Source organism: Bacillus sp. YBsi01, from assembly GCF_038406745.1.
In the GTDB taxonomy this organism is placed as follows: Bacteria; Bacillota; Bacilli; order Bacillales; family Bacillaceae; genus Bacillus; species Bacillus siamensis.
The window spans coordinates 1,661,328-1,718,433 of sequence record NZ_CP151679.1; the positions used below are offsets into that span (position 1 = coordinate 1,661,328).

A 57,106-nucleotide genomic window follows, 5' to 3' on the forward strand; every position below is an offset into this window, starting at 1 on the left:
GCAAAAAACGGCGCGAAGCCGGTGCTTTCTGGCGCACAGAGCGAGTCCGATTCCGGTGTTCCCGGCTGTCGCTTCAATGATAACGCCGCCCGGTTTCACCTTGCCCGTGTGAAGCGCATCTTCAATGAGCATCTCGCCCAGCCTGTCTTTAATGCTGCCGCCCGGATTCATCATCTCAAGCTTAGCATAAACCGCTGTTCCCTCCGGTATATCAAAATGCTTGAGACGGAGCAGCGGTGTATGTCCGATCAGTTCTGTAATATCTGTTATCACGTTCAATATTGTGTCCTCCCCCTGAAAGCGGGGGAGAACGAGAATCCCCCGCTTAGTGAATTCGTTTGATGACATTCAGGACAAGCTCAGTTGAATGAACGGCTGCCTGTTCTAAAAATTTATCAAATGAAACGTCAGATTCTTTTCCGGCAATATCAGATAGAGCTCTGATGACAACAAAAGGCGTTTTGAACTGGTGGCACACCTGTGCGACAGCTGCAGCTTCCATCTCAACCGCGTACAAATCCGCAAACTTGGCGCGTACGTCTTCAACCCGCTTCGGATCATTCATAAAAGAATCTCCAGTAGCGATTGTGCCTTTTGCGACTTGAATGCCGTTCAGTTCAGAAACCGCTTCCTCGGTAATGCTGATCAGCTTTTCATCAGCCTTGTATGCTGCCGGAAGACCCGGCACCTGTCCGTATTCATAGTCAAACGCCGTCACGTCCACGTCATGATGGCGGACATCTGTTGAGATGACGACGTCGCCTACATTCAATGTATGATGAAATCCGCCCGCTGAGCCTGTGTTAATCACATAATCAGGTTTGAAACGGTCAAGCAGAAGCGTCGTGCTGATCGCCGCGTTGACTTTTCCGATGCCTGATTTCAGCAAGATAACTTCGACGCCTTCATAGCTTCCCGTCGTAAACTCACAGTGAGCGATCATTTCTTGTTTTGCGTCTTTCAGTTTGCTTCTTAAAATCGTAACTTCTTCTTCCATTGCTCCGATGACTGCCAGTTTCATTTATACACAATCCCTTCGATTTACCGTTTAATCGCCTCCATTATCCAGACAAAGTCGTTTTGCTGCGTAAATCTTGCGGCAAATCCCTCAGCTGAAAAGATGTTTTTCATTGTCCCGAGTGTCGGATAATGTTCCGTCTTTAAATCGTCCGCTAATTGGTGATAGCCGTTTCGGTTTGCTTTTCTGACGGCTTCCCCGTATGCTTCATGATCTTTAAAGACGGTATCGGCAAACACTATTTTATCATGCTTCTGAAGGATTGTGCCATATTGCTTTACAGCCGCTTGCTTTTCTTCATCGGTTAAATGATGAAATGCGTACGAGCTGACGATGGTATCTATTTGGAAAGGCGGAGCGGGAAACTCCAGAAAATCCCCGTCACTGAACACAGCTCTGTCAGAAAGCTTGTCAGCTGCCAGTTTTCTCATTGACGGAGACGGTTCTACACCAAACACTTTTTTGTTCGCGGCGGCTAATTTCGCCGTTAAATTCCCTGTGCCCGGTCCGAACTCTAAAACGTTAGAACCCGAAAGTGCGACAATGCTGTCAAGAATATTGTCATACCCTTTAAAAACATCAGCATATTGTTCGTCAGCTCCGTGCACCGTGGCGTCATAAGTCGCTGCCCAATCTTCAAATAAAGGAATAAATTCACGGCCCATATTTTTCACTCTCCATAATTTATAATTCCTATGAGTATAGTATGGATTAATCATGGAACAGTTCCTATCCTATCACAAAAAAGAGCGAAAGGGTACTAAAATACTTTGGGATTATTGCGCAATTACAGCAGAAAGGCTTATACTTTCATTGACTCAGAAGAAAAATCAGGAGGATCTATACTGATGAATTTTCAATTGGATTTAATAAAAGATAAAGTAGAATTTTTTGAAGCGGCATCTTTGCAGGAGCTGGAAAAGAAAATAAACGTACAGATTGAAAACAACCAGGCGATTATGCTTCGCGTCCGTTCTGTATCCCATCAGGTGACGGCCGTTGACGGCAGAATCCTTTACAGCGCGTCGGTGCATTTTTCAGCTGACGTATGACAGAAAAAAGCAGCTGAAGAATCAGCTGCTTTTTTGCGGTTATTTTAAGGTTTCTACTTTTGTCGGCTTCCAGCCTTTTTTGTCTTCCCAAGTGATGGTGACCTGATACTTTTTGCCGTTCGTTTTGTCTAAAACTTTACCCTTCGCATCTTGCGGGCTTCCATTGTTTCCGAGCCACAGCACTGTCATGTGATCTTTTGACACGCCGGTTGCGTAAGAGATGGCGTCAAGCATTTCGGACCAGTCTTCGGAGCTTGAGTCATACGTCGCCGCATGTTCTCCCGTCTGCTTTGTGCCGACTGGTTTCCATTTTGAGTTAACAATTGTTTTATCGACATCGCTGGATGAGCCGCCCTCTGTTATTTTTGCTCCTTTAAAAGGGTCGCTTGAATCAGAGGCTTTTTTGCTGTCATCACTTTTTGATGAATCATCGTCTTTTTTGCTGTCAGAGTCTGAAGATGAATCGGATTTGTCCTTATCCTGTTTATCTTTTTTGTCATCGTCTGAGGCCGTATCTTTTTTGCTGTCTTTTATGTCTTCATCTGAGGTCTGCTTCGTCTTGCCTGATGCAGGGGTTTCCTGCTTCTGGCTCACGTCGCTGGACGGACTGTTGATGAAGAGGCTGACTGCAACGACGACAATAAGAATAGATACGATAGCAATTAAAATGTTAAGCACTAAATTTGCTTTTCTGCGCTTATCACGGTTTTCAAAACGAGATTGTTTATTGCTCAATCATTCTGCACTCCTTTATCCCTCTTGCTCAGCATATATTTTAACATGGGCTGAGCGGTTGTTCTATGTCTGATTTGTTTCATTTTCATGTACCTTTTTAACAATATCATAAAACACTGTATTTGTCAGAGCCTTATCTCCCGGCGTGTCCATGTGCAGCACAACGAGAGCATATTTCGGCTTGTCCGCGGGAAAGTATCCCGCAAACCATTTGTTGTAAAGCGTCTGTTTATCTTTTGTAAACATTCCCGTCTGGGCCGTTCCGGATTTTCCCGCCACCGCATACGGCAGATCCTGAAATCTCCTGCCGGTTCCTTTCGGTGAAGTGACGACTTCTCTGAGAATTTTTTGAAGCTGCTGGGCCGTATATTTATCGATCGTTTTCCCCTTTAACGGCTGATCTTTGAATGACGCCATCGTCGTTCCGTTTTTGTATTCAATTTTGTCCGCGATTTTGACTTGTTTTTTTTCGCCGCCGCGCGCGATCGTCGCCATCATATTGGCGACTTCAAGCGGGGTGACTTTCACGTTTTTCTGTCCGATCGCCGTCTGGGCTACTGCTCTTTTGACGGTTTTGTCTTTGGCATCTCCCCAAATGACACCGCTTTTTTCATTATACAGCTGCCTGAATCCGTCTTCCCGGTACAGCTTGCCTTCCCAGCCCGCCCGCTGTGTGAGACCGAGTTTTTCCGCCATGTTTTCAATAGCGGAGTCATCTTTTTTGACCAATTTTTCCGCAAGGCTTGTAAACGTATAATTGCAGCTTTGGGCAAAGCTTTCTCCAAAATTGAGCGTGCCTTTGTCGTCACCCGGCTCTCCGTACAGGTTGAGACTGCAGTTAAAGGATGTGCCCGGCTTCACTTCATTTTGTTCAATTGCGGCTGCGGCGACCACCGTTTTAAACACAGATCCCGGATAAATCGGCGTCAGCATGTAATTTTGCAGTGTCTGCTGCTTTGACATGTCGGCGTCAGGCTTTGAAACCATTCCGAGCACACTGCTTTTTTCAATGTCTAAAAGGACGGCTCCCCCCTTTTTTAACCCGCGGTCTTTCAATACATCTTCCATTGCATTTTGAATATTGCGGTCGATGGAGGTTTTGACTTGCAGCGGATAAAACGCGTTTGCTTCTGCCGTATATTTGACGTCCATTCCGAATAAAGGGTTTCCCCTTCCGTCGACATGATACAAAAGTTTTGTGTCCTGATCCGCGAGCAAAAACTCATCAAACGTCCGTTCCATCCCGCTTGTCCCGATTTTTGCCGTGATCGGCAGTTCCTTACGGCCGGGATATTTCTTTTTCAAAAGCTCCGGGTCCTGATTTGTCGCGCCCAACAGATGAGCGGCTATGTTTGTTTCTTTGCTGTCTTTCATATATACGCCGTAAATGCCGGGATATTTCAAAGAATTGATATTTGACACGGATTGTTTCGTCAGATGTTTTATTTTTCTGCTGTTTAGGACCACCGGTTTTTTCGCTTCCGTGAGAAGCTGCCTGAGCTCATCCTGTTTCATCCCGAGAATGGCGGATACCCGGTCAATCGGCCAATCCTGCGTCACGAGAAAGGGAAACAGAACGACGGCAGGCTGCTTTTTTCCGGTCAGCTCTTTGCCGTTCCGATCAAGAAAAGAGCCGCGTCCGTCTGAAATAAGGACTTCTTCAGTCCGCTGCTTGACGCTTTCCTGAATCAGATTAATATTAGATTTTGAAAAAGATTCTGTAAAAAACAGCTGAATTTCTGCCAGCCTGGCAAGCAAAAAGAAAAACACAAGCAGAAAACAAATTACGGCCGTTTTCAGCCTTTTTGATACGATCATAAAAAACACCTCATCCATATTTTGGACGAGGTGTTTCATTGTTAAACGGATCTTATGAAATTTTCACAATTTTCACGAGCATTTCTCCGCCCGGCGTCTGAACAGTAACTTCTTCGTCCACTTTTCTGCCGAGCAGGCTTTTGGCAATCGGCGAGTCGTTTGAGATTTTCCCTTCAAACGGATCAGCTTCAGCGCTTCCGACGATCGTGTAAGATTCTTCTTCACCGTCAGGCAATTCGATGAATGATACGGTTTTTCCCAAACCGACAACATTTGAACCGCCGTCGTCCTCGATGATTTTCGCATTGCGGATCATATTTTCAAGCGTCGTGATGCGCCCTTCCACAAATGCCTGTTCTTCTTTTGCAGAATCATACTCAGAGTTCTCTGACAGATCTCCGAAGCTTCTTGCGATTTTGATGCGTTCTACTACTTCTTTACGTTTAACCGTTTTCAATTGCTCTAATTCTTGTTCAAGTTTTTGTTTTCCTTCTTGAGTCATCGGAAAAACTTTTTCTTGTGCCATGTTCCTTCACTCCTTGGTGGTTGTCCCTCAACAATAACGTGTGATTATGTATGAGAGCATAAACGAAAAAATCAAGAATGAGAACACAGGGCAGTCCTCGTTCTTCTCTCCCATATAGGTACTGTTTATCTTAAACTGAATGTGTGTTTTCTGCAAATGTTTCGGTTTATAAACAGGGAAAGAAGGGAACTGTCTCATTCCCTTCCAGCCTATACATAATATGGTCTGAGTTATTTATGTCTATGCTATGGTATTACAAAATTGCATTTTGTTCAAGGATCGTTTGAATCTTCGTGACCATCAGATCAATCGCGACGTGGTTTTGGCCGCCTTCCGGAATAATGATGTCCGCGTAGCGTTTCGTCGGTTCAACAAACTGATTGTGCATCGGTCTGACGACGGATACATACTGCTCGATGACAGAATCAATAGAACGGCCTCTTTCGTTAATATCTCTCATAATCCGTCTGATGATACGGAGATCCGCGTCCGTGTCGACATAAAGTTTTATGTCCATGAGGTCGCGAAGCCTTTTATCTTCAAGAACGAGAATGCCTTCCAAAATAATGACATCCTTCGGCTCAACCGGAATGGTTTCCTCAGAACGCGTATGGAGTTTATAATCATAAATCGGCTTTTCTATCGGCCGGTAATTCAAAAGCTCTTGAATATGCTCGATTAAATAGTCATTATCAAATGCGAGCGGATGATCATAGTTTGTGTTGAGCCTTTCTTCAAACGGAAGATGGCTTTGGTCTTTATAATAAAGGTCTTGCTGGATCATTAAAATCGAGTGTCCTTTAAACTGTTCGTAAATGGAACGGGTGACGCTTGTTTTTCCTGATCCGGAACCTCCGGCGATGCCTATAACTACAGGACTCTTACCCATTGGGATTACTTCCCCTTTCTCATCATGTTGCTCGGATAAATCTTTTTGTCTACTTTAAATGTAACGATTTGCAGGGGATGGCGGGCAGCATCAAGCTCGTTTCCGTCTTCGTCCCAAATAGTGCCGATGGTGAATGTGAAATTGTCAATTTCAGGACCGAAAAATTCAACTTCGTCACCTTGTTTAAAGAAATTGCGCTGCTGGAGCGTCACCATTTGAGTTTCCTCGTTATATGCGAGCACGAGACCGGCAAAATCAAATGTTGTTTTCTTTCCGTGTTCGCCGAACATCTGCTCCTCAAAACCGGGCGTGCCTTCAAAGAAAGCAGGCGCAGTATCCCGGTTTGCACATTTGTCCAGCTCATCAAGCCATTCTTTTTGAATGACGAAGTTTTCAGGATCAGCGCAGTATGCGTCGATGACTTTGCGATACACGCTGACAACCGTCGCAACGTAATGAATCGATTTCATCCGGCCTTCAATTTTCAGACTGTCGATGCCCATCTCGATCATTTGCGGTATGGATTCAATCAATTTTAAATCTTTCGGGCTCATCGCAAACGGAGCGTCTTCTTCGTCATAGAGCGCGACCGCGTTTGCACCGTCTGTCTGATACAGGTCATAATCCCAGCGGCACGACTGACAGCAGCCGCCGCGGTTGGAATCACGGGCCGTCATGTGATTGCTCAGCACGCAGCGGCCTGAATAAGCGATACACATGGCGCCATGGATAAAGGTTTCGATTTCAATATCCACCTTTTCCTTCATTTCTTTAATTTCCAGTCCGCTCGTTTCACGGGCAAGCACCACGCGGTCAAGACCTTCTTCTTTCCAGAACTGCACCGCTTTCCAGTTGGAAAGGGACTGCTGTGTGCTGAGATGAATCTCTACGTCCGGGGCGACTCTCCGGCATGTTTCAATAATCAGCGGATCAGCGACGATAATTCCGGCAACTTTTGCGTCTCCTAACGCTTTTAAGTATTCTTCCAGACCGTCCATATTTTCATTATGAGCGAAAATGTTTGTTGTCACATATATTTTCGCCCCGTATTTTTTGGCAAATTCTACGCCCTCTGCGATTTCTTCTATAGAAAAGTTATCCGCATTAGAGCGGAGCCCGTATTCCTGCCCTCCGATAAAAACCGCGTCCGCTCCGTAATGAACGGCAATTTTTAATTTTTCAAGGTTTCCTGCCGGAGCAAGAAGTTCAGGTTTTTTCGTAATGACGCGTTTTCCGTTTACGACTTTGGAAATGGTTTGATTTACGGCTGTCATCCGTTGCACCCTCCTTTTTAATAGACCGTTTCTTTAAAGAAGAATCCTGTGTCGATGCTTCTGTTCACAGGCTGAATGCTTTCAATCCGCTCTATCCAGCTCTCTTTTTTCTCTTCGTATGTCTCGCGGCTTTCGATGCACAAATCGATTGCCTCTCTGTACATGCGTGTCACTTCGGTTAAGTATTCAGGAGACTTCAACACTCCGTCGATTTTGAAAGAATCAATGCCGGCGTCTATCAGATCCTCTAATTCATCAATCATGCACACATCGTTCGGACTCATGATGTGCGTGCCGTTTTCGTCTTCAAAAATCGGGTATTTATTGCCCCGTTCTTTGTCATGCAGAAACATGCCCGCTTCTTTTTTCTTCTGTTCGATGTCCATGACTTTTCCTTGGTATTCGAAGTAATGGCCCACTAATGAACGCTTAGATTGGAACATGCATGTCATACCGTGGATTTGAATTTCAATTTCCACTTCGGCGTTTTCTTTTATGTCAATGACGCTGTCCATATTTAATTCTTTAGCCAGCACTGCGCGCCGTGCGCCTTTGCGTCCCCAGTAATTGCAGGAATAGTAGTTGGTTCCCGTTGTTTCCGTGCTCCAGTGCAGTTTGAGCCCGGGAGCCGCTTCACGCGCCGCCATTAAAACGGCCGGATCACCGAAAACAGCCGCATCCACGCCGGCTTCCTGCAAAAAAGCAAGATAGCCGTTCAGCTCGTCCACTTTTTCATTGTGAAAAATAGCATTGACGGCAGCGTACACTTTCGCGCCTTCCTGATGAGCTGTTTTTACGGCTTCTTTAATATCTTCTCTTGAAAATTCCCCGGCCAGTCTCAGGCCGTATCTTTGTTCTCCGACTAACAGTGCCGTTGCCCCCGCTTGAATGAGCGGAAGAATATCCTGTACGGAAGTCGGAGTCACCAAAAGTTCAGGTTTTTTCATGATCATTCACCTCTTCTTTTTACTGATGGCGATGCCGTCTCCGACCGGCAGTATGACCGTTTGATAGTCAGGCCGGTTCATCAGCCATTGGTTATATTGATCAATTTTTTCAACAAGCTTCCGTCTTCTTTTCGGCTCAATTTCCGAGTGATCTTGCGCCACCAGCCCTTTAAACAGAACATTGTCTGTGAAAATGACCCCATCCGGCGCAAGCATCGGTTCATAGAGCTCAAAAAAGTTCGTGTACTGGCCTTTTGCCGCGTCGATAAAAATGGCATCATAAGGAGCCGTGACACGGACAGACTCAGAAAGTTCAAGCGCATCCCCGTACAGTACGTGAATCCGATTTTCCATTTCAAAGTCTTTTATATTGTTCACAGCTTCTTCATAGCGTTTGTCGTCCCGTTCAATCGTGTAAATATTCGCATCCGGAAGTTCAAGCGCCATCCGTATAGCCGAATATCCGATTGCCGTGCCGATTTCCAAGATGTTTTTCGCCTGTTGAATCGACAGCATTTGAAGCAGCACTTCAATGCCCGCTTCTTCCATAATCGGAACATGGTGCTCTTTTGCATAGGCTTCAAGATTTTTCACTTTATCAGGCCGAGGCTTCAGCATCGCGTTTATATACTCGTTTATTTGTTCATACCGATCATTCACGGCAAACAGCCTCCGTTCTAAAAAGGAGTGCCCCTGACGAATCCGCGGGGACACTCTCTTAAGACACTTCTTTATCCATAAGTAAACAACCCGATATATTTTATCATAAAACCTTTCAGAATGGAATAAAAGGAGAGCTTTTGCCCTCCTTTATTCACTGTCTTTTTTGGAAATATACTTTTCCTTCGCTTTATTATGATCTTTTAATGTTTTCGTGAATACGACCTCACCATTAGATTTTGCCAGGAAATAGAGATAATCCGTTTTGTCAGGGTTAAGAGCCGCTTCCCACGATGAATCCCCGGCGTTTGCAATCGGTCCCGGCGGCAGCCCCTTATGTTTATACGTGTTAAACGGAGAATCAATTTTCAGGTCTTTGTAGAAGACCCGGCTCTTATGCCTGCCGGCTGCATATAATACCGTCGGGTCAGTCTGCAGCGGCATTTTTTCTGCAAGTCTGTTGTAAAAGACGCTTGCGATTTTGTGACGGTCGGCTTTGGCGGTGGCTTCCTCTTCGATAAGCGATGCCATCGTCAGCGCGTTATGGACAGAAAGTTTCTTTTTTTCCAGTTCAGATTTATATGTTTCGATACGGGTGTTTGTTTCCTGAATCATTGCCGTCAAAATCTTATCAAGCGATGCATCCGGATCATTAAACGGATATGTGGCCGGGTATAAATAGCCTTCGAGCGGATGCTTAAGCTTCTTGTTTGAAAGAGCGTCTGTTATTGTATCAGGAAACTGTTTTTTCAGTTTGTCGATAAATGTTTTGTCGTCCAGTTTTGCCATGATCTCTTCTTTAGAATATGATGTTTCTTTTGCGATCGCGTCGGCAATCTGTGTCAGCTGTTTTCCTTCGGGAACGGTGATCTGAAAGGCATACCCCGTAGATCCCGCGGTCAGTTTTTTGATAATCGCATCCGCGTCCATTCCTTTATTCAGATGGTAAAATCCCGCCTGAAATCCGGAAGCGCCTTTATACTTCACATACAGCTGGAATGCTTTTTTGCTTTTGATGACATGCTGATCCTCAAGAATTCCGGCGATTGCCGAAACCGAAGAACCGCTCGGAATATTAATATTGACTGTCGTTTTGCTGCCTTTGTCAACCGGGGACAGCAGAGATTTTCCATAGAAAAAAGCACCGCAAATGATGATGATCAGAGCGATCACGGAGGACAGTATTATCGTCGTTTTTTTGTTTTTGCGCAGAAATGAATTTTTAGTCTGATTGATGTTCATACAAGTATTTTCCTCCCAACAGCTCTTATACTACATGATTCGCGGGCATTCGGCAATTTATTACAGAAAAAGCCGAAGCGGCATATGCGCTCCGGCTTTTTCTGTTCATTTTATTCTTCGTCTTCTTCCGCTAAAAACGTATTCAGCGTTTCTTCGATCATTTCCCACTCTTCATCCGTTTCAATCGGCATCAGTTCGCCGTCTTCGCCGTTTTCGTTCGGCTCGAAGCTTGAAGCGTGAATTTCGATTTCATCATCGTCTTGAGCATCAATCGGATAATAAAGAACGTAAGATTTGTTGAATGTGTCGTTTTCAAATGTAAACAGCACTTCGCAAAGCTGTTCGTTACCTTGATCATCGACAATTGTAATGTGTTTTTCGCCGTGTTCCATTTCTTTCACCTCTTAGTTTAAACTGTCCAGATATCCTTGAAGGATCATGACAGCCGCCATTTTATCAATGACTTTTTTTCGTTTTTGCCTGCTGACGTCAGCCGCGATCAGCATTTTTTCAGCCGCCATCGTCGTCAGACGCTCGTCCCACAGCACAACAGGGACATTGTACGCTGTTTCAAGCAGTTTCGCAAATGTTTGGCTGGCTTCGCCTCTCGGACCGATCGTCCCGTTCATGTTTTTCGGAAAACCGAGTACGACCTTCTCTACATTATAGTCTTTCATCAGCTCGGATAAACGGTCCAGACCGTAATCTCCTTCAGCTTCGTTTATTTTTATCGTCTCAATGCCCTGAGCGGTCCAGCCCATCTCATCGCTTAAAGCGACGCCGAGTGTTTTCGTTCCCAGATCAAGTCCCAATATTCTCATGAGTGTATTTACGCCTCTTTATGCTGTTCTAGATAGGATTTTACCAATTCCTCAATTAATTCGTCACGTTCCAGTTTGCGAATTAAGTTCCGGGCGTCGCGATGCCTAGGAATGTATGCAGGGTCTCCAGACAGCAAGTATCCGACAATCTGGTTGATAGGATTGTACCCCTTTTCCTGAAGCGCATCATATACTGTAATCAGCACTTCTTCGACGTTTGTTTCAGCAGAATCATCGGAGAAATTAAATTTCATCGTTTTATCAAACGAGCTCACCGTTTTGCACCTCTTTCCCAAATTCGCAGGCAAAGTTCAGCCTGAGGTCCTCATCTTATCATCATTCTACACTAGTTGAAAGGATTATAAAACGGATTTTATCCAATCTTCCGCAGATGCGAGCGCCTCTTCCAATTTCTCAGGCTGCTTTCCGCCGGCCTGCGCCATGTCCGGACGGCCTCCGCCTCCGCCTCCGCAGACTTCTGCCGCTTGTTTGACCATTTTGCCGGCGTGAAGGCCTTTTTCGATCAGATCTTTTGTTACGCCCGCTGACAGGTTGACTTTGTCATTTTGCACGGCGCCGAGAATGATGACCGCAGAACCGAGCTTCGCCTTCAGGTCATCCACCATTGTGCGAAGGTGGTTCATGTCTTTCGCGTTTACTTTTTCAGCCAGCACTTTTACGCCGCCGATGTCTTTTACTTTAGACAAAATGGCTCCGGCTTCCACATTGCCGAGTTTGCTGAGCAATGATTCATTTTCTCTTTGCGCTTCTTTCAGTTCCGCTTGAAGAGACTGGATTCGCTTCGGCACGTCTTTTACGTTTGATTTCAGCTCGTCCGCAGCGTGCTGCAGGAGGCTGAGCTGGCTGTTCATTTCCTGATAAGCGCCTTTTCCTGTCACGGCTTCAATTCTTCGCGTACCTGCGCCGATCCCTGATTCGGATACGATTTTAAACAGGCCGATTTCAGCCGTATTCGTGACATGGCATCCGCCGCAAAGCTCCAGGCTGTAATCGCCGACTTGTACGACGCGTACAATATCGCCATATTTCTCGCCGAACAGGGCCATTGCGCCCATTTCTTTTGCTTCATTGATCGGTTTCAGATCAATCGCTACCGGAATGCTCTCCCAGATTTTTTCGTTGACGATTCCTTCAATGCGTTCAAGTTCTTCTTTCGTTACTTGACCGAAGTGAGAGAAGTCAAAACGCAGACGGTTTTCGGTAACGAGTGAGCCGGCTTGGTTGACATGTGTGCCGAGTACGTCTTTCAGCGCCTGATGCAGAAGGTGGGTTGCCGTATGGTTTTTCACCACGCCGCTTCTCATTTGGTCCTCCACTTCAGCCGTGACGCTTGCGCCTTTTTGAAGCGTGCCGCTATCCACTGTGCCTTCGTGTACATGCTGGCCGTTCGGAGCTTTTTTCACGTCTTTAATGGTTACGAGAGCCTGTGCGCTTCTCAGCACTCCTCTGTCACCGATCTGTCCGCCGCTTTCAGCATAGAAAGGCGTTTCATCAAGAAGAATCTGAACGGTATCCCCTTCATGCGCCTCGCTGATTAATTGACCGTCATGAAGAAGCTCAATCACCTTCGCTTCAGTTTTTACGGAACTGTAGCCGACAAACGTGCTTTCTGCAGTAATGTCGCGCAATGCGCCGCCCTGCACCTGCATGCTTCCTACATCTTGACGCGCATTTCTCGCCCGTTCACGCTGTTTTTCCATTTCGGCTTCAAAGCCTTTATGATCAACCTTCATTTGCTCATCTTCCGCGTATTCCTCTGTCAATTCAACCGGGAATCCGTACGTATCGTACAGTTTGAATACGTCTTTTCCGGAGATGATGCCGCTGCCTTTTTCCTTTTCTTTCTTTATCACGTCAGATAAAATGGCAAGGCCTTCGTTCAATGTTTCATGGAAACGCTCTTCCTCCGTTTTGATGACTTTGGCGATAAACTCTTGCTTTTCTTTCACCTCCGGATAGAAAGCGTCCATAATTCCTGCAACAGTCGGTACCAGTTCGTACATAAACGGACGGCTGATACCGATTGTTTTCGCGTATCGTACAGCCCGGCGAAGGAGGCGTCTCAGAACATACCCGCGCCCTTCGTTTGACGGCAGAGCTCCGTCGCTTACCGCAAATGCGACCGTTCTGATATGATCGGCAATTACTTTAAAGGCTGTGTCCTTCACTGCATCCTTTCCGTAAGCATCTCCGGAAATACGCTCTGCCGCTTCAATAATCGGCATAAACAAATCAGTGTCAAAGTTTGTCGGAACGTCTTGAATAACGGAGACCATCCGTTCAAGCCCCATGCCCGTATCAATGTTTTTCTTCGGAAGCGGTGTGTACGTGCCGTCCGGATTGTGGTTGAACTCTGAAAATACCAGGTTCCACACTTCAAGATAACGATCATTTTCGCCGCCCGGATACAATTCAGAATCTGACGGGTCATTGCCGTATTTCTCGCCGCGGTCATAGAAAATTTCCGTATTCGGTCCGCTCGGGCCTTCGCCGATGTCCCAGAAGTTCCCTTCCAGACGGATGATTCTTTCTTCCGAAACGCCGATTTTTTCCGCCCATAGCGTATAAGCTTCTTCATCCTCAGGATGAACCGTTACAGACAGCAGCTCCGGATCAAAGCCGATCCACTTTTCGCTCGTTAAAAATTCCCATGCCCACGTGATGGCTTCTTCTTTAAAATAATCGCCGATGGAAAAGTTTCCGAGCATCTCAAAGAACGTATGGTGGCGCGCCGTTTTTCCCACATTTTCAATATCATTTGTACGGATTGATTTTTGCGCGTTCACAATTCTCGGATTCTCCGGCACAACGCGGCCGTCAAAGTATTTTTTCAGCGTCGCAACGCCGCTGTTGATCCACAATAAAGACGGATCTTCATGCGGAACCAATGAGGCGCTCGGTTCAACGGCATGGCCTTTTTCTTTAAAAAAATCTAAAAACATTTGACGCACTTCAGCAGAAGTTAAGTGTTTCATCTATATTCCTCCTTATCACTACCCGAAATTCTCTTTCGCGACAGCAAAAAAGCCCTCTCCCTATGCAAACCATGCGTTCACACAGGGACGAGAGCTGTCTCGCGGTACCACCCTGATTACAGGCCGAAAAAGGCCCGTCACCTTTCATCCCGTAACGCAGGACTGCGGCAGCCTTTAACTGCACTCAGGATTAGCTTCGGCCGATCTTCAGCTGAAGCTCCTTTCAGCGTATCGGAGCTTCTCTCTTAAACAGGGCTTCGGCGTACTCATATCCGTCACTCGAGATTCGTATGTATTCTACTCGAAATTATAGACAAGCAGAACCCGAATGTCAATGTTCCGTCCTGATCCGCAAAAAGTGAATGGCCGTCACTTTTAATACAGCTGCTGCAGGAACAGCGAGAATCATGCCGGGAATGCCCGCAAGCTCTCCTCCGGCAAGAAGTGCAAGCATAATCACGACGGGATGCATTCTGAGACTGCGCCCGACAATAAGCGGGCTCAAAATGTTTCCTTCTATAAATTGAAGAATAAAAATCGTGACGATTACGATGATCACAACCTTGGAAGAAATCGCCAGCGAAAGGAGCAGCGCCGGCACAGCGCCGATAAACGGACCGAAATACGGGATGACATTCGTAATCCCGATGGCAAGGCCCAAAATCAGCGGGTAAGGAATCCCGAACAGCCAAAATGAAACGCCGGCTATTAACCCGAGCAAAAAACAAACGAGAAGCTGCCCGCGGATATAATCACCGAGAGAGTCGTCCACATCCCGCAGAAATTCACTCCCCCTTTTCCTCCAAGACTTCGGTGTCAAATACCAGACCGTCTTTTTCATGACGTCTATATCCTTCACCATATAGAAAACGAGAAAAGGAATCGTCGCCGCAATCAGGATATAATCAAGCACGAAACGGATGCTTCTGATCGTGCTCTCAATCGTGCCGGCAAGAAACGTTTCTGTCTGCTGAATCATTTTATCCATCCGATGGTGCATGCCGTCAGGCCAATGATCTGTATGATTATGCAGATGTCTCAGCAAGCTGTTGTAGTTTTCGGCAAGACCGGGAATGCTCTCAGACAGATCCTGCAGCTGTTCAATTAAAACAGGAACCCCTTTATAAGCCCCCCAGCCGATTCCGCCGAAAAACAGGCAATAAATCAGAAGCAGGCTTAAAGTTCTAGGCATTCCTTTCTTATGAAGCCATTCAGTAATCGGAAGCAAAAGATAAGCAATAAATACTGCAATGAATATAGGAATAAAGAGAGATTTTATAACAAGCCATATGGGTGACCATAACATATCGAGCATACAAAAGACATACACTGTTAACAAAACGAGCAGACATACAGCCGTCCACATTAAGAGCTGCAGCGGTTTTTGAAGCATGATGTTTCACCTCTTGCTTTATCTTTTGACAGAAAGCCGGAATTATTCCCGTTTCCTAAAGTCAGCCTTATGTCGCAGACCTCATGGCGGAATTAATTATCTGAAATTACAAAAAAGTTTGAATATATTTTCCGGAAATTTGTATAATCATCGTAACGTTAAAGAAATTTCCATAACTGTTAGTCAATATGACGCATGTTTTTCTAAGGAGGATGACCATGATCTCATTTCAGGATGTAAATAAGCACTACGGACAGTTCCACGTGCTGAAGAACATTAATCTGCACATTAAAAAAGGGGAAGTTCTCGTTGTCATCGGACCATCAGGATCGGGAAAAAGCACGCTTCTCCGCTGCATTAATCAGCTGGAAACAGTTGATGGAGGCGTTTTAACGGTAAACGGCGCCTCCATCCATGACAAAAAAACGGATATGAATAAAGTCCGCCGCAATATCGGCATGGTGTTTCAGCATTTTCATCTGTATCCGCATAAAACCGTTCTGCAAAACATTATGCTCGCGCCGATCAAAGTGCTCAAGCAATCAAAAGAAGAAGCAAAAGAAACGGCCTTATATTACCTCAAAAAAGTCGGCATACCCGACAAAGCGGACGCTTACCCTTCACAGCTTTCAGGCGGCCAGCAGCAGCGCGTCGCCATCGCCAGAGGGCTTGCGATGAAGCCCGAGGTGATGCTGTTTGATGAACCGACATCCGCGCTTGATCCGGAAATGATCGGAGAAGTGCTGGATGTCATGAAAACACTCGCAAAGGAAGGAATGACCATGGTAGTCGTCACACATGAAATGGGATTCGCCAAAGAAGTGGCTGACCGCATCGTGTTTATCGACAGCGGTTCCATCTTAGAGGAAGCTGCACCGGCTAAGTTTTACGAAAGCCCGCGTGAAGAGAGGGCGCGTTTATTCTTAAGCCGTATTTTAAATCACTGAAAAGAAACGGGGGAACGCTTATGTCACGCGTAACAAAATGGTTATCTTTCGGATTGATCTCACTGCTGGCCGTCTTGATGCTGGCCGCCTGCGGAGGGAAAGAAACGTCCGGGGATTCAAAGGGCACGGGAAAAGACACGTTAGCTTCTATTAAAGACAGAGACAAAATCATCTTCGGCGTTAAAACCGATACGAGATTATTCGGACTGAAAAACCCAAGCTCCGGGGATATCGAAGGGTTTGATATTGATATCGCCAAACAGATTGCAAAAGATATTCTGGGAGATGAGAAAAAAGCGGAGTTTAAAGAAGTGACGTCAAAAACGAGAATTCCGATGCTGCAAAACGGCGATATCGACGCCATCACGGCCACGATGACGATAACGGATGAGCGGAAAAAAGAAGTTGATTTCTCAGACGTTTATTTTGAAGCCGGGCAGTCCCTGCTCGTCAAAAAAGGAAGCCGCATCAAAAGCACCGAAGACCTTGGAAAAGGCTCAAAAGTATTGGCGGTAAAAGGCTCCACTTCCTCACAGAACATCAGGGAAAAAGCGCCTGACGCCTCAGTGCTGGAATTTGAAAATTACGCCGAAGCGTTCACTGCGCTTAAAGCGGGACAGGGAGATGCGCTCACAACGGATAATGCGATTTTATACGGCATGGCGGATGAAAATAAACAATATCAGCTGACAGGCGGCACATTCACCGATGAACCTTACGGAATCGCCGTTAAAAAAGGCCAATCCGGGCTCGTCAAAGAAATCAACGCCTCTTTGAAAAAAATGAAAGCCGACGGCAGGTACGGAAAAATCTATAAAAAATGGATTAAAGAAGAACCGGCAAAATAGAATCGACCGCGGGATGAGCAGACATGCTCATCCCCGTTTTATAAGGAGTGAAAAACATGAACTTTACAATCTTAACGGAAAACTTCGATATGTACCTGGACGGTTTTCTGCACACACTGCTTGCGAGCTTCATCGCGCTGGCCGGCAGCTTCGCTCTTGGCGTTCTGATCGCAGTCATGAGAATCACGACGTTCAAACCGCTCCAATGGATCGGCACTGCGTATGTGGAATTTATCCGGAACATCCCGCTTCTCCTCATCACATTCGTTTTTTATTTCGGACTTCCGAACGCCGGATTGAGACTGGACGGCTTTCAGGCGGGAACGATCGCGCTTACGATTTACACGTCCGCCTTTATCGCAGAAGCCATCAGAGCCGGAATTCAGACTGTCTCCAAGGGACAGATGGAAGCGGCCAGATCGTCAGGCTTCACCTACAGTCAGGCAATGAGATACGTGATTCTCCCTCAGGCTGTTAAAATCGTGATTCCCCCGCTGGGAAACCAATTTCTCAACCTTGTCAAAAACTCATCAATTCTCGGCGTGGTGGCGGGACTGGATTTGATGTATCAGGCCGATCTCGTTTCTTCAAGCACTCTCGTCGTGTTTGATGTTTATATCTTTGTGGCGCTTTTTTATTTGATTTTAACGATACCGCTCAGCATCGGGGTTCACTATTTGGAAAGACGCCTCGGAAAAAGTTATTAAAGAAGGAGAGTGAACAACATGGATTTTAGCGGCGCCTATACACCTGACCATCTGCTGTTTTTATGGAACGGCTTTTTGATCACGCTTTATGTTGCGCTTATTTCCATTGTCCTGAGTTTTATTTTCGGGCTTGCCGCCGGCACTTTGCGCTATGCGAAAATCCCTGCCGTCTCTGGCATAATAGCCGCCATTGTCGAAACCATCCGCAACCTGCCGCTGTTATTAATCATTTTCTTTACGTTTTTTGCCCTTCCGGAAATCGGCATCAAACTGGAAATTACCGCAGCCGCCATCACAGCGCTGACGATTTTTGAATCAGCCATGCTGTCAGAAATCATCAGAAGCGGTTTGCAATCCGTTGAGAAAGGCCAGATTGAAGCGGCGCGTTCTTCAGGACTGACCTACACGCAGACTCTTTTTCTCGTTGTCATGCCGCAGGCGCTCAGGCGTATGGTCCCTCCGATTGTGAGCCAATTTATTTCTTTATTAAAGGATACGTCACTTGCGGTGGTCATCGCTCTGCCCGAGCTGATTCATAATGCGCAGATTTTAAACGGACAAAGCGCTGACGGGGGTTATTTTTTTCCGGTTTTTCTGCTGGCGGCCCTGATGTATTTTGCGGTCAATTACAGCTTATCTCTTCTAGCCCGGCGGCTGGAAGCGAGACAAACGTAAAAAGGATACTTCCGAAGAAGTATCCTTTTTTCTGCTTAGAACATTTTCATAACTCGTCTTCTCATCCGTTTCATACCTTTTTTATTCAGCATATCGGACTGAGAAGCCATACGATACATAACGGCTCCAGCTCCTAAAGCCAATAGAGAGGTCATTGTTCTGCCCATCGCGCGTATCTCCTTTCAACATTAAAAATTGATACTGCGTTCGTCTTCAGAAAACAAATCATCAAGACTGCTTAACGTGCCGTCTTCCTCTACTTGATGTGTCGCAATTTTGCCTTTGGCCACCGTCAGCTCTATGAAGCAGCCCCAGCAATAGTATTGGTTTACGCCGATTTTGCCGATATCTTTACTTTTGCAGTTCGGACATACAAGCACAGACTACACCTCTTATCCGTTCAGGACGATGCCGTCTTTCCCCGCTTCAATAAGCGTATCGGCAGCGCGCCGCACTTGGCGTCTGCCTGCCAGATCTGAAAAGAAGCCGTCCGAGAGTTCATATGCTACGATTATGCCCTTGTCCAAACAAAAGTATACATCTTCCAGCAAACCGAACATTTCACCATCAGGCGATTTCACCGGCTGCATCTTAATCTGTTCAAAGGTGAAACAGCTCTTCGGCAAAGGCTGCAAGTGAGTTCCGGCGGCAGCTACGGCTTCTTGTTCCATCTCTTTTATATCACTGGCTGCTAAAAAAAGATGGCGGTTGTGAAACAGGCGTTTCTGCTCAAGCACGAAACCGAGAAACCGGCCGTCAAGAGAGAAACACACATCCGATATCATCCCCAGACTGCGCCGGGTGTGTTCGTCATATACGATTCGTCCTTCAGCTGCATGGCATGTTCTCAAAGTGTGATCAACCACCTTTTGTTGAACACGTATAGGTTTTGCCAAGAAACCGGGCGCCATACTTTGAAATGACTTCCACAGGCGAAAACCCGGCGCATGAACATACGCCGGGTTTTATTTACGCTTTTTCTTCCATAAAGTCAAAAGGCGTGATGCCTTCCATTCCGATATTTGCATCGTATACACTGAACGGCAGCTCTTTTTGCAGGGCGGCCAGTTCTGCATCCATCTCTTCAGTCTGCTCTGTGAGCCTGTTTTTAAGTGACGTCTGTCTGACGGTGGCATCATTGTTTTTGACGCCCCATTCAAGCGCTTCTTCTTCTCCGCAAAGAATCAGAAATTTTTTGGCTCTTGTAATCGCGGTATAAAGGAGATTTCTCCTGAGCATTCGATAATAGCCTTTAACGACAGGCAGGACGACAATCGGAAATTCGCTGCCCTGCGACTTATGAATAGAACAGCAGTAAGCATGGGTAAACTGGCTGAAATCCTTTTTCGTAAAGGTGATTTCGTTCCCGTCAAACGAGACGACGACCATGTCTTCTTTTTCCGTATTTTCTTTGGCATAAAAGATAGACACGATTTCGCCGATATCTCCGTTAAACACATTGTTTTCCGGCTGGTTGACAAGCTGTAATATTTTATCGCCCGTCCTGTAGACGACATCTCCGAATTTCAGCTCCCGCCTTTTTTCTTTCGGCGGATTCATAATGTCTTGAAGAAGCACGTTCAGTTCGTTAATTCCCGCTTTTCCCCTGTACATCGGCGCGAGCACTTGAATGTCTTTGGAAGTATATCCCTTTTTTAGCGCATTCGAGACGACTTGATCCACGACTTCTTTAATTTGTGAAGAATTACAGCGGATAAACGAGCGGTCCTTTGTCGGCGCGGTCAGCCCTTTGGGAAGCAGTCCCTTTTTCATATCATGCGCAAGTTCAACGATGGATGACCCTTCAGCCTGACGGTAAATATCTGTCAGACGCACGGTCGGCAGCACCTCAGAAGCCAAAAGGTCTCTCAGCACCTGCCCGGGACCTACGGAAGGAAGCTGGTCTTCATCACCGACGACGATAAGCTGAATGTGCTTAGGGAGCGCCTTAAACAAATGGCTGGCGAGCCAAATATCGAGCATACTCGCTTCGTCTATAATAATCAGTTTCCCTTCAATCGGCTGATCTTCATTGTAGGTAAAGCCTTCAGCGCCATTCCAGCCGAGCAGCCTGTGAATCGTAACAGCCGGCAGACCCGTTGATTCGCTCATTCGCTTTGCGGCTCTTCCGGTCGGCGCGGCAAGCAGCACCGGAAATGCTTCATCTTTTTTATAATCACCAGGGTCAAGCGATACTCCGTGCAGTTCACTGTACAATTCCACGATGCCTTTGATAACGGTCGTTTTTCCCGTGCCCGGTCCCCCGGTCAGTAAAAGCATCGGCGAGGACAGCGCTTTTTGAATCGCATCCTTTTGACTCGGAGCGTATTGAACGTTCATCCGTTCTTCCAGTTCACCGAGCGCAAGAAGAAATTCCGATTCAGGAAACTGATCGGCATACTCCGTCTGGGCCGCAATGTCGAGCACGCGTTTTGCGACGTTTTGTTCCGCGTAAAACAAGGACGGAAAATAGCAGCGTTCTCCTTCTATGACGATGTCCTTACTCTCCCCGAGGGCGATGATGCCGTCAGCCGCATCCATTTCCGTGACGCGGCCGCCTTCAGCTGACTGATTCAGAAGCGTTTGCGTATTGATAATCAGCTGCTTTGTCTCTATGTACGTATGGCCTTCTGAAAGACAGGTTGATTCGATCGTATATAAGATAGCCGCTTTGACCCGCTCCGGGTGGTTTCCTGACAGCCCCATTTTCCCGCCCAGCTCGTCGGCTTTCACAAAACCGATGCCTTCCACGTCTTTTACAAGCTGATAAGGATTTTCCTGAATTTTCTCCAAGGTTTCCGTTTCGTAAGCCTGATAAATTTTCATGGAAAGCTGAGGTCCGAAACCGTATTGGTTCAGAGAAATCATAATCTGTTCAAGCCCCTGATGCCGCTGCAGCTCTCCCGCCAGTTTGTCCGCTTTCTTTTTCGACATTTTCGGCACATCATAAAGCACCGATGCATCAGCCAGAATTTTATTGAGCGCGCCGTCTCCAAGCTTTTTGACGATTTCTTCCGCCGTTTTTTTCCCGATTCCTTCAAACAGATCACTTGATAAATAGTGAATGATCCCTTCTTTTGTGGTCGGAATTTCTTTTTTAAAGTGTTCAGCCTGAAATTGCAGGCCGAACTTGGGGTGTGTGGCGGTTTTTCCGTAAAATGTGTAAGTCTCATCTTCTTGCAGCAGAGGGAAGTAGCCCGTTACGGATACGACCTTGTCTTCGATCGCCTCAGACGTTTCTGCAACCTTGACTTTCAGCACTGTATACAGGTTGGTGTCATTGTGGTAAATGACCGTATGAATGACGCCTTTTACATACGGCTGTTCCTCGATGTTCAGCTGATCCACGAGCCTTCCCTCCTTTTGTTATGATTGAGTGATAAGCTGTTTCGCATGAAGTGCGAGCATATGATCAGGCTGTATGCCGATTGCGCCTTCAAGCATCTCAAGCGCCTTTTCACGATTTTCTTTGTAAGCGTAAGCGACCCCGGCATTATAAAATGCGTCTGCATGGCTTGGGTCCTGTTCAATCACCGTCTCAAACTGCGCCAATGCTTGATCCAGCATTTCTTCGTTTGCGAGACACATTCCGAACTGGAAGCGCGCTTCCGTGTCATTTTCGTTTAATTCAACGGCCCGCTGCAAATACGGCAGCGCAAGCTTCGGCTGCTCTAATTTGACGAGAACGGTGCCGAGCATATAAAACAAGTCTCCGTTTTCCATTCCGGAGCGAAGCGCTTTTTCAAACATATCCTTCGCCTCGGAAAACGATTCCTTCATCACGTATACATTTCCCGCTCCGTAATAAGCGGCTGCCGCTGAATTGTCCAATTCAAGCGCTCTGTTGTAAAATGCAAGCGCGCGTTCAAGTTCGTTCACTGAAGAAAGCAGATTTGCGAAGTTGATGTACGGCACCGGATCTTGGCCGTTTTCCTCAATCGCTTTCGTAAAAGCCTCTGCCGCTTTTTCAAAATCGCCCTCCTGCATGGCATCAATTCCGATTTTATTATAATCCATTTTTAACTTCCTTTCGCTAAAAAACCCCAACATGCGAGTTGAGGTTTTTTACATGTGTTATACGTACCACAATTTTGTTCCGTCTTTATAAACGTCATCTATCGTTCCGCCGCCGAGGCACTCTTCTCCGTCATAAAAAACAACGGCTTGTCCCGGCGTTACGGCGCGGACCTGCCCGTCGAAAATGATTTCCGCTTCATCGGCACCCGTCATTTTCACCGTTACTTTGTGATCTTCCTGACGATAGCGGAATTTCGCCGTGCATGTCATTTCGCCGCCGTCCATCAGACCGGGACGCGTCCAGCTGATATTTGTCGCCGTGATTTTATCGGAATACAGAAGCGGATTGTGGAATCCCTGATCGACATACAGAATGTTTTTCTCGAGATCTTTACCGACTGCGAACCACGGCTCGCCGCTTCCGCCGATTCCAAGACCGTGGCGCTGTCCGATCGTATAATACATCAGTCCGTCATGACGCCCTTTTACTTCTCCGTCCATTGTCATCATATCGCCCGGCTGAGCAGGGAGATATTGGCTGAGAAACGTTTTGAAGTTGCGTTCGCCGATAAAGCAGATTCCCGTGCTGTCTTTTTTCGCAGCTGTCGCAAGTTCCGCTTCTTTGGCGATTTCCCGCACGCGGCTTTTCTGCAGATCACCGATCGGGAACATGACTTTGCTGAGCTGTTCCTGATTGAGCTGATTCAGAAAATAAGTCTGGTCCTTGTTTTCATCCAGACCGCGAAGCATGCGCACTGTACCTGCGCTTCTGTCCACGCGGGCGTAATGGCCCGTCGCAAGGTAATCCGCGCCGAGTGATAAAGCATGATCCAAGAAAGCCTTAAACTTAATTTCTTTATTGCACATGACATCCGGATTAGGGGTTCTTCCGGCTTTATATTCATCAAGGAAATACTGAAATACCTTTTCCCAATATTGCTTTTCAAAATTGACGGCATAATACGGAATTCCGATTTGGTTGCAGACCCGGATGACGTCTTCATAATCTTCAGTCGCCGTGCAAAAACCGTTTTCGTCCGTATCATCCCAGTTTTTCATAAAAATTCCGATTACATCGTAGCCCTGCTCCTTCAGCAGAAGGGCCGCCACAGAAGAGTCCACTCCGCCGGACATGCCGACTACGACTCTTGTATTCTCCGGCCGTTTTTCCATTTGCATTCACTCCATTAAAAACGTAAGTCCGCCGTTTTAAGCAAGCCGTTTAACGACGTCGGCAAGCTTTTCGGCAGCTGTTTCGATTTGTTCCGCCGTATTGCCGAGGCCGAAGCTGAGACGGATTGACGAGGTCAGTCTGCCGCTTTCACTTCCGAACATGGCCGTAAGCACATGGGACGGAAGAACGGATCCCGCCGTACACGCGGATCCGCTGGAGACAGCAACGCCCTCCATGTCAAGATTGACCAGCAGCGCTTCCACCGGCACACCGGGAAAGTAAAGATTTAAAATATGAGGCAGGCAGTTCTCGGCATCTCCGTTCACCTCCGCTGTCACGCCGGCTTTTTCCAGCGTGCTCATGATGATGTTTTTAAACTCCTTAAACTTCGCTGTTTTCTCTTCCCGCTCACGGTTTGAAAGAACGACCGCTTCTTTTAAGCCGGCGATGCCCGGTACATTTTCCGTCCCCGCGCGGCGCTTTCGTTCCTGCTCTCCCCCGAAAAGAATCGGTGACAGCTTCACCTCTTGATTTACATATAAAAAGCCTGTCCCTTTTGGCCCGTTAAGCTTGTGACCGGAAACAGACAGCATGTCAATTCTGCTTTTTTTCACGTCAATCGGCATATAACCGAATGCCTGGACGGCATCTGTGTGAAAATAGGCCTGATGCCCGCTTAACAGCTCTCCGATTTCGTCAATCGGCTGAATGGTTCCGACTTCGTTATTGCCATACATGACGGTAACAAGGATTGTATCATCACGGAGCGCTTCTTTCACCTGATTTGCACTGATCCGTCCTGATGGGCCGGGGTTGAGGTATGTCACCTCAAAACCGTCTTCTTCCAGCTTTTCGCAAGCGTGCAGTACGGCATGATGCTCAACAGCGGTCGTAATGATATGCTTCCCTTCATTCTTCCGCGCAGCAGCCGTTCCGAAAATCGCTAAATTATCAGCCTCCGTGCCGCCGCTTGTGAAAATGATTTCCTGTTCTTTCGCACTGATTTCACGGGCGATGTCCGCTCTCGCTTCGTCGACCCATTTCCGGGACTCTCTTCCGAATGAATGGATGCTTGACGGGTTGCCGAAGCTGCCGAAGAAATGCGGCTTCATTTTTTCAAGCACACGCTCATCCATCGGGGAAGTCGCGGCGTGATCTAAATAAATCCGTTCCATTGTTTTTTACACCTCTGGTTTAAATATAGAACATATAAGCTTCCTGCTCGCCGTCCGTGTAGCTCGCAAGGTCTTCTAACGTCGTGCTGTCCAGCACGTCTTTTACGGCGTCGCGGATGCGGATCCATAGCTCCCGCTTGGCAGGCTCTTCATCCTCAAGAACTTCCACCGGGCTGATCGGTCCTTCCAGCACTCTGATAATATCTCCGGCCGTGATCTCTTCAGGCTGCCCGCCGAGCACATAACCCCCGTAAGCGCCTCTGATGCTTTTTACGAGTCCGGCGTTTCTGAGCGGTGATACAAGCTGTTCCAAGTAATGCTCAGAAAGGCTGTTTGTTTGGGCGATGCTTTTGAGCGACGTCGGACCGTCTCCGTGCTTTTTCGCCAATTCGATCATAATGGTGAGCCCGTATCTTCCCTTTGTCGATATTTTCAATATGAACACCCCAGTCAATTCTAATTGTTAATTTATACAAGTAAATGGATATGAATAATCTGTTTAGTATCTTATAGACCAACTGTTATTATAACATAACTTATCCTAATTTTCATTGAAACACGGGGCCTGCCGCAATTCGCTTTTCTAATCGTCCGTTTTCCGTTACCCTGTATATGTAAGGAGAGATGTTCATGAAACCACTGGCGTATCGGATGCGGCCTGCCAATATCGAAGACATTATCGGCCAGGAACACCTGGTCAAAGAAGATAAAATCATCGGCAGAATGGTGCGTGCAAAGCACTTATCCTCCATGATCCTGTACGGTCCGCCGGGCATCGGAAAAACGTCCATCGCCACGGCGATCGCAGGATCGACAAGCATCGCATTCAGGAAATTGAATGCCGTCATTCATAATAAAAAAGACATGGAGATTGTCGTACAGGAAGCGAAAATGTCAGGCCAGGTCATTTTAATCCTTGATGAAGTGCACAGGCTTGATAAGGGGAAACAGGATTTTCTGCTGCCCTATTTAGAAAACGGCATGATTATTTTAATCGGCGCGACGACTGCCAATCCTTATCATGCCATTAACCCGGCCATCAGAAGCCGAACCCAGATATTCGAGCTCGAACCGTTAACACCCGATCTGATCAAGCAGGCATTGAAAAGAGCGCTTACAGATGAACACCGCGGACTCGGTTCTTACAGCGTTTCGGTGGACGACGACGCGATGGATCATTTCGCGCAAGGGTGCGGAGGAGACGTCCGCTCCGCTTTAAACGCGCTGGAGCTTGCCGTGCTTTCCACAAAGGAAGCAAGCGACGGCACGATCCGGATTACACGGGAAACAGCGGAGGAATGTCTGCAGAAAAAAAGCTATACCCATGATAAAGACGGAGATGCGCATTATGACGTGTTATCCGCGTTCCAAAAATCAATCCGGGGCTCTGACGCAAACGCCGCCCTTCATTATTTGGCCCGTCTGATCGAAGCCGGCGACCTTGAAAGCATATCAAGAAGACTTCTCGTGATCGCCTATGAGGATATCGGCCTCGCAAGCCCGCAGGCAGGCCCCCGGGTGCTGAGCGCGATTCAGACCGCAGAACGGATCGGCTTTCCGGAAGCGAGAATTCCGCTGGCTAATGCGGTCATCGAATTATGCCTCTCGCCAAAATCAAACTCCGCCATCTCAGCCGTTGATGAGGCGCTTAATGATATCAGAGCGGGTAAAATCGGTGATGTACCGAAACATTTAAAAGACGCCCACTATAAAGGGGCCCAAGAACTCGGACGCGGGATCGGCTATCAATATCCTCATGATTTCGAGAACGGATGGGTCGAACAGCAATACTTGCCCGATCCGTTAAAAAACAAACAATACTATAAACCGAAACAAACGGGGAAATTTGAAGCCGCCATAAAGCAAGTATATGAAAAACTGATGAAGAAAAAATAACCGAGCAAGGACACCCCATGTGTTCTTGTCTTTTTTGTTTGATACATACCAAACCGTCCCGTACAAGCGGCGGATTCAAATAAAAAACAGCCTTTCTTAAAGAAGGCTGTTTTTCTTTTTATTTATCTTTAACCCGTTTAATCTTGATGTCCTTTAAGAGCTCCATCACGACATGTCCGCCCATAATCAGACCGGCCACTGACGGAACCCAGGCGTTGGAAGACGGCGGCATTTGCGCTTTGCGGATTTTCGCTTCATCATTTCCGACTTCTTTTCTGACGTCTTCACGGATGACGATCGGGCTTTCATCAGAAAAAATGACCTGTACGCCTTTTTTAATGCCCTCTTTACGAAGCCTTGTGCGGACGACTTTGGCAATCGGATCAGTATGGGTTTTTGAAATATCAGCAATCTGAAAGCGTGTCGGGTCTGTTTTATTCGCCGCTCCCATGCTCGAAATCAGCGGAACATCCCGTTTCAGACATTCTTTCATCAGATGAATTTTATAATGAATCGTATCCGACGCGTCAATGACGTAATCGAGCGGATACTCAAAGAACTGCTCATATGTCTCTTCTGTATAAAACATTTTTAAGGCGACGACATCGCAATCCGGATTAATATCCGCGATCCGCGCTTTCATCAAGTCCGTTTTCGGCTGTCCCACCGTTGACAAGAGCGCATGCAGCTGGCGGTTTACGTTTGTAATGTCAACATCATCTTTATCGACAAGGACGATCCGTCCCACTCCGGACCTCGCCAGTGCTTCGGCTGCGAATGAACCGACTCCGCCGACGCCGAGAACGGCCACCGTGCTGTTTTTTAACGTGTCCAGCCCTTCTTTTCCAATCGCTAGCTCATTTCTGGAAAACTGATGTAACAAGAACCTCACTCCACATTCTGGTTTTATAAACTCGGCTTGTCAAAAAGCCGCTGGTTTCAGCGCACAAAAAATAAAGTCCCAATTGTGCCGTTGCAGCTTTCCTTCGTTTTGAACCCGCTCTCAGCAGGTGGGTGCCCTTTTTCAAATCTTGTAAGTCCTCTTTACCGAATGAAAAGAGGCATGTACGCCATTTAAAAATACGGGCTCCCAAAGCAAAAAAATGTTCGGTCAAAACTAGGTGTACAACTAACACATCAGGACTTTATTTAACTTGTCAAAATCATATCACAGCAGATTTTGATTTTCAAGAAACAAACTGCTGATCTTTACTGTTTCACTTTTCTTTTGACAGAAAGGTGAAGTTCTTCAAGCTGGGCGTCGCTCACTTCGCCGGGCGCTTCCGTAAGAAGGCAGCTTGCGCTTGCCGTTTTCGGGAAAGCGATCGTATCTCTTAAGTTTGTACGGCCTGCAAGAAGCATAACGATACGGTCCAGACCGAGCGCGATTCCGCCGTGCGGAGGAGCGCCGTATTCAAAGGCTTCAAGAAGGTATCCGAACTCCGCCTCCGCTTCTTCTTGTGTAAAGCCGAGAAGCCCGAACATTTTTTCCTGAACGTCTTTTTCAAAAATCCGGATGGAGCCTCCGCCGAGTTCATAACCGTTTAAGACGAGGTCGTAAGCCTGCGCTTTCATATCTTCAGGCGCTGTTTCAATCAGATCAAGGTCTTCACGGACAGGCATAGTAAACGGATGGTGAGCCGCATAGAAACGGCCTTCTTCCTCGTCATGCTCCAGTAACGGCCAGTCCACAACCCACAGGAAGTTGAAGAGGCTTTCGTCAATCAGGCCGCGTTCTTTACCGAGCTTTAAGCGCAGCGCACCGAGGGATTGAGCCACAACCTCAAACTTATCAGCGCCGAACAGGAGCAGATCGCCTTCAGAAGCATCCAGCGCTTCAGCCAGTTTTGCCTGCTTCTCATCATCAAAGAATTTCGCAATCGGGCCTTTTACGCCGTCAGCTTCAACTTTGACCCAAGCGAGACCTTTCGCGCCGTAATTTCCGGCAAAAACGCCGAGCGCATCAATATCTTTTCTGGAGTAGTCGCCGGCAGCGCCTTTAACATTGATCGCTTTTACAACACCGCCGTTGGCTACAGCTGATGAGAACACCTTAAATTCAGTATCTTTCACAATGTCTGATACGTCCGTCAGCAGCATGCCGAAGCGGGTGTCAGGCTTGTCGGAACCGTAGCTGTTCATCGCTTCTTCATATGTCATTCGCGGAAGCGGCAGCGATACTTCGACGCCTTTTGTTTCGAGCACGACTTTCGCCATCATCTTTTCCGCCAGAGCCATGATGTCTTCTTGACTCATAAAGGACATTTCGATATCAATCTGCGTAAATTCCGGCTGGCGGTCGGCACGCAGGTCTTCATCGCGGAAACAGCGGGCCACTTGATAATACCGTTCAAAACCAGATACCATCAGAAGCTGTTTAAAAATCTGCGGCGATTGCGGAAGAGCGTAAAATTCCCCTTCATGCACCCGGCTCGGCACCAAGTAATCACGGGCGCCTTCCGGAGAGCTTTTCGTTAAAATCGGGGTTTCAATATCAAGAAATCCGTTTTCATCCAAGAAATGGCGGATGGATTTTGTGACTTGATGGCGCATTTGCAATGTTTGAAACATCGCCGGGCGGCGCAAATCCAAATAGCGGTGTTTTAACCGGACGTCTTCAGAAACGTCAGCCGCCTGGTCACTGATCGGAAACGGCGGCGTTTTCGCCGTGCTGAGTACCGTCACCGCTTCGGCTTTAATTTCAATTTTACCGGTTTTCAGGTTAGGGTTCACCGTGCCTTCTTCACGGGCAGAAACCGTGCCTTCGATATCAAGCACATATTCGTTTCTGATTGCTTCTGCCGCGGCAAGTGCTTCTTTCGAGACGTCAGGATTGAACACGACTTGCACAATACCCGAACGGTCGCGCAAATCAATGAAAATCAAGCCGCCGAGATCGCGCCTTTTCTGCACCCATCCTTTCAGTTTGACGGTTTCGCCAATCGCTTTTTCAGTTATCTCGCCACAATAATATGTTCTTCCAAACATAGCGTTCCTCTCCTTCACTGCTTTTGATCTGCCTTTAACACTTGTATCAGCTCGTCTAACACCACTTCACGCTGCTCGCCTGTTTCGGCATCTTTTACATTGATTTTATTTTGGGCAAGTTCATCTTCCCCTAAAATCGCAATAAAGCGTGCGCCGAGACGGTCAGCCGTTTTGAATTGGCCCTTCATTTTTTTGTTTTCATAATCGATTTCACTTGAGATGCCCGCTTCTCTCAGTTTGTACACGAGGGAAACGGAATAATCCTTCGCTTTTTCTCCGAGCGTCACGATATAGCAGTCAATCCCCTGATTGACGGGAAGCTCTGCTTTCTCAGCGTCAATGGCTGCCAGCAGACGTTCGATGCTCATTGCAAATCCGATACCCGGCGCTTCAGGTCCGCCGATCTGTTCAACAAGCCCGTCATAGCGGCCCCCTCCGGCAAGTGTTGTAATCGCTCCGAAACCTTCCGCGTTGCTCATGATTTCAAAAGCGGTATGATTGTAGTAATCAAGTCCTCTGACAAGGTTCGGATCAATTTCAAACGGGATGCCGAGATCGTTTAAGTATTGTTTGACTTTCTCAAAATAAGCGGCTGATTCTTCATTTAAGTAATCAAGAATGGACGGTGCCGATTTCATCAGTTCATGTTCTCTGTCTTTCTTGCAATCAAGAATTCTGAGCGGGTTTGTGTGCAGGCGCGACTGGCAGTCTGAGCAAAATTCTCCGATGCGCGGTTCAAAATGTTTGACGAGTGCTTCACGGTAGGCTTTGCGGCTCTCCTGGTCACCGAGGCTGTTCAGCACAAGCTTGACATTTTTCAAACCGGCTTTACGGTAAATACTCATCGCAAGCGCAATGACTTCTGCATCCACAGCCGGATCTTTGGAGCCGATCGCTTCAATTCCGAATTGATAGAATTGGCGGAAGCGTCCCGTCTGCGGACGTTCATAACGGAACATCGGTCCGACATAATACAGCTTCGTCGGCTGCACCGGGTTCGCAAATAATTTATTTTCATTGAACGCGCGGACTGCAGCGGCTGTTCCTTCCGGCCGAAGCGTCAGGCTTCTCCCTTTACGGTCTTCGAACGTGTACATTTCTTTCTGCACGATATCTGTAGACTCACCGACGCCTCTTGCGAACAATTCCGTATGCTCGAAAATCGGCGTGCGGATTTCTTTATATTGATAAGTGCGGCACGTCTCTCTCATAATTTGTTCGACGAACTGCCATCTGTCTGATTCACCCGGCAGTATATCCTGTGTGCCTCTTGGAATGTGATATGCCATGTAACAGGCCTCCTTAATGTCTTTCTTCAAATAAAAAAACTCCCGCTCCTACTATACATGTATAGTAGGGACGAGAGTTATACCCGTGGTGCCACCCTAGTTGGAATGCTGAAGCATCCCCGCTCTGACCGTTAACGCAGGTTCACGTCCGCTGCCTAATGACTCGCAAAAGCGTTCAGCAGGGAACCTCCGGAGTGTTGTTTCGAGAAAGATGCAGTGCGGATCCGCTTTCAGCCCGGGACGGTTCCTCTCTTCTCCATGCATTCTGACCTACTCTTCTCCATTATCGGTTCAAAATCGTTATTTTGACTTATGTACATCAATTTCTATTATAATAATGGGATTGCACTCCCCTGTCAAGTTTTATTCCGTCTGTTTTTCCTTGCGACTGCATCTTTCGATAAAAGACCGAACTCCGTCGCCGTCTCTTCAAGAAAACCCGCCTTCTCTTTATCGCTCTGATCACTGAAGTGCAGATTTCCTTCCGCATCGTGCAGCGCGCGTCCCATTTTTGGTTGATATTTCATGATTTGCACACCTTTTCGCTGTATTTACAACTAGTATAAACAAACCATTTTATTTTTATTTAACATTCAACAAGGAAAATACGATATTATACAAGAATGTATTTTAGTTAGTTCAGAAAGGAGGACAGCCATGAATAAGAAAACTCTTGCTCTTATTTTATGCGGCGTCATCATCACGGCACTTCTTCCGTCATTTCATACCGCAATCGCCGCTGAGGGAGAAGCGGTTATCGCGACAGACAAGATCAATGTCAGAGGCGGTCCCGGCCTGAGCTATGGAATAAAGGCTGAAGTGAAAAAAGGGGAAAGATACCCGATCACAAAAGAAGAGGGAGACTGGGTACAGCTCCAGCTGAGTCCCGGTAAGACCGGATGGGTCGTTTCCTGGCTGATATCAAAAACAGCCGGAGGAGCAGACCATTCATCCGCAACAAGCGGAACGGTCACTTCCAACGACCCTGATCTTCGCATCAGAAAAGGCCCGGGGACATCATATGAAGTCATCGGCAAACTTCCGCAAGGCGCACATGCTTCTGTGCTGGACAAGAACAGCGGCTGGGTGAATATTTCTTATCAAGGCACAAGCGGGTGGGTTTCTTCCGAATACGTCACCGCAGACAGCGGCGGATCGGATACGAAAGCAACTTCATCCCAAAACGGTTCAAAGAACGGGACGGTAGGCGTTTCTTCATTGAATGTCAGAAGTGCAGCGTCACATGATTCAGCGATTATCACTAAATTATCACGCGGAGCAAAGGTTTCCATCTTAAGCGAAGACCACGGCTGGCTGAAAATTGAAGCAAACGGGCAAAAAGGCTGGGCAGCAAGCCACTACATCATAAAGGATTCCGACTCATCGGACACCCCGTCCGAATCGGGAGACGGCTCTGAGGGCTCAGGCTCCTCGAAAAAAGCGTATATCGTTTACGGCGGCACCAACCTAAGGAGCTCAGCCTCGACTTCCGCTTCTATCGTAAAAAGAGCGGATAAAGGCGCAGCCTATCCGATTGTCGGTTCAAGCGGCAAGTGGTATGAAGTCCGGCTGGAAAACGGACAAACGGCATATGTGGCAAACTGGGTCGTGCAAACGTCAAAAAGCGGTGAAGAAACAGGAGAAGCACCTTCTCCCAACACGTCAGGCGGCAGCGGATCGCTCAAAAACAAAACGATCGTCGTTGATCCCGGACACGGAGGAAAAGACAGCGGAACGATCGGCTACTCCGGAAAGTTTGAAAAAAACGTAACGATTAAAACAGCTAAGCTGTTAGCCGGAAAATTGAGAGCCGCCGGGGCAAACGTGTATATCACAAGGCAGGATGATACATTTATCAGCCTGCAGGCCAGGGTTTCAACGTCCCATTACCGGAATGCGGATGCCTTTATCAGCATCCACTATGACAGCTATGCCGATACGTCAACGAGAGGAAGCACGGCTTATTATTACAGTCCGTCTAAGGACCGCCAGCTTGCCTCAGACGTCCATTCTGAAGTAGCGAAGCGTTCACCTATTCCTGATCGCGGCGTTTTGTTTGGAGATTATTACGTCCTGAGGGAAAATAAACGGCCTGCCATGCTGTATGAGCTCGGCTATCTCAGTCAACCGCAAGAAGAAACAATCATACATAGCGGCTCTTACCAGGAAAAAGTGACAGACGGAATTGAAAGCGGATTGGAACATTATTTTCAATCATAAAAAAAAGCTGCCGAACGGCAGCTTTTTTATTGTTTAGAATCCATAATCAATGTAACGGGCCCGGAATTCGTCAGCTGAACATCCATCATGGCCCCGAATATTCCCGTTTCAACTTTGACTCCTTTTTCCCGAAGAAGTTCGTTCCACTTTTCATAAAGGAGCAGAGCCTGATCCGGCTTGGCCGCATTCATAAAATTCGGGCGTCTCCCTTTCTTCGTTTCGCCGTAAAGCGTAAACTGGGAAACTGATAAAATCTCTCCGCCCGTATCTAAAAGCGATAAATTCATCTTGCCGCTTTCGTCCTCAAAAATCCGGAGATTCACGATTTTATCCGCCAAGTAAGCGGCATCTTCCTCTGTATCTTCATGAGTGACGCCGACAAGCGCCATAATACCGGGTCCGATCCGGCCGGCGACAGCGCCGTCAACCGTCACACTCGCTTCTGTTACACGCTGAACAACTAATTTCATAGCAAGCTCCTTTTAGTTCATAACCCGTCGGACTGAATAGATGTCTCTGATCTGCTTAATCCGCTCGACCACTTTATGCAGATGATTGATGTTTTGAATAAAAATCGCCATATGAATCGTAGCGACTTTATTGCGGTCGGATTTGCCGGATACAGACGAAATGTTGGTTTTCGTTTCATTTACGGCCTGGAGTACTTCATTTAACAGCCCGAGACGGTCATACCCCAAAATCTCAATCTCAACGTTATATTCTTTGCGTCTTTGAACCTGTGATTCATGTTCCCATTCAACAGGGATCAGACGTTCCTGCGCTTCATTCGTTTTTACATTCGGACAGTCATCACGGTGAACGGATACACCGCGGCCTTTTGTAATAAAACCGACAATATGGTCTCCGGGCACGGGATTGCAGCATTTCGACAAACGGACGAGAAGGTTGTCGATGCCTTTCACGCGCACACCCGCTTCCCGTTTTCTTCCTTGCGGATACTGTTTCGGCTCGGAAGCGACTTCCTGAACGATTTTTTCTTGCTCTTCCTGATCACGCTGCTTCCGTTCTTTTTCAGTGAGCCTGTTGGCCACCTGCAAAGCGGTAATGCCGTTATACCCGACAGCCGCGTACATATCCTCTTCATTTGAGAAATTAAACTTGTCGGCAACCTTTTGAAGGTTTTCGAGCGTTAAAACATCCTTCACTTCAAAATCAAGATTTTTAATTTCTTTCTCGACAAGTTCACGGCCTTTTTCGACGTTTTCTTCACGGCGCTGTTTCTTAAAGAACTGGCGGATTTTGTGTTTGGCCTGCGACGTCTGAGCGAGTTTGACCCAGTCTTGGCTCGGTCCGTACGAATGCTTGGACGTCAGGATTTCAACGATGTCGCCCGTCCGGAGCTTATGGTCAAGCGTCACCATTTTCCCGTTCACTTTCGCTCCGATTGTTTTATTGCCGATTTCCGAGTGAATCCTGTAGGAAAAATCAATCGGCACAGAGCCTGACGGCAGTTCAATGACATCGCCTTTTGGCGTAAATACGTATACCATGTCAGAAAACAGATCGATTTTCAGCGATTCCATAAATTCTTCCGCGTCGGTAGACTCGTTTTGGAATTCCAGAATTTCGCGGAACCAGGACAGTTTTTTCTCAAATGTCGCTTCCTCGTTTGCAGCCTTGCCTTCTTTATATGCCCAGTGCGCGGCCACCCCGTATTCAGCGATCTCATGCATCTCAAATGTTCTGATCTGCACTTCCAGCGGATCACCCTTAGGCCCGATTACGGTCGTATGCAGGGACTGATACATATTCGGCTTAGGCATCGCAATATAATCCTTGAATCTGCCCGGCATCGGCTTCCAGCACGTATGAATAATGCCGAGTACGGCGTAGCAGTCTTTAATGCTTCCGACAAGAATACGGACGGCGAGCAGATCATATATTTCATTGAACTGTTTATTTTGCAGCGCCATCTTGCGGTAAATGCTGTAGATGTGCTTCGGACGTCCTGAAAAGTCCGCTTTGATATTCACTTCTTCGACGCGTTTTTTCACTTCATTGACAACCTCTTCGACATAAAGTTCGCGTTCCGCGCGCTTTTTCTTCATGAGGTTGACGATTCTGTAGTATTGCTGAGGATTCAAATAACGGAGAGCGGTGTCTTCAAGCTCCCATTTAATTTTCGAAATCCCGAGCCGATGTGCCAGCGGAGCGAAAATTTCCAGCGTCTCATTTGAAATTCTCCGCTGCTTTTCCTGCGGAAGATGCTTTAACGTCCGCATATTATGAAGGCGATCCGCCAGCTTGATCAATATGACTCTGATATCCTGAGCCATAGCGACAAACATTTTTCGGTGGTTTTCCGCCTGCTGCTCTTCTTGAGATTTATACTTAATTTTACCGAGCTTCGTTACACCGTCGACAAGCATCGCCACTTCTTCAGAAAATGCTTCCTTCAGGTCATCGAGGGTGACATCCGTGTCTTCCACCACATCATGCAGAAAACCGCCCGCAATCGTGGAAGGGTCCATTTCCAGATCGACGAGGATTCCCGCCACCTGAATCGGATGAATGATGTACGGCTCACCTGATTTGCGGTACTGTTCGCGATGCGCGTCTTGCGCATACAGGTAAGCTCTCTCAACAAACGCAATCTGCTCCTCCGGCAGATACGTGCGCGCTTTATCTATTACTTGCTCGGCAGTCAATACTTGTTCGTTCGCCATGGAATCACCTTTTTTAAATGTAAACTGTATTAGTTTATTATCAAGAAAAAAACGAGAGATGTAAAGGGCAGAAGTTCAAAACACCTAAAGAATCTGTCAGGATGATGAAATAATAGGAAAAAAGCACCCTGACACGAGTGCTTTTTTCCATATGCGGTTAATATTTCATTAATGTTAAAATATCGTAATCGTCAAGCTTGTCTCTGCCGTCAAGGTAAGAAAGCTCGATTAAAAACGCAATACCGGCTACGACGCCGCCCAGTTCTTCGACAAGCTTAATCGTTGCTTCGATCGTGCCGCCTGTTGCAAGCAAGTCATCAGTAATCAGCACGCGCTGTCCCGGCAGGATCGCATCTTTATGAATCGTCAGTACGTCTTTTCCGTACTCCAAACCGTAATCGACTTTAATGACTTCACGCGGAAGTTTTCCTTCTTTCCGAACCGGCGCAAAACCGACTCCGAGAGCGTATGCAACCGGACAGCCGATAATAAAGCCGCGCGCTTCAGGTCCGACAACTAAGTCAATTTCTTTTTCTTTTGCATATTCAACAATTTGGTCAGTGGCGTAACGGTATACGTCGCCTTTGTCCATCAATGTCGTAATATCTTTAAATTGTACGCCTTCTTTCGGGTAATCGGGCACAATTGTTACGTATTTTTTAAGATCCATCTGTTCTATGTCCTCCTCGTACTTTCATAAGCCTCTGAACCTTGGTTCATCAGCTTATTCAGCCATTCCTTCAGCTCATGGGCCGCGGAATAATTGAGCTTCTGGTCTAATTCCATCAGCTGCTGTTTTACCTGGTAGGTTTGCGAATCTGCAAGGTCGCGTTTTTTCGCGCCGCTCACGACAGACAGCACACCATCTTCTATTTTAACAAAACCGAGATCAAAAAACACCTTTGTCATGAAATTGATTGTGTCAATTGACCATCCTTTGTGTCTCGCAAGCTCTGAACCATGCTTACTTAAGTCAAAATTGCCCCTTTTCAAGAGAAATGCGTAAAACCACTTGAAATCACTCCGCGATGGAAATGAGGACAGAAAATGTTCTTCATGATTGATAAAAACAAAATAAATCCGTTCCGGCTTCTTCCCGTCAAGCAAACGCTTGAGCCGCTCCTCTGACGGCGGCACATCCAGAAAGACGGCATACTTTCCGTCAAGCGGAAGAGCCTCCGCCTCGGATTCCGACGTGATCTGAACCAGCTCGTCCGGCAGCTCTTCGCCACGAAGTTTTCGGACAGTTTTTTCGTTAAAACTGATGAGCACCCGTTTTTCCTTCGGCAGCGCAGCAACCGTATCTTCCCACATCCGCTTGCCTCTGATATCAAAAAGCTGCCATTCCAGCACCGCAGCGTCTTTAATCATCAGCTGGGGTTTCTTTCTGTTGTTCCATTCATTAATGGACATTTCGCCGACAATGGAAATCGCTGATCCGGGGACAATTCCGGCTTCCAGCTCTCCTTGGTTAAAGCCGACGCAATCGAGAACGGCAGCATCATTTTTCACCGTCATTTTCACGTGATTTTTATTCGCTCCGATCAGGCGCACTTCATCAAGCACGGCGTTTTCCACCATGACATGCGGTTTAGGGTTAAGCATGCCGAACGGCGAGAGCATATTCAATTCTGTAATGCTTTCAACGGTTATGTCTTCGACGCCGCAGACAAGATCAACCTCCTGAATCGGGATAAAATCCTCTTCCGTAAGGGTTTCTTCAGCCAATTGATTCAGCCTGTCTCTTAAATCCGGCACATCTTCAGCCTTTAACGTCATTCCCGCGGCCATCGGATGCCCGCCGAAATGAGGAAGAATGTCTCTGCACTGTGAAAGGCTCGTAAAAAGGTTGAAACCCCTGATGCTTCGCGCCGATCCTTTGGCGATTCCCTGCTCCTCATCTATCCCCAGCACGACAGCGGGGCGATAAAAACGTTCAGCGAGCTTCGATGCGACAATCCCGACAACCCCCGGGTTCCAGCCGGCTTTTGCCACTACAATGGCAGACGGGTTTCCGTCTTGCTGCTGAACCATTTCAACAGCCTCTTCGGTCATGGTTTTCACCATTTTCTGGCGTTCCTTATTCAGCCGGTCAATATCCGAAGCCAATTCCTCCGCTTCAAACTGGTCTTCGGTCATCAGCAGGTGCACGGCGGGATCAGCCTGTTCTATTCTTCCGACGGCATTCAGCCTCGGTGCAACCTGAAACCCGATCGTTTCCTCATCAGCTTGTCCGATATCCCCGCCGGAAAGCTTAATCAGAGCTTTGAGACCCGGCCGATTTGTCGTCCGAAGCTTTTCGATCCCAAGTGACGCAATTAATCTGTTTTCATCGTGCAGCGGCACCAGATCCGCAACCGTACCGATTGCCGCTAAGTCCAGCATAGCTTCCGGCAAAGAACCCGTAAGCGCGTGGGCAAGCTTAAACGCCACACCGACGCCGGCCAATTCTTTAAACGGATAGCTGCAGCCCGGCTGCTTCGGGTGGATGATCGCAAATACGTCGGGAAGCTCGGGTCCCGGCTCATGGTGGTCGGTAATAATGACGTCTAGGCCCAGCTCTTTTGCGACTTCAGCTTCATGAACGGCGGCGATGCCCGTATCCACTGTAATGATAAGCGAAAAACCCCGCTCTTTTATGGAGCGGAAAGCTTGTTCATTCGGGCCGTAGCCTTCTGTGAAACGGTCGGGAATATAAAAGTCAACGTTTGCTGACAGCTGTCTGAGTGCCGTCAGCATCACTGAAGTGCTTGTAACGCCGTCTGCATCGTAATCTCCGTAAATCATAATCGGTTCCCCTTGAGAAACCGCCAGCTTTATCCGATCAACTGCTTCCCGCATTCCTTTTAATTCATACGGGTCATAAAAGTCTGCATCCTTTGTATGTAAAAAATGCCTTGCGCTTTCGGCAGTATCAAAACCTCTTTTTACAAGCAGCGATGCCACAAGAGGTGTTATGTCCAATTGTTCTGTGAGTGATTTGACCTTTTCCTGATCCGGCTGCTGGATTTCCCAGCGCATTTTTGACGCTAACATAAATTCACCCCTCAACCACCCTATTATACTAGAGCGGACTGAGGGGTTTCAAATGTTATTCTGATCCTTTTTTCTCTTCCAGTATTTCTTCCGGCGGTGCGGCCGGTTTTCTGCCGTCCGGATCAGCCGGCAATTCAGCAGCGGATCTGTTTTCTTTCCGCAGCATTTTAATTTCCCGCTTCAGCTTCATCACTTGAAATATACCGGCTGAAAATACGATCAGCGCTCCCATTAACACAGAGCCTAAAATGACTAAAATCAGCGGCCATTCAGCGGTGCCGAACAGATAATCAACCTCAACCGCCCGCACGTTAATGACAGCAAAAATGGCGACAATCAGAGTAAATAGTAAAGCGAATATAATAGTCCATTGTTTATTCATACGTCAGCCCCCAATTATTAATTCTTATCTTTTCCCTCATTTTCCAGGGATTAAACCCCGGTCTCAGGAAATCCGGGCCGTTAACTGCTCACGGACCAGCCTTTTCAATCCGCTTCTTTCCCCGGATAAGACGAGGGTGTCCCCTTCTTCAATTACAGTATCAATGCCGGGACTCAGCTGTTTTTGCCGGTTTTTCTTAACGATCGCAATAATCTGGACGTTGTAATGCTTCTTGATATCCAAATCTCCGATTGTGCGGCTGACAGCCGGTGCGCGGGATTCGGCTTTAAACCACTCAATAACGAGATCATCAAGTGCAACTTCCACAGATTCCAGCGCTTTCGGCTTATACGTCATCCCGCCTAAAATAGCGGAAATCTGCCTCGCCTCTTCATCGTTAAATTCAACGGATGCCAAGCATTCGTCATGGTCTTTCTCATCGAAGTAATAAAGCTCTCTTCTGCCGTCATCATGGAGAATAATACTGATTTTATCATGATTTTTCGTAATGATTTCGACTTTCTGGCCGATGCCCGGAAGTTCCGACTCACGAACATTCATAAGAACCCTCCTACATGTTTTTACAATGATGATTGATTATGTAAGCGTATGTCATTATAGCAAATGCAGGTTTTAAGTTCAACGCAGCCTAAAAAACAGACTGCCTTCTGCAAGACAGCCTGTTCCCATTTTACTCTTCGATTGATTTTTTCCCTTTAAATTCTTTTCCTTTCCATACAAGCCACAGCTGTGAAGCGATGTAAAGAGAAGAATAAACACCTGTCAATAAACCGACCAATAAGGCGACTGAGAAGTTCGTAATTGACGATGAGCCTAAAATAAGCAGCACGACGACTACAATCACAACGGTCAAGACCGTATTAATCGAGCGTGTAAAGGTTTGCTGCAAACTCAGATTCACGATGTGTTCCAGATCGGCAAATGACTTTGGCTTGCGTTTTTTCATCTGCTCGCGTATCCGGTCAAATGTAACGATCGTATCATTTATCGAGTAACCGATTATGGTGAGAATAGCGGCGATAAAGGTGACATCGACCTCCAGCCTTGTAATGCTGAAAAACGCGACGATAAAGAAAGCGTCATACAGCAGGGATACAATCGCGGCGACAGCCATTCTGTACTCGAAACGGATTGACACGTAAATAATGATGCCGATTGATGCAATTGCCACGGCATATAAGGCATTACGGGCCAGTTCTTTTCCGACTGTCGGCGATACCGTGCTGACATTCGGTTCAGCTCCGTATTTATCCTTAAAGTACGTTTTGATTTCAGCGATCTTTTCTTTAGATGGCTCTCCGACAAACCGGGCTGCGGCAACATGGTTCTCTTTACCCGAGAGCACGATGTTTTCCGGATCCATGCCGAGAGAGTCAAAGTCTTTTTCAACCTGCTGTGCCGTCAAGGCATGATTGCTCTGCACGTCAATCCGCGCGCCGCTTGCAAAATCGATTCCCAGGTTGAGCTTAAAGATCAGCAAGATGATAATTCCCGCAACGGTTACAACGCTTGAGAAAATAAAGAAGTATTTTCGTTTGCTCGTGAAATCCCATTTCTGGAATGCCGTATGCGGTTCAGTATTTTCGTCGGTCTTCTGAATATCCATAATGTGTTTTTTCTTGACGCCGAACCAGCCTTTTTTCCGGTCAAGCCATCTGCTTTCCACAAGAAGGGCGAGCAGGAATCTTGAAAGGAAGACAGCTGTAATAAAGCTTGTCAGTATTGACAAGATCAGCATCGTCGCAAACCCTTTTACAGAGCTTGTCCCGAAAATAAAGAGCACGACCGCTGCGATGATCGTTGTGATATTCGCATCGAAGATCGTCGCAAATGACCGTCTGTTTCCTGAACGGAAAGCCGAACGGACGGATTTGCCGAGTTTCAGCTCTTCTTTTATCCGTTCATAAGTGATAATGTTGGCGTCAACCGCCATCCCGACACCCAAAATGAGCGCCGCAATACCCGGCAAAGTCAATACAGCCTGCATCCAGTCAAACACTTGCAGCGTAATATACACGTATACAGAAAGCGTAATGACCGCTATGAGTCCCGGCAGTCTGTAATAAAGCAGCATAAATAAGAAAACAATTGCAATCCCGATGATGCCGGCCTCGACCGTATCATGTAAAGCCTGCTGTCCGAATTGCGCCCCTACTGAAGTAGAGTATTTTTCGGTCAGTTTCACAGGCAGTGCGCCCGCGTTTAAAATATTGGCCAAGTCCTTTGCTTTTTGAACGGTGAACTGGCCTTCAATCGTGACATCCTTTGTATTTAATTCCTGGCTCACATTCGGAGCGGATACATATTTCGGATGTTTTTTGCCGACTTCTTTTTTAAATGAATCGCCTTTTTGATAATCGAGCCAGATGACGAGCTGATTATTAGGCGCCATTTTCTTGACCTTTTTCGTCACTTCTCCGAACTTGTCCGCATCCTTCAGTTTCACGCTGACAATCGGTTCGTTCGTTGTCGGATCAAAAGTTTGCTTCGCGCCGTTTTCCACGAGATCAGAGCCGTTTAAAAGCTCTTTATCATTCGTGTCCCTGAATGAGAGCTGTGCTTCCGTTGACAGAATTTCGCGCGCCCTGTTCTGATTCGTGACGCCCGCCAGCTGTACGCGGATGCGGTTGTTCCCTTCAATCTGAATGTTCGGTTCGCTTACGCCGAGAACGTTAGCCCGGCGGTTCAGCGCCTGCACCGTGCTGACGAGCACGTCTTTTGTGATTTTATCGCCTTTTTTGACGGGCTGCACGTCGTACAGTACTTCAAACCCGCCGCGTAAATCCAATCCTAACGTAATATTATTGGCAGCCGGTTTTGTAAAATACCCCAGCCCTGTGCCGATTAATAATACAATCAGGAAAAACGCAATCAAGCGTCCTTTTTTCATTATGTATTTCCTCCTTAAACCTATGCCGTCAAATCATTATCTCAGCAGTTCATCCAAAGCTTCCTGACCTTCATCGCTTTCCAGCCAATTAGACGACTTAAAAGCTTCAACGGTTGCATAGTTCATAAAATCGCCAATTTTAACTGATAAAATATCGCCGGCCAATTCATACAGCGGCATTTCCTTTTTCTGTTTCCACTTTTTATGTATTAGGTATGACCATAAACTCTCGTGTTCAACATCATCGTATCCAAGGATTTTGAACTCTTCAAGTTTACTGTACAAAAAAGGCCGCAAATGATCCTTATACATTTCGGCGGGATGCTTCTCCATGGGCGCTCGCTCCTTTTTCCCTTTTTCTCGAAGACTTGTCATGCTCGGACGACATCGGCGCATATCTTTATTGTATATGATTCCAGGTAGTTTGAGAAGGCAGGGGTTATAAAATGGCAAAACAGACTTTTTTAAGGGGCACTCTTATTCTCATCGCGGCGGGGATGATTACAAGAATGCTCGGCTTTGTCAATCGGGTGGTCATCGCCCGGTTTATCGGTGAAGAAGGGGTCGGATTGTACATGATGGCTGCCCCGACATTTTTCTTGGCCACCACTTTGACCCAATTCGGCCTCCCTGTTGCCATCAGCAAGCTTGTCGCTGAAGCAAGCGCCCGGGGGGACCGGCAGAAAATGAAACACATTTTAGTGATGTCGCTTACCATCACCGGGATATTAAGTCTCATCTTCACGCCGCTGTTTTTATGCTTTGCGCCGATTATGGCGGAAACGATGCTGACTGATCAACGCACGGTTTACCCGCTTCTGGCGATTACGCCCGTCGTGCCTATTATCGCAATCTCCAGCGTGCTGCGCGGTTATTTTCAGGGCAGGCAGAATATGAACCCGCTGGCATTTTCCCAAGTGCTTGAGCAGATTGTGCGGATTTCACTTGTCGCGGTCTGTACGACAGTGTTTCTGCCGTACGGGATTGAATATGCCGCAGCCGGAGCCATGATTTCGTCTGTCATCGGAGAGCTCGCCTCTCTTATTTATTTATTCATTTGTTTCAAAGCTAAAAAAACAATCAGAATCAGAAAACAATTTTTCAAATCGATTGCAAATGGAAAAGAGACCTTCCGTCAGCTGATGAGCGTATCGCTCCCGACAACCGGAAGCCGATTCATCGGAAACTTGTCTTGGTTTTTTGAGCCTATTGTCGTCGCGCAGAGCCTTGCAATTGCAGGAGTCGCCACCGCTGCTGCCACCAGCCAGTACGGGGAGCTGACCGGATTTGCCATGACGGTTTTGACGCTGCCCAGCTTTATAACCTATTCTCTGTCAACGGCCCTTGTTCCTGCGATCAGTGAAGGAATGGAGCAAAAAAAGCTGCAGGTTGTCGAATACCGTCTGGAACAGGCGATGAGGCTCTGTCTTTTAAGCGGGGGCATTTCGGTGGTTATTTTATTCTCTTTCGCTGATGAGCTGATGTCCGTCATGTACGGATCGACTAATGCGGCGGTTTTTATTAAAGTCATGGCGCCGTTTTTTCTGCTCTATTATTTTCAGGGGCCCCTTCAAGCGGTGCTGCAGGCGCTTAATTTAGCCGGAGCCGCCATGATGAACAGTTTTATCGGCGCAGCTGTTAAAACAGGCCTTATTTTTGTGCTGGCGACCAGGCCTTCTCTGGGCATTATGGGCGCGGCATTGGCGATTGTGACAGGAATGGTGCTCGTCACCCTTCTCCATGCGGCCACCGTAAGCAAAGTGCTTCCGATCAGCATCAAAATAAAAGAATATGCGCTCTGTTTTGCGGTCATATTCATTTGCGGTTATGTGAGCCGATTCATAAAGCGCGCTGTTCATTTTTCAGGGTCAGAGGCTGTTAATCTTACAGGCTGGATTGCCATGACCGTCATAATATACATTGTGCTTCTGCTGTTATTCAGGCTGATTAAAAGGGAGGAGCTGATCCGGATTCCGGTCATCGGCAAGTTCGTGACGCGGTGAAACCGGTTAAGGCTCTCCTTTTTCATCTTTAAGATCAATAAAAAAAGCGCCGTCCGTAAACGTGCAGAATGATATAACCGAAAGATCCTGATATCCTCTTTTCGCTAAGTTTTTTTCGAGCCAGTGTTTATCTTTCCCGATTCTGTCCAGATGCTCGTTCTGAATGACCCCGTCAACGATAAGCGATGTTTCCATCTGCTTATCCTTATTGTTTTTCTTTTTGACGATTGACAGTTTGCCCGAAGACTCCAGAATGGCATATGATACGTCAGAAATCCTTTCGACGTTATTTTCCCTCAGCTGCATAAGAAGATCGTCAAAATTGTAGCGCTGCGATCTCATCGCCCGTTCGTCAATTTTCCCCTGTTTTATAATAATGGTGGGTTTTCCGTCAAGCAGCTGCCGTATTTTTTGGCTTTTGAGCGAGACAAAAGCAAGGCTTACTTGAATAATCATTAAAATGACAATCGGCACAATGGTATGCAAAAGCTTATCTTCTACATTTTCAATTGCCAATACGGCAATCTCGGCAATCATAATGGAAACGACAAGGTCTAAAATGCTCAGTTCTCCGATTTCCCGTTTTCCCATCAGTCTGAAAATCACAAGAATGATAAAATAAAGCACTATCGTACGAAACGTAATAATGAAAATATCTCCCATATCGCACCTCCAACGGTCATAGCATTTGCGATCCGCTCTGTTTTATGTAAGAAATGAACTGAAGATGATGCTTTTACGTCTAATCCGAACATTCAGAGAATACATTTAGAAAAAGACGGGCTCCGGCTTGTCATATCAGGCCGCAGAGCGGAGAGGAGATCAAAATGGAAGAAACGAAACAAGTGGGAAAAGGCGTCTTGTACGGCTTAGTGGCTATCTTTGCAGTGATGCTTCTTACGAGTCTGGCGATTTCACTGCTGCTGACGGTTACGTCAATGGAAGAGTCATCTTTCAGCTGGCTGGTCACCGCGCTTTCTTTTCTTTCTTTATTTGCCGGCGGTTTTATTTCCGGCGGCAAAGCAAAAGAAAAAGGCTGGATGATCGGAGCGTTAACCGCCGTTTGTTTCTCATTAATCATCTTGCTTTTTCAATATTTAGGGTTCGGAAAATCATTTACATCCGGTCAGCTTTTGTTTCATCTCGGCTTTTTGGGAGTCAGTATGCTGGGCGGGATTTTCGGAGTGAATTTGAAGGGAAGCAGATCAGCGTAATAAAAAAAGAGCGGATTCTCCGCTCTTTTTTAGTATGTATGAGCTTCGCTGTTATTCAGCAGAAGCTTCTCTGATTGCGCGGCGGTCAAATGTTAAACGGGTGTTATCACCGGTTTTAATGACGACCTTGCTTTCATCAATTGACTCAACAGTGCCGTGCAATCCTCCGATTGTCACCACTGAATCTCCTTTTTTCAGCTCTTCCTGCATCTGGCGTACGGCCTTCTGCTGCTTTTGCTGCGGACGGATGAGCAGGAAATAAAGCACTGCAAACATCAAAATAATAGGAACGATTGTACCTAAAGTACCCATCTGTTACCCTCCTTTCAAAAATGGTTTTATTTAGAAGCTTTTCGCATTTGGCTTATTATAGCCGTAACGCTCAAAGAACTCTTCTCGGAAATCACCAAGACGATCCTCTCGGATAGCTTGTCTGACCTGCTCCATTAAGTGTAACAGAAAATGAAGGTTATGGTAAGTTGTTAATCGAATTCCAAACGTTTCATTGCAGCGGATCAAATGTCTGATGTAAGCACGGGAGTAATTTTTGCATGTATGACAGCTGCACTCTTCGTCAATCGGTCGGAAATCGCGCTCATATTTGGCGTTTTTCATGTTCAGACGCCCTTCATTCGTGAACACCGTGCCGTTTCGGGCGATCCGGGTCGGCAGCACGCAGTCAAACATATCAACGCCGCGGATGGCGCCGTCAATTAAGGCATCCGGAGAACCCACACCCATTAAATATCTCGGCTTGTCCTTCGGTAAAAGCGGAGTTGTAAACTCAAGCACTCTGTTCATGACGTGCTTCGGCTCGCCGACAGATAATCCGCCTATGGCATAACCCGGAAAATCAAGTGAAACCAGGTCTTTGGCACTTTGTGTCCGCAAGTCTTCATACTCTCCGCCCTGTACGATTCCGAACAGCCCCTGCTCATCAGAGCGCCCGTGCGCCTCCAGGCAGCGTTCCGCCCAGCGGCTGGTCCGTTCCACAGAGCGTTTCATGTAATCATACTCTGCCGGATACGGAGGACATTCATCAAACGCCATCATGATATCAGAACCGAGGGCGTTTTGAATTTCCATCGCTTTTTCCGGAGATAAAAACAGCTTGTCTCCGTTTAAGTGATTGCGGAAATGTACGCCTTCTTCTTCTATATTACGAAACTTGCTCAATGAAAAGACCTGAAAACCGCCGGAATCCGTTAAAATCGCGCGGTCCCAGTTCATAAACTGATGAAGCCCGCCCGCTTCTTTTACAATGTCCTGTCCGGGGCGGAGCCATAAATGGTACGTATTGCTTAAAATAATACCCGCATCCATAGATTTCAGCTCGTCCGGAGACATCGTCTTTACCGTAGCAAGCGTGCCGACCGGCATAAATACAGGCGTCTCAAAGGAGCCGTGGGGCGTATGAACTCTGCCCAGGCGCGCTCCCGTTTGTTTGCATTCCTTTATAAGTTCATAACGTATCGGTTGTTCAGCCACTTTGTATGAGGCCTCCTGTCATTCAAATTAGATAATCAGCATGGCGTCGCCAAAGCTGAAGAAACGATATTCCTCTTCTACCGCATGACGGTAGGCGGAAAGAACATGCTCTCTGCCGGCAAGCGCAGAAACAAGCATGATAAGCGAAGATTTCGGCAGGTGAAAATTGGTGATCATGCCGTCAATCGCTTTAAATTCATATCCCGGATAAATGAAGATCGACGTCCAGCCGCTTGAAGCGGTAAATACGCCGTCATGCTCGCCGGCAATGGTTTCAAGGGTGCGCGTTGATGTCGTCCCGACTGACACGATGCGCCCTCCCGACTTTCTGACCTCGTTTAAAGAGGCGGCGGTTTCTTCCGTCATTTCATAAAATTCCGCGTGCATGTTATGCTCTTCCACATCATCCGCACTGACTGGGCGGAATGTGCCGAGTCCCACGTGCAGGGTGATAAATTCAATCCGCACACCCTTTTGCTTCAGCTCGTCCAGAATCTCTTCCGTAAAATGAAGTCCGGCAGTCGGGGCTGCGGCGGACCCGATTTCTTTTGAAAAGACGGTCTGATACCGTTCTTTATCATCAAGCTGCTCTTTAATGTAAGGAGGAAGCGGCATTTCACCGAGCGATTCAAGCACTTCGTAAAAAATCCCGTCATACCGGAATTCTATTTTCCGGCCGCCGTGATCAAGTTCCTCCGTGCAGACCGCTGTCAGCCGGCCGTCCCCAAATGTCAGGACCGTTCCTTTTTTTACGCGTTTCGCCGGCTTTACAAGCGTTTCCCATGTGTCATTTTCTTCCTGTTTTAACAACAGGAGCTCCACTTTCGCTCCCGTATCTTCTTTTGTGCCGAATAATCTGGCAGGGAGCACACGGGTATTGTTCAAGACGAGACAATCCCCTTCTTTAAAAAAGCTGACAATCTCTTTAAATGAACTGTCCGTCAGCACGCCCGTCTGTTTGTCAAGCACCATCAGCCGTGATGCGTCACGCTCTTTCAGCGGCACTTGGGCAATGAGGCGTTCAGGCAGTTCAAAATCAAATAAATCGACTTTCATCATTTCACCTTTATTCTGTCTATTGTTATTTCATTCTGCCGAAAAAATTGAGCAGGATGGATAGTATCACACTGATTACAATACAAGTAACAACGGGAAAGAAAAATGTGACATTTCCCTTTTTAACGAAAATATCTCCGGGCAGCCGTCCGACAAAGTGCCAGACTGCGCCGGCAATAAGCAAAACAGCACCGAGAACCATGAGAACCTTCGGAAAATCAGTCACAGGCAGGCGCCTCCAATCGAAAATGCTCATATACAGCCGGGGTCACGACCCGTCCCCTCGGCGTTCTCTGAAGAAATCCGATCTGCAGCAGATACGGTTCGTACACATCCTCTATTGTATGCGGTTCTTCGCCGATTGTCGCGGAAATCGTATCAAGGCCGACCGGACCGCCGCTGAATTTTTCAATCATGCCCATCAGCAGCTTGTGGTCAATATGATCAAGGCCGAGCGCATCGACTTGAAGACGTTCGAGCGCGTCGTGAGCGATTTCTTCCGTGATGCGGCTGTCGCCGAGCACCTGGGCAAAATCTCTCACTCTTCTGAGAAGCCGGTTTGCAACCCGCGGCGTTCCCCTTGACCGTCTGGCGATTTCCAGAGCCGGCGCTTCTTCGATATCCACTTCAAATACTTCAGCCGTTCGTGACACGATATCTGTCAGCTCTTCCTGCGTATAGTATTCAAGGCGCGACAGCACCCCGAACCGGTCTCTGAGCGGTGCGGTCAATAATCCCACTCTGGTCGTCGCTCCTACCAGCGTAAAAGGCGGAAGGTCAAGACGGACGGAGCGGGCGGACGGGCCTTTACCAATGACGATATCAAGGCAGAAATCCTCCATCGCCGGGTACAGCACTTCTTCAATTGAACGGTTCAGCCTGTGAATTTCGTCTATAAACAGCACATCACCGGGTTCGAGCGCTGTCAGAATGGCTGCCAAGTCTCCCGGCCTTTCAATGGCCGGCCCTGACGTTGTCCGCATCTCCACACCCATCTCATTGGCCACGATCGACGCAAGCGTTGTTTTTCCGAGACCCGGAGGCCCGTATAAAAGAACGTGGTCAAGCGTTTCCTGCCTCATTTTCGCCGCATCGATAAACACGCGCAGATTTTCTTTCACCTTCTTTTGGCCGATGTACTGGGCGAGATTCTGCGGCCTGAGGCTTTGCTCGATTATTGATTCATGGCTGTCTGCTTCACTTGAAACGAGCCGTTCATCCATGAACATCACCTTACTTTAATAATTTTTGCAATGCTTTTTTCACATATTGATCTGTTGAAAGCGCCGTTTCCTCTTTTAAGTGAGGAAGCACTTTTTTAATTTCTTTTTCAGCGTAGCCGAGAACCCTGAGCGCTTCAAGCGCCTCGTCAAGCGCCGTTTCAGCCTCTTGTTTTTCAATGCGCGCTTCATGATTGAACAGGTTATCAATCATTTCAGGCACGACATCGGCCAGTTTGCCTTTTAAATCAAGAATAATCTGCCGCGCCGTCTTTTTGCCCACACCCGGAAATTTCACCAAAAAGGCTTCATCTTCCTGTTCAATCGCTTCGATGACGGCTCCCGGATCACCGGAACCGAGAATGGCGAGCGCCCCTTTCGGCCCGATGCCGGTGACGTTCAGCAGCTTTGTGAAAAGCGCTTTTTCTTCCCTGGTTGAAAAGCCGTACAGAGAAAAGGCGTCTTCTTTTATATGATGATACGTAAAAATGGTCTCTTGATTGCTTACCTTATAAATAAACGGATTCGGAGTGAAGACCTGATAGCCGATTCCGCCGTTTTCAATCACGATGTATTGGGGAGATACGTAATCAATCGTCCCCTTCACGAATTCAATCACACCTATTCACCTCTTTGACTGCTTATCATTGTAACACAAAAACAGCCAAAGTCTTATAGAAAAGTTAACGTATGTTCGCTTTGACACCTTCCGTTCAGAAAAAAAAGACATGTGTCACATGTCTTGCGTCAAAGTCAGCCGCTGTAAGTCTTAATATGATCGATCACGCTCTCAAACTCCGCTTTTGTCCTGTACGGTATACCATGCTCCAAATGCTTTTGCAATCGGCTTTCCAACCGCTCTAAATCAATTTGGAAGAAAGACTGGATCGGCTCCGACAGCGATCCGGGACGGCCGTGAAAAGTGGAAATCACCCCTCCGTCCGTGACACCGATATAACCGTTTACCTTACTGAGCGGAGAAATATCATCAACATGCTTACGGAAAAGGACGAAACCTTTTTTCTGCTCAACAAGCGTCCAGCCGGCGTATGCGGCCCAAAAGTCTTCCATCGCCAAAACGGTTTCATCCGTATGTTCGATGCCGACATCACCGTCAAGATAAACCTTTTCCAGCTGGACGTGCACCCGAAGCGGCCCGTAATGCTCGACCTCTGCCCCGTATGCACTGTTTCCTCCGCAAATCAGGACTGCAGCTGATAAGATAAGCATAAATAAAAGACGCCCACCGCAAATTCGTTTCACCAATAACACCTCTTTATTCAATCAAACTCTTGATGCTAGTTTGACCAAAGATGCCGGTGCTTAACCGTTTTCTTTCTTTTGACGGTTTCGCCGAAAAAAAAGCAGCCCTCTTATAAAGGCTGCCCCGGTGTATTATGCCCGGCAGGCTGATATCAGTTTCATCTGTCCGGGCGTCAGTTTGAGTCGGCATCCTCTTACAGTCAAATACACAGTTTTTGTCCCGCAGCTTTTGTCGCGCTCCGTTTTTTTCATCCCGGCTCCTCCGTTACGTTTTATTTTGCTTTTATGTTAACAGCGCAATATAAAGAGCGTTTTAAGACTATGTAAAGAAATGATGAAAAAATACTGCCGGATGAAATCATCCGGCAGTCCCGTCTAACGGCTGTTTTTGTTCATGTCTTGAAGCTTTGTAAAAGTGGCGTTATCAGTAAATACTTGAATTGCGCGGCCGTCCGCGAATTTTTTGGCTGCATGTTTGACATGTTTATCATCATTTTTCGTAAAAGGATGATTTGTTCTGACAGCAATGACGACTCTCGTGTCAGTTACGACGACCTGACTATCCTGTACGCCTTTTACTTTTTTCACGCGGTTTGCAATTTTTGCCGCCATTCTGATGTTTTCGGCATTGTCATACCCATTATAAGACATAGCGGCCGGCGGCGTATTGGCGTTGCGGCCGTTATATGTGCCGTCCGTTGTTAACGGAACCCCGTTATTCGGCGCGTTTCGGTAAGACACGTTTGTCGTATCCCGGCGGCCGTTTCGGTTTTCCATCATTTCGGAAACAGGTCCTTGATGGTCCATTCCGTACTGGCGTCTGCCGTTATCATTGTCATTTGAATAATACCCGACCGGACGTGTTGTCTGATTGTAGCGTCCGTCATTCATGGCATTATTTGCTCCGCATGCCGTTAAACTTGCAGTCACGGCTAAAACGCCTGCGATCGTCATCAGTTTTTTGCCCAATGGAAAAACCCCCCGTGGATTCATCGCTGTGTGAGCGTTTTCCGCTCATGTTTAGGATGTGCGGCCGGCGGCGGGTTTAAGCTTGTAAGTTATGTCCATTCTTCTTCGGACATAAAAAAAGGAACGACATACATCGTCCCGACAGATTAGTCTTCATCTTCCTCCGGCCGTCCGAATACTTGATTTGGACTCGGCTGATTCGGCGCGGCATTGGGATTTGCTCCGCCGTAAGGCATAAAATATCCGGCATTTGCGCCCATATTCGGATATGGCTGCACAGGTATATTGGCGTGATGGTGATGTGAGCCATGATGATGTGAACCGTGGTGGTGATGATGGTGATGATGCGAATCATTGCAGCCGCAATCATCGTCCTTAAATTTTCCATCGTGATGCGGCTCGTTTGCGTAATGTGATGAATAGCCGCCGTAATACGGCATATGTCCGTATGGAGCACCGCCGAAACCAGATGTAAAACCATCAAAATGCTCTGCATTTTCATGGGCCTCGTTTTCATATTCACCGTAACCCGCTTGCGGCCCAAATCCCGGATGATGGAATCCGTGATGATGGAATCCGTACGGTAACGGCATCGGCATTACCGGAAAGCCTCCATAACCTCCTCCAAAACCGCCGAAACCTCCGCCTACCGGGAAGCACGGATGGCATAATCCCGAACCCGGCAGCATCGGTGTCACCGGAACCGGACAAGGACAAGGCATGCACGGAATCGGATAATGCATAAAAGGCGGTTCAACGGCCGGCATATTCGGAAATGGGACATTCGGGATGTTTGGCATGTTCGGCAGATGATAAGCTGCGTTTTCTTCTTCCATCTTTCCGGCTTCAGGCGCCTTTGGCATATTCGGGTAATTCGCGTTTTCCATGTTGATCATTTCCTCCTGTTGTGGAATGTTATTGTCATGCTCTTTTTCTTTCGGCTCGACAAAATGTGTCACCGGTTCCTCCGGCTTAGGAGGCGACCACGGCTGAAACAACTGATTGGTCGGATAATACTGATTCATATCAGCTTCCGGCAGCACATTTTCATGCTTTTCAGGGATCGGCGGCACATACGGAATTGACGGCTTTGGTTCTTCCGGTATGGTGTCTTCGATGTCCACAACTGATTTCGGTTTTTCTTTGGCATATGGATGCTCATGCTTATGCGCAGACGTTCCGAAGTTTGCCTTTGGTTCTTTTCTGACCGGAACGGCTTCTGAAGGCACCTTTATCTTCATTCCAGGCATAATTAAGTCTGGATTGCTCAGCTGATTATTCAATTTCTTTAATTCTTCAAAATCAACTCCGTATTTTTCAGCTATTTTCCAGAGCGAATCGCCTTTTTGAACGATATGAATTTTCAACGTTTTCCCCTCCTATGCACAAAACGTGAACGGTACATTTGTCATTACAATACGTTTCTTCACACTATATGCAGGCGAGCTGGGCATGATGATAAAAAATTTGGAAAGGAGGGGAGTTTTTTATTTTTACGTATGGCTCAGCATTCTGTTCAACGCACGAAGCGCTTCTGTCCGAACCGCTTCCGGAACCTTAATGACACCCTTCGGCTCGCCTTTTTCAAGCTGCTCAAGCGACCACAATAAATGCGGAAGGTCGATTCTGTTCATTGTCAGACACGGACACATATCCGGATTCAGTGATTCAATCTGTTTATCCGGGTGCGATTGAATGAGGCGCTGCACAAGATTCATTTCCGTGCCGACAGCCCACTTGCTTCCCGGCTCAGCCTGTTCAATCGTATCAATAATGTATTTGGTAGATCCGCTGTCATCACTTAGCGAGACCACTTCCCGCGAACATTCCGGGTGAACGATAATGCGTATGTCAGAATCCCGCTGCCTCAGCTGAGAAATATTTTCCGCTGTGAATTTTTCGTGTACGGAGCAATGTCCTTTCCAAAGGATGACCTTAATGTTTTCCGGGTGGTCAGTAAGCAATCGGTTCTGAGCCGGATCCCATACAGCCATTTCTGTCAGCGGAATGCCGAGGTCATATGCTGTATTTCTGCCTAAATGCTGATCCGGCAAAAATAAAATTCTTTCCTTTTGTTTAAAAGCCCATTCCAGCACGCTCCGGGCATTCGAAGAAGTGACGGTTGCTCCGCCGTGCCGCCCGACGAATGCTTTAATTTCCGCCGTCGAGTTAACATATGTTAACGGAATGATGGTGTTACCGTACAGCTCTTGAAGCTCTTGCCATGCTTTATCTGTCTGCTGTATATCAGCCATATCAGCCATCGAACAGCCGGCACGCATATCGGGCAAAATGACAGTTTGGTTATCATCAGTCAGCATATCAGCCGTTTCCGCCATAAAATGCACGCCGCAAAACACAATATATTCCGCATCTTTATTTTTTTCGGCTGCTTGGGCAAGCTGCAGGGAGTCACCGGCAGTATCGGCGAATTGTATCACTTCATCTTTTTGATAGTGATGTCCCGGAATGAACAGACGTTTTCCGAAGGACCGTTTAATCGCGGCGACCCGCTCCTCCATTTCTTCGGTACTCAAGTTTTTATAATGGCTCGGCATCATGTCAGCTGATGCAGTTAACACGTCAAAGATAGACATTATGAAAAATCCCCCTGTTCCGCCGCAACATCCATGCTGATATCGGCGCTTTTTACTGAATGAGTCAGAAATCCGAGTGAAATATATTGTACGCCTGTTCCTCTATAAGCAGGCAATGTGTCGAGCGTTATGCCTCCGGATGCTTCCGTTTTGATATGGGCCGGTGTCATGGCCGCAAAACGCCGGACGGTCTCAGGCGGACAGTTGTCAAACATAATAACGTCTGCGCCCGCTTCTATTGCCTCCAGCAGCTGCTCTTCGGATTCGATTTCGACTTCTGCCGCAAGCATTTGCCCCGCAGCTTTTCTCGCCCGCTCCATGGCCGCCTTTATCGATCCGCAGGCGGCAATATGATTATCTTTAATCATGATGCCGTCATATAGGCCGAAGCGGTGATTACAGCCGCCGCCGATCCGGACGGCGTATTTTTCCAGCATTCTGAGCCCCGGTGTCGTTTTTCTCGTATCACAAAGCTTAATGGACGAATCATCAAGACGCCTTTTGGCCTCATCCGTCATTGTCGCAATGCCTGACATTCTTTGGATAAGATTCAGGATGACACGCTCCCCCGCTAGAAGAGCCGCCGCCGGGCCTTCCATTTCAGCAAGCACGTCCCCTTTTTTCATCCGTTCTCCGTCTTTTTTCAGAGAGCGGACGCGGATATCGTTGTTTAAAAGCTTCCACCCTTCACGGATAACGGCTTCTCCGGCAAACACACCGTCTGTTTTTGCGATAATCTCCGCCTTACATTGCTGATCCGAAAAAATTGCTTGTGACGTTACGTCACCCGTTCCGATATCTTCCTGAAAAAAATGTGTCAGCATTTGCTTCAGCTGCAGAATGTCCATATTTCTCCAATCCCTTCGTTTTTTCTGATAACTGTTCCTGATGTTGAATGAATGATTTGTTTTCCATGCCACTCTTTCTCTGTCCCGGGAAAATCAGCGCGAAAATGGGCGCCTCTGCTTTCCTCCCGGATAAGAGCTGAAGATACGGCGAGTTGTGCGGTCTGCCATAAGCAGGACAGCTCGGCTTGTTCCGTTGTGATATCCTTCACATTCATATGATGAACAGGTACTTTGTTAAGCCAGAATGCCAGCGCCTGCATGTTTTCTTTATCTCTGACGATGCCCGCTCCGGCTGTCATTTTGGCTTGGAGCATGTGAAGCGTTGTATCCGGCACTTGTAAGATGACGTCAGATTTTTTCGAAGCTTTTTTATATCTTCCGTTTAACGGTGTTTGAATGATATGTTCCGCACACCTTTGTCCGCTAGCCAAAGCTTCCAGCAGCGAGTTGCTCGCAAGCCGGTTTGCCCCGTGCAGGCCTGTGCAGGCTGTCTCACCTATGGCGTAGAGATCAGGCACAGACGTTTTCCCCCATGTATCGGTTTTTACTCCGCCCATTAAAAAATGCATCCCCGGGGCTATGGGAATTCCGCTTTCAATATCAACGCCGGCTGTTTTACAAATTTCTGTTATGGTCGGAAAACGTTTGTTAAAATCGGCTATTCGGCTGCAATTCATGTAAACTGGATTTTCTTTCATTATTTCTTCGAAAATCGCCCGTGAAACGACATCCCTCGGCGCCAAATCTTCAAGCACGTGTCTGCCCGTCATGATTCTGCGGCCTGAACGATCCGTTAAATATCCGCCTTCCCCTCTCACAGCTTCAGAAATCAGCCCGTACACAGTCCCGTTTTTCACAAGGAGGGTCGGATGAAACTGGGTGAACTCCATATCCGTGATCTCTGCTCCCGCACGTAAGGCAAGAGCGATGCCGTCTCCCGTTATGGCGGAATCATTTGTATGATACTGATACAGACTGCCGCAGCCGCCTGATGCAAGCACTACGCAATCCGCTCTTCTGTAAGAAACGGAGCCTGAAGCATCCTTTACGGCAACGCCCGCGCACCGTCCGTGTTCAATCAGCAGCTCAACAGCCGTTTCGTGTTCAATGATCCGTATGCCGTCCCTCAGCTGCCGAAGCAGATACTCAACCAAAATCCGCCCGGTCGCATCTCCCCCGGCATGCAGAATTCGTCTTTTAGAATGAGCGCCTTCCCTGCCGAGACAAAATGTTCCGTCTGATTTCGTATCAAATGGAAATTGACTTTCTATCAGCCTGTTTATCATGCTTTGTCCGCTTTGCAGCAAATCCCGCACGGCTGTCACGTCATTATGGCCGCAGCCCGCATACAGTGTATCGTTCACATGGGAGTCAATGGAGTCATCTTCTGCATATGAAACAGCAATCCCGCCTTGAGCATAATGCGAATTGCTGTTTGTTACGTTTCTTTTCGTTATGACGGTCACTTGGTATGACGGAGGAAATGCAGAAGCACAGGCAAGGGCCGCCGTCCCCGAACCAATGATGATAATTGTTTTTCCAGACATAATCACCCTCCTGTTATATTTACACCTGTCTTGACACCTATATTTACACAAGGATAAAATAAACTCAAGCTTTTTTTAACATAAACGGATAGGAGACGGCCTGTATGATTTATCTTGATTATGCGGCGGGAGCGCCTTTAAACCAAAAAGCCGCGGAAGTCTTTCAGCATCTCAGTACAGAGGTATTCGGAAATGCAAGCAGCCTTCATGATGCCGGAGGGAGAGCGGCGGATGTGCTGGAATATTGCAGACAGTCTGCAGGAAAATTGATCGGCGGAGCGGCAGAAGGCATTTATTTTACAAGCGGCGGCACGGAAGCGAACATTCTGGCCGTCCAATCATTGCTGCATGGCCTTCCCTCTCACAAAAAACATTTTATTACGACCGCAATGGAACACCATTCGATCCATAATGCCGCGGCGTTTTTAGCTGATCAGGGAATTGAAGTCACTGTCATTTACCCCGACAGAAACGGTCTTATAACCGAGGACATATTGGCGGCTCATATCCGTCCTGACACGGGGCTTGTTTCTATACAGCACGCCAATTCAGAAACCGGGCTCAGCCAGCCAGTGGAT

The 57,106-nt window shown here is 47.2% G+C and carries 58 protein-coding genes, 1 other RNA gene, 1 pseudogene and 1 other annotated feature (2 of these 61 only partly in view); of the genes and pseudogenes, 10 read left to right on the forward strand and 50 right to left on the reverse strand.

The annotated features are described in order from the left end of the window. From AADZ70_RS08245 to AADZ70_RS08255, 3 genes and pseudogenes are all read right to left on the reverse strand, one after another. A pseudogene (locus AADZ70_RS08245) lies at positions 1 to 279 on the reverse strand (cysteine synthase family protein) (its annotated part extends 312 nt beyond the left edge of the window); the annotation flags it as partial. Positions 280 to 325: 46 nt separating this feature from the next. Beyond that, positions 326 to 1,021, reverse strand: coding sequence for a 5'-methylthioadenosine/S-adenosylhomocysteine nucleosidase (mtnN, locus tag AADZ70_RS08250; RefSeq protein WP_003152774.1), 696 nt, complete (start codon positions 1,019 to 1,021; stop codon positions 326 to 328). Between the two features lie 20 nt (positions 1,022 to 1,041). Further along, a complete protein-coding gene (locus AADZ70_RS08255) occupies positions 1,042 to 1,683 on the reverse strand; it encodes a class I SAM-dependent methyltransferase (RefSeq protein WP_016938841.1) in 642 nt (213 codons plus the stop codon). Positions 1,684 to 1,866: 183 nt separating this feature from the next. On the opposite strand from AADZ70_RS08255, the gene AADZ70_RS08260 reads away from it, so the two are divergent. Further along, positions 1,867 to 2,070 (forward strand): YrzA family protein, encoded by a 204-nt coding sequence (locus AADZ70_RS08260; RefSeq protein ID WP_003152771.1) that lies wholly within the window; start codon positions 1,867 to 1,869, stop codon positions 2,068 to 2,070. A gap of 39 nt (positions 2,071 to 2,109) precedes the next feature. Here AADZ70_RS08260 and AADZ70_RS08265 read toward each other — a convergent pair whose 3' ends face one another. The 13 genes from AADZ70_RS08265 to AADZ70_RS08325 all read right to left on the reverse strand — a co-directional run bounded on the left by AADZ70_RS08265 (position 2,110) and on the right by AADZ70_RS08325 (position 15,371). Beyond that, positions 2,110 to 2,805 carry a YrrS family protein gene (locus AADZ70_RS08265; RefSeq protein ID WP_016938840.1) on the reverse strand — a complete coding sequence of 232 codons (696 nt, stop codon included), beginning with the start codon at positions 2,803 to 2,805 and terminating at the stop codon, positions 2,110 to 2,112. 63 nt (positions 2,806 to 2,868) lie between these two features. After that, positions 2,869 to 4,623, reverse strand: coding sequence for a penicillin-binding protein 2 (locus AADZ70_RS08270; protein ID WP_064777717.1), 1,755 nt, complete (start codon positions 4,621 to 4,623; stop codon positions 2,869 to 2,871). A gap of 52 nt (positions 4,624 to 4,675) precedes the next feature. Further along, positions 4,676 to 5,149, reverse strand: coding sequence for a transcription elongation factor GreA (gene greA, locus AADZ70_RS08275; RefSeq protein WP_014470754.1), 474 nt, complete (start codon positions 5,147 to 5,149; stop codon positions 4,676 to 4,678). A 253-nt stretch (positions 5,150 to 5,402) separates the two neighbouring features. Further along, complete coding sequence (udk, locus tag AADZ70_RS08280; protein ID WP_016938838.1) at positions 5,403 to 6,038, reverse strand: uridine kinase; 636 nt, start codon at positions 6,036 to 6,038, stop codon at positions 5,403 to 5,405. 5 nt (positions 6,039 to 6,043) lie between these two features. Further along, entirely contained in the window at positions 6,044 to 7,312 is a 1,269-nt protein-coding gene (locus AADZ70_RS08285; protein ID WP_016938837.1) for a U32 family peptidase, read from the reverse strand. Positions 7,313 to 7,329: 17 nt separating this feature from the next. Continuing rightward, on the reverse strand, positions 7,330 to 8,259 hold the full coding sequence (locus AADZ70_RS08290) for a peptidase U32 family protein (protein ID WP_060965131.1): 930 nt from the start codon (positions 8,257 to 8,259) through the stop codon (positions 7,330 to 7,332). Positions 8,260 to 8,265: 6 nt separating this feature from the next. Then, positions 8,266 to 8,919 carry an O-methyltransferase gene (locus tag AADZ70_RS08295; RefSeq protein ID WP_047475562.1) on the reverse strand — a complete coding sequence of 218 codons (654 nt, stop codon included), beginning with the start codon at positions 8,917 to 8,919 and terminating at the stop codon, positions 8,266 to 8,268. Between the two features lie 150 nt (positions 8,920 to 9,069). Beyond that, positions 9,070 to 10,161 (reverse strand): endolytic transglycosylase MltG, encoded by a 1,092-nt coding sequence (gene mltG, locus AADZ70_RS08300; RefSeq protein ID WP_045926788.1) that lies wholly within the window; start codon positions 10,159 to 10,161, stop codon positions 9,070 to 9,072. Positions 10,162 to 10,271: 110 nt separating this feature from the next. Beyond that, the gene (locus AADZ70_RS08305) at positions 10,272 to 10,553 is read right to left on the reverse strand and encodes a DUF1292 domain-containing protein (protein ID WP_003152751.1); all 282 of its coding nucleotides are present in this window, start codon (positions 10,551 to 10,553) and stop codon (positions 10,272 to 10,274) included. Positions 10,554 to 10,565: 12 nt separating this feature from the next. Then, positions 10,566 to 10,982: a Holliday junction resolvase RuvX gene (ruvX, locus tag AADZ70_RS08310; protein WP_016938833.1), complete on the reverse strand. Its 417-nt coding sequence runs from the start codon at positions 10,980 to 10,982 to the stop codon at positions 10,566 to 10,568. 8 nt (positions 10,983 to 10,990) lie between these two features. Beyond that, positions 10,991 to 11,257 (reverse strand): IreB family regulatory phosphoprotein, encoded by a 267-nt coding sequence (locus tag AADZ70_RS08315; protein ID WP_003152749.1) that lies wholly within the window; start codon positions 11,255 to 11,257, stop codon positions 10,991 to 10,993. Between the two features lie 84 nt (positions 11,258 to 11,341). Further along, entirely contained in the window at positions 11,342 to 13,978 is a 2,637-nt protein-coding gene (alaS, locus tag AADZ70_RS08320) for an alanine--tRNA ligase (RefSeq protein WP_342007977.1), read from the reverse strand. Positions 13,979 to 14,309: 331 nt separating this feature from the next. Further along, entirely contained in the window at positions 14,310 to 15,371 is a 1,062-nt protein-coding gene (locus AADZ70_RS08325) for an AI-2E family transporter (RefSeq protein ID WP_342007978.1), read from the reverse strand. A gap of 218 nt (positions 15,372 to 15,589) precedes the next feature. Between AADZ70_RS08325 and AADZ70_RS08330 the strand changes: the two genes are divergently transcribed. Genes AADZ70_RS08330 through AADZ70_RS08345 form a run of 4 tightly spaced genes read left to right on the forward strand, consistent with a single transcriptional unit; the run spans position 15,590 to position 18,548 of the window. Further along, on the forward strand, positions 15,590 to 16,318 hold the full coding sequence (locus AADZ70_RS08330; RefSeq protein ID WP_342007979.1) for an amino acid ABC transporter ATP-binding protein: 729 nt from the start codon (positions 15,590 to 15,592) through the stop codon (positions 16,316 to 16,318). Between the two features lie 20 nt (positions 16,319 to 16,338). Next, positions 16,339 to 17,166 carry a transporter substrate-binding domain-containing protein gene (locus AADZ70_RS08335; RefSeq protein WP_095241562.1) on the forward strand — a complete coding sequence of 276 codons (828 nt, stop codon included), beginning with the start codon at positions 16,339 to 16,341 and terminating at the stop codon, positions 17,164 to 17,166. A gap of 56 nt (positions 17,167 to 17,222) precedes the next feature. Then, positions 17,223 to 17,873 (forward strand): amino acid ABC transporter permease, encoded by a 651-nt coding sequence (locus AADZ70_RS08340; protein ID WP_045926793.1) that lies wholly within the window; start codon positions 17,223 to 17,225, stop codon positions 17,871 to 17,873. Positions 17,874 to 17,891: 18 nt separating this feature from the next. After that, positions 17,892 to 18,548 carry an amino acid ABC transporter permease gene (locus AADZ70_RS08345; RefSeq protein ID WP_016938827.1) on the forward strand — a complete coding sequence of 219 codons (657 nt, stop codon included), beginning with the start codon at positions 17,892 to 17,894 and terminating at the stop codon, positions 18,546 to 18,548. Between the two features lie 35 nt (positions 18,549 to 18,583). On the opposite strand, the gene AADZ70_RS08350 is transcribed toward AADZ70_RS08345, so the two are convergent. The 8 genes from AADZ70_RS08350 to cymR form a co-directional block, all read right to left on the reverse strand. Further along, entirely contained in the window at positions 18,584 to 18,715 is a 132-nt protein-coding gene (locus AADZ70_RS08350; protein ID WP_003152741.1) for a YrzQ family protein, read from the reverse strand. Positions 18,716 to 18,736: 21 nt separating this feature from the next. Continuing rightward, on the reverse strand, positions 18,737 to 18,928 hold the full coding sequence (locus tag AADZ70_RS08355) for a hypothetical protein (protein ID WP_003152738.1): 192 nt from the start codon (positions 18,926 to 18,928) through the stop codon (positions 18,737 to 18,739). 12 nt (positions 18,929 to 18,940) lie between these two features. Continuing rightward, complete coding sequence (locus AADZ70_RS08360) at positions 18,941 to 19,399, reverse strand: hypothetical protein (protein WP_264818885.1); 459 nt, start codon at positions 19,397 to 19,399, stop codon at positions 18,941 to 18,943. 118 nt (positions 19,400 to 19,517) lie between these two features. Further along, the gene (locus AADZ70_RS08365) at positions 19,518 to 21,896 is read right to left on the reverse strand and encodes an ATP-dependent RecD-like DNA helicase (RefSeq protein WP_049627096.1); all 2,379 of its coding nucleotides are present in this window, start codon (positions 21,894 to 21,896) and stop codon (positions 19,518 to 19,520) included. 18 nt (positions 21,897 to 21,914) lie between these two features. Next, the gene (locus tag AADZ70_RS08370) at positions 21,915 to 22,535 is read right to left on the reverse strand and encodes a tetratricopeptide repeat protein (RefSeq protein WP_099744802.1); all 621 of its coding nucleotides are present in this window, start codon (positions 22,533 to 22,535) and stop codon (positions 21,915 to 21,917) included. 87 nt (positions 22,536 to 22,622) lie between these two features. Continuing rightward, entirely contained in the window at positions 22,623 to 23,738 is a 1,116-nt protein-coding gene (gene mnmA, locus AADZ70_RS08375; protein WP_016938823.1) for a tRNA 2-thiouridine(34) synthase MnmA, read from the reverse strand. A gap of 36 nt (positions 23,739 to 23,774) precedes the next feature. Further along, on the reverse strand, positions 23,775 to 24,914 hold the full coding sequence (locus AADZ70_RS08380) for a cysteine desulfurase family protein (protein ID WP_016938822.1): 1,140 nt from the start codon (positions 24,912 to 24,914) through the stop codon (positions 23,775 to 23,777). Between the two features lie 19 nt (positions 24,915 to 24,933). Further along, entirely contained in the window at positions 24,934 to 25,350 is a 417-nt protein-coding gene (gene cymR / locus AADZ70_RS08385) for a cysteine metabolism transcriptional regulator CymR (RefSeq protein WP_003152730.1), read from the reverse strand. A gap of 194 nt (positions 25,351 to 25,544) precedes the next feature. Between cymR and AADZ70_RS08390 the strand changes: the two genes are divergently transcribed. Continuing rightward, positions 25,545 to 26,810 carry a replication-associated recombination protein A gene (locus tag AADZ70_RS08390; protein WP_016938821.1) on the forward strand — a complete coding sequence of 422 codons (1,266 nt, stop codon included), beginning with the start codon at positions 25,545 to 25,547 and terminating at the stop codon, positions 26,808 to 26,810. A gap of 118 nt (positions 26,811 to 26,928) precedes the next feature. Here AADZ70_RS08390 and AADZ70_RS08395 read toward each other — a convergent pair whose 3' ends face one another. The 5 genes from AADZ70_RS08395 to AADZ70_RS08415 form a co-directional block, all read right to left on the reverse strand. Beyond that, entirely contained in the window at positions 26,929 to 27,693 is a 765-nt protein-coding gene (locus AADZ70_RS08395; RefSeq protein ID WP_016938820.1) for a tRNA threonylcarbamoyladenosine dehydratase, read from the reverse strand. A 71-nt stretch (positions 27,694 to 27,764) separates the two neighbouring features. Further along, a non-coding RNA gene (ssrS, locus tag AADZ70_RS08400) (6S RNA) lies at positions 27,765 to 27,957 on the reverse strand. A gap of 62 nt (positions 27,958 to 28,019) precedes the next feature. Beyond that, complete coding sequence (gene aspS, locus AADZ70_RS08405) at positions 28,020 to 29,798, reverse strand: aspartate--tRNA ligase (RefSeq protein ID WP_099744690.1); 1,779 nt, start codon at positions 29,796 to 29,798, stop codon at positions 28,020 to 28,022. A 14-nt stretch (positions 29,799 to 29,812) separates the two neighbouring features. Continuing rightward, positions 29,813 to 31,087, reverse strand: a complete 1,275-nt coding sequence (gene hisS / locus AADZ70_RS08410; protein WP_016938818.1) for a histidine--tRNA ligase — start codon at positions 31,085 to 31,087, stop codon at positions 29,813 to 29,815. 63 nt (positions 31,088 to 31,150) lie between these two features. Then, positions 31,151 to 31,383 (reverse strand) — a binding site (T-box leader). 60 nt (positions 31,384 to 31,443) lie between these two features. Then, the gene (locus AADZ70_RS08415) at positions 31,444 to 31,614 is read right to left on the reverse strand and encodes a YrzK family protein (RefSeq protein ID WP_016938816.1); all 171 of its coding nucleotides are present in this window, start codon (positions 31,612 to 31,614) and stop codon (positions 31,444 to 31,446) included. 130 nt (positions 31,615 to 31,744) lie between these two features. Here AADZ70_RS08415 and AADZ70_RS08420 point away from each other — a divergent pair, with 130 nt between their 5' ends. Further along, the gene (locus AADZ70_RS08420) at positions 31,745 to 33,307 is read left to right on the forward strand and encodes an SH3 domain-containing protein (protein ID WP_047475552.1); all 1,563 of its coding nucleotides are present in this window, start codon (positions 31,745 to 31,747) and stop codon (positions 33,305 to 33,307) included. A 26-nt stretch (positions 33,308 to 33,333) separates the two neighbouring features. Here the strand turns inward: AADZ70_RS08420 and dtd are convergent, their stop codons facing one another. The 8 genes from dtd to AADZ70_RS08460 form a co-directional block, all read right to left on the reverse strand. Next, complete coding sequence (gene dtd / locus AADZ70_RS08425; protein WP_016938814.1) at positions 33,334 to 33,777, reverse strand: D-aminoacyl-tRNA deacylase; 444 nt, start codon at positions 33,775 to 33,777, stop codon at positions 33,334 to 33,336. 12 nt (positions 33,778 to 33,789) lie between these two features. Beyond that, a complete protein-coding gene (gene relA, locus AADZ70_RS08430) occupies positions 33,790 to 35,994 on the reverse strand; it encodes a GTP diphosphokinase (RefSeq protein WP_264818896.1) in 2,205 nt (734 codons plus the stop codon). Between the two features lie 157 nt (positions 35,995 to 36,151). Continuing rightward, positions 36,152 to 36,664, reverse strand: coding sequence for an adenine phosphoribosyltransferase (locus tag AADZ70_RS08435; RefSeq protein WP_003152714.1), 513 nt, complete (start codon positions 36,662 to 36,664; stop codon positions 36,152 to 36,154). 5 nt (positions 36,665 to 36,669) lie between these two features. Next, positions 36,670 to 39,030 carry a single-stranded-DNA-specific exonuclease RecJ gene (gene recJ, locus AADZ70_RS08440; protein ID WP_342007980.1) on the reverse strand — a complete coding sequence of 787 codons (2,361 nt, stop codon included), beginning with the start codon at positions 39,028 to 39,030 and terminating at the stop codon, positions 36,670 to 36,672. A gap of 55 nt (positions 39,031 to 39,085) precedes the next feature. After that, positions 39,086 to 39,412 carry a lipopolysaccharide assembly LapA domain-containing protein gene (locus AADZ70_RS08445; protein ID WP_016938811.1) on the reverse strand — a complete coding sequence of 109 codons (327 nt, stop codon included), beginning with the start codon at positions 39,410 to 39,412 and terminating at the stop codon, positions 39,086 to 39,088. A 63-nt stretch (positions 39,413 to 39,475) separates the two neighbouring features. Continuing rightward, positions 39,476 to 39,973 (reverse strand): cation:proton antiporter regulatory subunit, encoded by a 498-nt coding sequence (locus AADZ70_RS08450; protein WP_016938810.1) that lies wholly within the window; start codon positions 39,971 to 39,973, stop codon positions 39,476 to 39,478. Between the two features lie 130 nt (positions 39,974 to 40,103). After that, entirely contained in the window at positions 40,104 to 42,323 is a 2,220-nt protein-coding gene (gene secDF / locus AADZ70_RS08455; RefSeq protein ID WP_064777702.1) for a protein translocase subunit SecDF, read from the reverse strand. 36 nt (positions 42,324 to 42,359) lie between these two features. Beyond that, positions 42,360 to 42,656 carry a post-transcriptional regulator gene (locus tag AADZ70_RS08460; protein ID WP_016938808.1) on the reverse strand — a complete coding sequence of 99 codons (297 nt, stop codon included), beginning with the start codon at positions 42,654 to 42,656 and terminating at the stop codon, positions 42,360 to 42,362. Positions 42,657 to 42,769: 113 nt separating this feature from the next. On the opposite strand from AADZ70_RS08460, the gene spoVB reads away from it, so the two are divergent. Next, entirely contained in the window at positions 42,770 to 44,326 is a 1,557-nt protein-coding gene (gene spoVB, locus AADZ70_RS08465) for a stage V sporulation protein B (protein WP_045926488.1), read from the forward strand. 6 nt (positions 44,327 to 44,332) lie between these two features. Here spoVB and AADZ70_RS08470 read toward each other — a convergent pair whose 3' ends face one another. Next, positions 44,333 to 44,989, reverse strand: a complete 657-nt coding sequence (locus AADZ70_RS08470) for a DUF421 domain-containing protein (RefSeq protein ID WP_099744700.1) — start codon at positions 44,987 to 44,989, stop codon at positions 44,333 to 44,335. Positions 44,990 to 45,153: 164 nt separating this feature from the next. On the opposite strand from AADZ70_RS08470, the gene AADZ70_RS08475 reads away from it, so the two are divergent. Then, complete coding sequence (locus tag AADZ70_RS08475) at positions 45,154 to 45,540, forward strand: TIGR04086 family membrane protein (RefSeq protein WP_016938805.1); 387 nt, start codon at positions 45,154 to 45,156, stop codon at positions 45,538 to 45,540. A gap of 51 nt (positions 45,541 to 45,591) precedes the next feature. Here the strand turns inward: AADZ70_RS08475 and yajC are convergent, their stop codons facing one another. From yajC to nadB, 12 genes are all read right to left on the reverse strand, one after another. Beyond that, positions 45,592 to 45,852, reverse strand: coding sequence for a preprotein translocase subunit YajC (yajC, locus tag AADZ70_RS08480; RefSeq protein ID WP_012118091.1), 261 nt, complete (start codon positions 45,850 to 45,852; stop codon positions 45,592 to 45,594). A gap of 30 nt (positions 45,853 to 45,882) precedes the next feature. Further along, positions 45,883 to 47,028, reverse strand: a complete 1,146-nt coding sequence (gene tgt / locus AADZ70_RS08485; RefSeq protein WP_342007981.1) for a tRNA guanosine(34) transglycosylase Tgt — start codon at positions 47,026 to 47,028, stop codon at positions 45,883 to 45,885. 27 nt (positions 47,029 to 47,055) lie between these two features. Continuing rightward, complete coding sequence (gene queA / locus AADZ70_RS08490; protein ID WP_342008053.1) at positions 47,056 to 48,084, reverse strand: tRNA preQ1(34) S-adenosylmethionine ribosyltransferase-isomerase QueA; 1,029 nt, start codon at positions 48,082 to 48,084, stop codon at positions 47,056 to 47,058. A gap of 25 nt (positions 48,085 to 48,109) precedes the next feature. Further along, positions 48,110 to 48,310, reverse strand: a complete 201-nt coding sequence (locus AADZ70_RS08495) for a DUF2905 domain-containing protein (protein ID WP_003152687.1) — start codon at positions 48,308 to 48,310, stop codon at positions 48,110 to 48,112. Continuing rightward, on the reverse strand, positions 48,303 to 49,307 hold the full coding sequence (gene ruvB, locus AADZ70_RS08500; RefSeq protein WP_045926484.1) for a Holliday junction branch migration DNA helicase RuvB: 1,005 nt from the start codon (positions 49,305 to 49,307) through the stop codon (positions 48,303 to 48,305). Before ruvB ends, AADZ70_RS08495 begins: the two co-directional genes overlap by 8 nt. Before the next feature lie 10 nt (positions 49,308 to 49,317). Beyond that, positions 49,318 to 49,923 (reverse strand): Holliday junction branch migration protein RuvA, encoded by a 606-nt coding sequence (gene ruvA / locus AADZ70_RS08505; protein ID WP_003152683.1) that lies wholly within the window; start codon positions 49,921 to 49,923, stop codon positions 49,318 to 49,320. 134 nt (positions 49,924 to 50,057) lie between these two features. Further along, positions 50,058 to 50,534, reverse strand: coding sequence for an intercompartmental signaling factor BofC (locus AADZ70_RS08510; protein ID WP_032864880.1), 477 nt, complete (start codon positions 50,532 to 50,534; stop codon positions 50,058 to 50,060). Between the two features lie 408 nt (positions 50,535 to 50,942). Next, a complete protein-coding gene (locus AADZ70_RS08515; protein WP_016938799.1) occupies positions 50,943 to 51,536 on the reverse strand; it encodes a YhcN/YlaJ family sporulation lipoprotein in 594 nt (197 codons plus the stop codon). A 146-nt stretch (positions 51,537 to 51,682) separates the two neighbouring features. Beyond that, complete coding sequence (gene safA, locus AADZ70_RS08520; RefSeq protein WP_342007982.1) at positions 51,683 to 52,903, reverse strand: SafA/ExsA family spore coat assembly protein; 1,221 nt, start codon at positions 52,901 to 52,903, stop codon at positions 51,683 to 51,685. 126 nt (positions 52,904 to 53,029) lie between these two features. After that, complete coding sequence (gene nadA, locus AADZ70_RS08525; RefSeq protein ID WP_099744705.1) at positions 53,030 to 54,133, reverse strand: quinolinate synthase NadA; 1,104 nt, start codon at positions 54,131 to 54,133, stop codon at positions 53,030 to 53,032. Then, on the reverse strand, positions 54,133 to 54,981 hold the full coding sequence (gene nadC / locus AADZ70_RS08530) for a carboxylating nicotinate-nucleotide diphosphorylase (RefSeq protein WP_342007983.1): 849 nt from the start codon (positions 54,979 to 54,981) through the stop codon (positions 54,133 to 54,135). Before nadC ends, nadA begins: the two co-directional genes overlap by 1 nt. After that, positions 54,963 to 56,528, reverse strand: a complete 1,566-nt coding sequence (nadB, locus tag AADZ70_RS08535) for an L-aspartate oxidase (RefSeq protein ID WP_342007984.1) — start codon at positions 56,526 to 56,528, stop codon at positions 54,963 to 54,965. Before nadB ends, nadC begins: the two co-directional genes overlap by 19 nt. Positions 56,529 to 56,632: 104 nt before the next feature. On the opposite strand from nadB, the gene AADZ70_RS08540 reads away from it, so the two are divergent. Then, positions 56,633 to 57,106 carry the beginning of an IscS subfamily cysteine desulfurase gene (locus tag AADZ70_RS08540; protein ID WP_342007985.1) on the forward strand. 678 nt of this gene lie beyond the right edge of the window, so 474 of the gene's 1,152 nt are visible here — the first part of the coding sequence; it begins with the start codon at positions 56,633 to 56,635; the stop codon falls past the right edge of the window.

Bases quoted from the DNA above. Each gene is read 5' to 3' on its own strand.
- AADZ70_RS08345 (WP_016938827.1), top strand. From the start codon at position 17,892: ATGGATTTTAGCGGCGCCTATACACCTGACCATCTGCTGTTTTTATGG.
- AADZ70_RS08420 (WP_047475552.1), top strand. From the start codon at position 31,745: ATGAATAAGAAAACTCTTGCTCTTATTTTATGCGGCGTCATCATCACG.
- yajC (WP_012118091.1), bottom strand. From the start codon at position 45,852: ATGGGTACTTTAGGTACAATCGTTCCTATTATTTTGATGTTTGCAGTG.
- alaS (WP_342007977.1), bottom strand. From the start codon at position 13,978: ATGAAACACTTAACTTCTGCTGAAGTGCGTCAAATGTTTTTAGATTTT.
- AADZ70_RS08380 (WP_016938822.1), bottom strand. From the start codon at position 24,914: ATGGAACGGATTTATTTAGATCACGCCGCGACTTCCCCGATGGATGAG.
- mtnN (WP_003152774.1), bottom strand. From the start codon at position 1,021: ATGAAACTGGCAGTCATCGGAGCAATGGAAGAAGAAGTTACGATTTTA.
- AADZ70_RS08460 (WP_016938808.1), bottom strand. From the start codon at position 42,656: ATGGAGAAGCATCCCGCCGAAATGTATAAGGATCATTTGCGGCCTTTT.
- AADZ70_RS08450 (WP_016938810.1), bottom strand. From the start codon at position 39,973: ATGAATGTTCGTGAGTCGGAACTTCCGGGCATCGGCCAGAAAGTCGAA.
- AADZ70_RS08305 (WP_003152751.1), bottom strand. From the start codon at position 10,553: ATGGAACACGGCGAAAAACACATTACAATTGTCGATGATCAAGGTAAC.
- nadB (WP_342007984.1), bottom strand. From the start codon at position 56,528: ATGTCTGGAAAAACAATTATCATCATTGGTTCGGGGACGGCGGCCCTT.
- mltG (WP_045926788.1), bottom strand. From the start codon at position 10,161: ATGAACATCAATCAGACTAAAAATTCATTTCTGCGCAAAAACAAAAAA.
- AADZ70_RS08260 (WP_003152771.1), top strand. From the start codon at position 1,867: ATGAATTTTCAATTGGATTTAATAAAAGATAAAGTAGAATTTTTTGAA.
- AADZ70_RS08330 (WP_342007979.1), top strand. From the start codon at position 15,590: ATGATCTCATTTCAGGATGTAAATAAGCACTACGGACAGTTCCACGTG.
- AADZ70_RS08270 (WP_064777717.1), bottom strand. From the start codon at position 4,623: ATGATCGTATCAAAAAGGCTGAAAACGGCCGTAATTTGTTTTCTGCTT.
- AADZ70_RS08290 (WP_060965131.1), bottom strand. From the start codon at position 8,259: ATGAAAAAACCTGAACTTTTGGTGACTCCGACTTCCGTACAGGATATT.
- AADZ70_RS08335 (WP_095241562.1), top strand. From the start codon at position 16,339: ATGTCACGCGTAACAAAATGGTTATCTTTCGGATTGATCTCACTGCTG.
- AADZ70_RS08325 (WP_342007978.1), bottom strand. From the start codon at position 15,371: ATGCTTCAAAAACCGCTGCAGCTCTTAATGTGGACGGCTGTATGTCTG.
- AADZ70_RS08435 (WP_003152714.1), bottom strand. From the start codon at position 36,664: ATGGATCTTAAAAAATACGTAACAATTGTGCCCGATTACCCGAAAGAA.
- dtd (WP_016938814.1), bottom strand. From the start codon at position 33,777: ATGAAATTAGTTGTTCAGCGTGTAACAGAAGCGAGTGTGACGGTTGAC.
- udk (WP_016938838.1), bottom strand. From the start codon at position 6,038: ATGGGTAAGAGTCCTGTAGTTATAGGCATCGCCGGAGGTTCCGGATCA.
- queA (WP_342008053.1), bottom strand. From the start codon at position 48,084: ATGAAAGTCGATTTATTTGATTTTGAACTGCCTGAACGCCTCATTGCC.
- mnmA (WP_016938823.1), bottom strand. From the start codon at position 23,738: ATGGAAAAACGGCCGGAGAATACAAGAGTCGTAGTCGGCATGTCCGGC.
- spoVB (WP_045926488.1), top strand. From the start codon at position 42,770: ATGGCAAAACAGACTTTTTTAAGGGGCACTCTTATTCTCATCGCGGCG.
- nadA (WP_099744705.1), bottom strand. From the start codon at position 54,133: ATGTCTATCTTTGACGTGTTAACTGCATCAGCTGACATGATGCCGAGC.
- AADZ70_RS08475 (WP_016938805.1), top strand. From the start codon at position 45,154: ATGGAAGAAACGAAACAAGTGGGAAAAGGCGTCTTGTACGGCTTAGTG.
- AADZ70_RS08470 (WP_099744700.1), bottom strand. From the start codon at position 44,989: ATGGGAGATATTTTCATTATTACGTTTCGTACGATAGTGCTTTATTTT.
- AADZ70_RS08445 (WP_016938811.1), bottom strand. From the start codon at position 39,412: ATGAATAAACAATGGACTATTATATTCGCTTTACTATTTACTCTGATT.
- recJ (WP_342007980.1), bottom strand. From the start codon at position 39,030: ATGTTAGCGTCAAAAATGCGCTGGGAAATCCAGCAGCCGGATCAGGAA.
- nadC (WP_342007983.1), bottom strand. From the start codon at position 54,981: ATGGACATTCTGCAGCTGAAGCAAATGCTGACACATTTTTTTCAGGAA.
- AADZ70_RS08350 (WP_003152741.1), bottom strand. From the start codon at position 18,715: ATGGGCAGAACAATGACCTCTCTATTGGCTTTAGGAGCTGGAGCCGTT.
- AADZ70_RS08340 (WP_045926793.1), top strand. From the start codon at position 17,223: ATGAACTTTACAATCTTAACGGAAAACTTCGATATGTACCTGGACGGT.
- AADZ70_RS08390 (WP_016938821.1), top strand. From the start codon at position 25,545: ATGAAACCACTGGCGTATCGGATGCGGCCTGCCAATATCGAAGACATT.
- AADZ70_RS08415 (WP_016938816.1), bottom strand. From the start codon at position 31,614: ATGAAATATCAACCAAAAATGGGACGCGCGCTGCACGATGCGGAAGGA.
- secDF (WP_064777702.1), bottom strand. From the start codon at position 42,323: ATGAAAAAAGGACGCTTGATTGCGTTTTTCCTGATTGTATTATTAATC.
- ruvX (WP_016938833.1), bottom strand. From the start codon at position 10,982: ATGAGAATATTGGGACTTGATCTGGGAACGAAAACACTCGGCGTCGCT.
- ruvB (WP_045926484.1), bottom strand. From the start codon at position 49,307: ATGGATGAACGGCTCGTTTCAAGTGAAGCAGACAGCCATGAATCAATA.
- hisS (WP_016938818.1), bottom strand. From the start codon at position 31,087: ATGGCATATCACATTCCAAGAGGCACACAGGATATACTGCCGGGTGAA.
- greA (WP_014470754.1), bottom strand. From the start codon at position 5,149: ATGGCACAAGAAAAAGTTTTTCCGATGACTCAAGAAGGAAAACAAAAA.
- relA (WP_264818896.1), bottom strand. From the start codon at position 35,994: ATGGCGAACGAACAAGTATTGACTGCCGAGCAAGTAATAGATAAAGCG.
- aspS (WP_099744690.1), bottom strand. From the start codon at position 29,798: ATGTTTGGAAGAACATATTATTGTGGCGAGATAACTGAAAAAGCGATT.
- AADZ70_RS08510 (WP_032864880.1), bottom strand. From the start codon at position 50,534: ATGCTTATCTTATCAGCTGCAGTCCTGATTTGCGGAGGAAACAGTGCA.
- AADZ70_RS08255 (WP_016938841.1), bottom strand. From the start codon at position 1,683: ATGGGCCGTGAATTTATTCCTTTATTTGAAGATTGGGCAGCGACTTAT.
- AADZ70_RS08370 (WP_099744802.1), bottom strand. From the start codon at position 22,535: ATGCAGGAGGGCGATTTTGAAAAAGCGGCAGAGGCTTTTACGAAAGCG.
- AADZ70_RS08285 (WP_016938837.1), bottom strand. From the start codon at position 7,312: ATGACAGCCGTAAATCAAACCATTTCCAAAGTCGTAAACGGAAAACGC.